Origin of the sequence: Lentzea albida, from assembly GCF_900111005.1 — a bacterium.
Taxonomy (GTDB): domain Bacteria; phylum Actinomycetota; class Actinomycetes; order Mycobacteriales; family Pseudonocardiaceae; genus Lentzea; species Lentzea albida.
Genome location: NZ_FOFV01000020.1, coordinates 114,085 through 170,693 on the forward strand (window position 1 = coordinate 114,085; position 56,609 = coordinate 170,693).

The window sequence follows — 56,609 nt, forward strand, 5'->3', positions numbered from 1 at the left end:
GGGGGTGGCACCCGCCCAGTGTAAGTGAGTGATTGACAGTTTCCAATCACTCGGCGCAGACTCCCCTGCATGACGCTTTGGGGGCATCAGGACTTCCGCCGGCTGTGGATCGGCGACACCATCAGCCAGTTCGGCGCCAGTGTCGGCATCACGGTGATCCCGCTGCTCGCGGCGGGGGTGCTGAACGCGACGCCGTTCGAGATGGGGTTGCTGGCGGCGGCGAGCACGATGGCGTTCCTGCTGATCGGACTGCCCGCGGGCGTCTGGGTCGACCGGATGCGCCGCAAGCCGCTGATGATCGCGATGGACGTCGTCCGCGCCGCGCTGATGCTGAGCGTGCCCGTCGCGTGGTGGCTGGGCGTGCTCGACCTGCCGCAGCTGGTCGTGGTGAGTCTCGCGATCGGCGTGTGCACGGTGTTCTTCGACGTCGCCTACCAGTCGTACCTGCCGTCGCTGGTCGGGCGGGACCAGCTCGTCGAGGGCAACTCGAAGCTCCAGGCCAGCATGTCCGTCGCCGAGGTGTCGGGACCCGCGATCGGCGGCTACGCGGCCCAGTTCCTCGGCGCGGCCAACGGCGTGCTCGCGACCGGCCTCGGCTACCTGAGCTCGGCGCTGTTCCTGGCCGGGATCCGCACGGCCGAACCGGCGCCGGAACGCCACCCGGACCCGCACCTGCGCCGCGAGATCGTGGAGGGGCTGCGGTTCGTCTTCAGCAACACCACGCTGCGCAAGATCGTGGCCTGCACCGGGACGTCGAACTTCTTCCACGGCATCCAGAACGCCGTCAGCGTGCTGTTCCTGCTGCGGGTCGCCGGGTTGAGCGAGGGAACGGCGGGCCTGGTCTTCAGCGCGAGCGGGGTGGGCGGCGTGCTCGGCGCGATGGTCGCGCACCGGCTCGGCGTGCTGATCGGACAGGCCAGGATGATCTGGTTCGTACCACTGCTGACCTGGCCGTTCGTCCTGCTGATGCCGTTCACGACGCCGGGCTGGGGCATCGTGTTCGCGATGGCCGGGCTCGCGGTCAGCGCGTTCGGCGTCGTCGTCTACAACATCGGTCAGGTGAGCTACCGGCAGGCGATCTGCCCCGATCACCTGCTGGGCCGCATGAACGCCTCGATCCGCTGGGTCGTGTGGGGCGCGACGCCGCTGGGGGCGCTGCTGGGCGGCGGGCTCGGCTCGTGGATCGGGATCGTGCCGACGCTGTGGGTCTCGCTGATCGGCTCGGTGGCCGGGATGGGGTGGGTGCTGTTCTCGCCGTTGCGGTCTATGCGGGACCTGCCGACCACGTCTAGCGTCGAGGCCCATGGCTGAGACGAAGGTTGTGCGCGACGGTCTTCACTTCGGCGAGACACCGCGGCGCGGCCCCGATGGCCGCCTCTACTACTCCGACTTCTACGCGGGCGAGGTGCACGCCCTCGACCTCGCCGGGGGCGACGACGAGGTCGTCGCCGCCTTCGACGGCCAGCCCTCGGGCCTCGGCTGGCTGCCGGACGGCACCCTGCTCGTCGTCTCGATGCTCGACCGGACGGTCCGCAAACTCGTGAATGACGAACTGGTCGTCCACGCCGACATATCGGATATCGCGACCTTCCACGCGAACGACATGCTCGTCGACGCCGAGGGCCGCGCGTACGTCGGCAACTTCGGTTTCGACCTGCACGGCCTGATCGACGAGGTCGGCATCCCGCGGCTGCTCGAACCGGACTTCGACCCGCTCGGCGCCAAGCTCGCGCTCGTCGGGCCCGACGGGTCCGTCCGCGTCGTCGCCGAGGACCTCAAGTTCCCGAACGGCATGGCGTTGCTCCCCGACCCGAGCGGCGAGGCCGAGAGCGGGAACGTCCTGGTCGTCGCCGAGACCGTCGCGTTCAAGCTCACGGCGTTCTCGGTCGACCGCGACGGGTCGCTGCGGGGCCGCCGGGTGTGGGCCGACGTGAAGGAGCTCGGGATCGCGCCGGACGGGATCGCAGGCGACGGCGACGGCGTGTGGGTGGCGCCGGCGTTGCAGCCCGCGGTGTTCCGCATCGCCGAGGGCGGCAAGGTGACGCACAAGGTCGAGACGACGCAGACGTGCTTCGCCGTCGCCGTCGTCGACGACCACCTCGTGTGCCTGACGGCGCCCGACTCGAACCCGTCCGTGGTCAAGCCCGACCGGCTGGGGAAGATCGAGGTCTACGAGCTCGCCTGATGCCCGACTGATATATCGGATATCGGCTGGGCCGGACCAGTTACACGAGGGCGTCCCACCAGGACTTGTCGAGCTCGCCGCGCGCGACGAGCACGGCAGGTCCGGTGAGCGTCGACGTCGTCGGCTCGATCGTCACGCGCACCTGGCCGCCGAGGACGTCGACGGTGGCCTCACCGGTCGTGCGGCCCTGGCCGGCGAGCCACGACGCGACGGACGCGACGGTGCCGGTGCCGCACGAGCGGGTCTCGCCGACGCCGCGCTCGTAGACGCGCATGCGCAGCGCGTTCTCGCCGATGACGTTGATCAGCTCGACGTTCACGCCGTGCGGGAACATCACCGGGTCGAAGCCGGGTGGCACGGTGAGGTCGAAGCTCCCCACCGGGAGGTCGGTGACGCACGCCAGGTGCGGGTTGCCGACGTCGACCGCGAAGCCGCCGATGCCGGCGCCGTCGACCGCGGCGATGGACGTGCCGGTGACCCGCGCGGGGCCCATGTCGTTCGTGACGGAGCCGTCCGGGTGCGTCGTCACCGTGCGGTCGCCGGCGCGGGTGCCCACCACGAACGACCCCTGCGGCTGGTGGCCCGCGTCGACCAGGTAGCGGGCGAAGACGCGCAGGCCGTTGCCGCACATCTCGGCGATGGAGCCGTCGGCGTTGCGGTAGTCCATGAACCACTTGCCCCCGGAATCGCCACCGGAACGCACGACGCGCAGCACGCCGTCGGCGCCCAGGCCGCGCTGCCGGTCGCACAGCGCCTGCACGCGGGCGACGGTCAGGTCCAGCTGGTCATCGAGGTCGGGCAGGACGACGAAGTCGTTCTCCGTGCCGTGCCCCTTCACGAACTCCACGGGACAAGGCTACCGGCGGCGTCCAAGAGATCCGGCCGAGCACCGTCGAGCCAGGTGATGCGCCGGTCGCGCCGGAACCACGACCGCTGCCGGCGCACGAACCGGCGGGTGGCGCGCTTGGTCTCCTCCGCGGCGAAGTCGATCGTGCAGGCTCCGTCCATTGCGGACAGGACCTGCTGGTAGCCCAGGGCACGTGAAGCCGTCTTGCCCTCACGCAGGCCGAGCCGGACCAGTGCGCGCACCTCGGCTTCAAGGCCCGACTCGAACATCACGTCCACGCGCCGGTCGACGCGCGAGTCCAGTTCGGACACCTCGCGGTCGATGCCGATCTGGACGGTGCCGTACCGCGCGGGGCCGGGCTTGGGGAGGTTCGCGGAGAACGGCTGCCCCGTCAGCTCGATGACCTCCAGCGCGCGCACGATGCGGCGGCCGTTGGACGGCAGGATCGCGATCGCGGCGGCCGGGTCGAGCTCCCGCAACCGCTGGTGCAGCGCCTCGGGCCCGACGGACGCCAGTTCGGCCTCGAACCGCTCGCGGACCGCGTCGTCGGTGCCGGGGAACTTCAGGTCGTCGAGCACCGCCTGGACGTAAAGCCCCGAACCTCCGACGAGGACCGGCGGGCGCCCGGCGGCGAGCAGGTCCTCGACCACGGCCCGCGTCTCGCGCTGGTAGGCGGCGACGGACGCGGTCTCGGTGACGGACAGGACGTCGAACAGGTGGTGGGGCACGCCGCGGCGTTCGGGCACGGGCATCTTCGCCGTGCCGATGTCCATGCCGCGGTAGAGCTGCATGGCGTCGGCGTTGACGACCTCTCCCCCGAACCGCTCCGCGAGCGCGACGGCCAGGTCGGACTTGCCGGTCGCGGTGGGTCCGACGACGGCGATGGGCGTGATCGGGGTCGTGGTCACGGGCGCTCCCAGACGGCGACGTGGTAGCCCACGCCGAACGGTGCGAAGAACTCGGCGCTCGAGCAGCGCCACGGACCGGGCACGCCGGCGAGGACCTGCCACGCCGCACGCCCCTGCGCGCCCAGCTCGCGGGCCAGATCGGGGTCTAGGCCGAGCAGGCCGTCGACGTCGGCGGCGGCCAGGAGGTCGTGGACCACCGAGTCGAAAGGCCCCGAACGCTCGTCGTCGGACCCCGGCGAGCGCGGGCCGTGCCGCGTCGATCCGTCCCCCAGGACCAGCAGGCCCGCGGCCCCGGTGTCGGCGGCGAGTCGTTGTCCAAACGAGACACAATCCGAAGTGGGCAGGTCGTGCGGCACGAGTTCAACGCGTGACACCTCGACTCCGCAGCGTTCCCGCAGCCACGCGGTGATTAGCACCGGCAAAGGAATCGTGGCGTCGGGCGGCAGGTCACCCCCGAGTGTCACGGGGACGTCGACCCCATAACCGAGAAAAGTTCCCGACAACGGCGGCACGAACGTGGAGGGGCCACTTCCGTCGACGGCCACCGCGACCCACGGACCGGGCAGTTTTCCTGCTGCGGCAAGGGTTGCGGCGCGCACGGGCTCGGTCTCGGCGGCGGCGCCGGAGACCAGTTCCGGCACCAGGAGGGGTGGGTGCGGCACCACCGCAGCGCGGGTGATCACAACGAACGAGGCTACCTATCGTGGACTCCCAGTACCGAGTCGAGCTCTGACCTGTTTGAATGCGCGCGGGGAACTGGGGACGGGAGACCCTCCAGCGCCCGTATTGCATCGGCCCCGCCAACGGCGGGGCGCCCGTGGCAGGCACGGGCGTCAGATGGGAGGAACCGGCGATGTCGGAGCAGGACAGCACACCGCAGGCCGTGGCGGAGACCGCCCCAGTCGAGGGTGCAGCCGAGGGCGGGGTCGAACAAACGCCGAAGGAGACCGCGGCGCAGGCGACGCCTCCGGCCGTCCCCGTGGCGTCGGACCACCCTGACCGCTGGGGGCGCGTGGACGCCGACGGCACCGTGTACGTGAAGACCGAGGACGGCGAACGCGCTGTCGGGTCGTGGCAGGCCGGTGAGCCGGTCGAGGGCCTCGCGCACTTCGCGCGGCGCTTCGACGACCTGCGCACCGAGGTCGAGCTGCTCGTGTCGCGGCTCGCCTCCGGCGCCGGCGACCCCAAGCACGCCCTGACCAGCGCGAAGCACGTCAAGGAGCAGCTGGCCGAGGCCGCCGTCGTCGGCGACCTGAAGGCGCTGGCCGCCCGCGTCGAGCACGTGCTGGAGCGGGCCGAGGCGGGCATGGAGAAGGCGAAGGAGGCCAAGGAGGCCGCCCGAGCCCAGTCCGTGGCGCGCAAGCAGGCGCTCGTCGACGAGGCCGAGTCGATCGCCAACGAGTCGACCCAGTGGAAGGTCGCGGGCGACCGGCTGCGCGCGATCCTCGACGAGTGGAAGACCATCCGCGGCGTCGACCGCAAGACCGACGAGCAGCTGTGGCGCCGGTTCTCGAAGGCCCGTGACGCGTTCAACCGCCGCCGCGGCTCGCACTTCGCCGACCTCGACCGCCAGCGTTCGGTCGCGAAGTCGTCGAAGCAGGCGCTGGTCGAGGAGGCCGAGAAGCTCGTCGACTCCGACGACTGGGGCCCCACGGCCGGTCGCTACAAGGAGCTGATGGTCGAGTGGAAGGCCGCCGGGCGTGCGCCCAAGGAGGCCGACGACGCGTTGTGGCAGCGGTTCCGCGCCGCGCAGGACGCGTTCTTCCAGAAGCGCTCCGAGGCGTTCAGCGAGCGTGACGCCGAGTTCTCGGCCAACGCGAAGCTGAAGGAGGAGCTGCTCGCCGAGGCCGAGACGATCGACCCGTCGACCGATCTGGAGGCGGCGCGCAACCACCTCTACAAGATCCAGGAGCGGTGGGACGCGATCGGCAAGGTGCCGCGCGAGCGCATCCGCGAGCTCGAGGGCAAGCTCCGCGCCATCGAGGAGAGGGTCCGCGGCGCGGTCGACGCCCAGTGGCGCCGGTCCGACCCCGAGGCCGAGGCCCGCGTGGCGCAGTTCCGCGAGCGCGTGGAGCAGTTCGAGGCGCAGGCCGCGAAGGCCCGTGCCGCGGGCGACAAGCGCCGCACCGAGCAGGCCGAGGCGCAGGCGGCGCAGTGGCGCGAGTGGCTCGCCGCCGCCGAGCAGGCCCTGGCCACCCGCTAGAGGCTCTAACGCCTGCTTGAAGTTGTGGCGAAGGGCCCTTCTCCATCCTCGGAGAAGGGCCCTTCGTCAGGTCAGCAGGTCGACGCCTTGGCGTTCGCGTCGAAGGTCGCGCCGCCGTTCCAGTCGGCCTGGCCCCAGCCGCACCTCGTGGCTCCGGGCGAGTAGACCATGTTGCCCCAGTGCGCACCGGCCGCGGGGGACGCGAAGAAGTCCACGTACTTGTTGCGCGGACGGTCCCAGACGGTGAGCTGCAGGTCCTTGCCGGGACGTGTGCTGCCGCCCTGGTAGGCGGAGAAGCGCACCCACTTCGTGCCGCAGGCCGACGAGTAGCGCAGCTCGAACAGCCCCTTGGCGGTGGACGACGAGCCGACCGTGGTCGCGCCCGACGCGCAGCCGGTGACCTCCGGGTCCCTGTTGTCGCAGCCGGTGCCCGAACACGTCGCCGCGCTCGCCACCCCTGGTGCCATCGACAGCAAAGACGCGCACGCCGTGACCAGCAGTGCGGCCCTGCCGAGTTTTCCGAGCGTCATCAGAGGACTCCCCCCTCGTGGATCTGCACGAACGGGAAGAACACTGGCAGCCGGGAACCAGGGCGAACAGCGACAACCTCCACGACCGACCTCCACGTTCGATCGTGGAGGTCGGGCCGAGATCAGAGCTGGGGCGGGCGGGACGCCGCGATCTTCACCCACTTGACGAGCAGCACCACCACGGCGATCACCGCGATGACCAGCCCGATGCCGGGGCCGGGTCCGATGGTCTTGTTGCTCGTCGTCGTCTGCTGCGTCCAGATCGACAGCACCCCGATGATCGACCCCGCGAACAGCCCCAGCGAGCACACCCAGGTGAGCACCCAGCGCCGCACCGCGAGCGTGATCCCGGAGCCCGCCACGCCGACGGCGAGGGCCAGGTACGAGAACAGCGTCGGGAGGAACAGCTCCGACTCGCCGAGCACGACCTGCAGGCCCGAGTGCTCGCCGACCCACGGCAGGATCAGCGACACCAGGATCGCGAGCACCGCGATGGAGATCGTCAGAGCTCCCGTGCCGGGGTCGATCCTCTTGGCCGCCTGGCGCTCGACCGCGTCCACTTCCTTGCGCAAGAAGTCCTCGTCACTCACTGGGCCGCACATCCCGACACGGCGGGCAGCGGGGCGGGCGCCCCGAACGACGGCAGACCGAGGCCGATGCCCGCGGTCTTGGGCTTGATGCCGGCCTCGGAGCGGTCGCCGGCCTTGGTGCGGCGCCACGACAGCGGTTCGCCGTCCGCCACGAGGTAGTGCGGGGCCGCGTACGTCACGACCGTCTCCACCACGTCACCGGGACGCGGAACCGTCGCTCCCGGCGTGAAGTGCACGAGACGACCGTCGCGCGCACGGCCGCTCATGCGCAGCGTCTCGGCGTCGCGCTTGCCCTCACCGGTGGCGACGAGGACCTCGACCGTGCGGCCGACCTGCTCCTTGTTGAGCGTGTGCGTCATCTCGTTCTGCAACGCCACGAGCCGGTCGAAGCGCTCCTGCACCACGGCCTTCGGCAGCTGGTCCGGCAGCTCGGCGGCGGGCGTTCCCGGCCGCTTCGAGTACTGGAACGTGAACGCCGACGAGAAACGGGCCTGGCGCACGACGTCGAGCGTGCCCTGGAAGTCCTCTTCGGTCTCACCGGGGAACCCGACGATGATGTCGGTGGTGATCGCGGCGTCCGGCATGGCGGCGCGGACCTTCTCGATGATCCCCAGGTACTTCTCGGTGCGGTACGAGCGGCGCATCGCCTTGAGCAGGCGGTCCGAACCGGACTGCAGCGGCATGTGCAGGCTGTGGCACACGTTCGGCGTCTCGGCCATCGCGGCGATGACGTCGTCGGTGAAGTCCTTGGGGTGCGGCGAGGTGAAGCGCACGCGCTCCAGGCCCTCGATCTCCCCGGTGGCGCGCAACAGCTTGCCGAACGCGAGCCGGTCGCCGAACTCGACGCCGTAGGAGTTCACGTTCTGCCCCAGCAACGTCACCTCCAGCACGCCCTCGTCCACCAGCGTCTGCACCTCGGCCAGCACGTCACCGGGACGGCGGTCCTTCTCCTTGCCGCGCAACGACGGCACGATGCAGAACGTGCAGGTGTTGTTGCAGCCCACCGAGATCGACACCCAGCCCGAGTAGGCCGAGTCGCGCGCGGCCGGCAACGACGACGGGAACGTCTCCAGCGCGTCGAGGATCTCGACCTGCGCCTCCTCGTTGTGGCGCGCGCGTTCGAGCAGCACCGGCAGCGAGCCGATGTTGTGCGTGCCGAACACGACGTCGACCCAGGGGGCGCGCCGGACGATCTCGCTGCGGTCCTTCTGCGCGAGGCAGCCGCCGACGGCGATCTGCATGCCGGGCTTCGCCGCCTTCTGCGGGGCGAGGTGGCCGAGCGTGCCGTACAGCTTGTTGTCGGCGTTCTCGCGGACCGCGCAGGTGTTGAAGACGACGACGTCGGGCTGCTCGGCCTCGGTGGCCCGCTCGTAGCCCGCGTCCTCGAGCAGACCGGCGAGGCGCTCGGAGTCGTGCACGTTCATCTGACACCCGAACGTGCGGATCTGGAAGCTCTTGCGAACCTGCGCGGTACTCACGCCAACACGATAACCCCTGGTCAGTGGCCCGAGTTTCGCGGACCGGGCAAAGCGGCGCCGACGTGCGCCGTGACCAGGCGAGACCTTCGTCGGGTGCAAGCACCGCCCACCCCCGTGGCACGATGCGCTGGTGCTGGGACGAGTGCATGCCGCCGTGAGCCTGTTGACCGCCGCAACGGTCCTGACGGGCTGTAGCAGCACGGTGTCGGACATCAAGATCACGATGGCCACCGGCAGTCCCGGCGGGGTCTACTACTCGCTCGGCCGGGGTCTCGCGGACATCTGGAGCGGGCGGCTCGGCATCGCGAAGCCCCAGGTCGTCGCCACCGCCGGGTCCAAGGACAACGTCACCCGGCTGATCAACGACCAGGCGCAGGTCGGTTTCTCGCAGGCGGACGCGCTCGAAGGCGTCGAGGGCTCCGGCAAGCTGCGCGCGTTGGCCCGCATGCACGACGACTACCTGCAGGTCATCGTGCGCGCCGACCTTCCCGTGACGAAGCTGCGCGACCTGTCCGGGCTGCGCGTGTCGATCGGCGGGCGGGAGTCCGGCGTCGAGATCATCGCGAGCGAGCTGCTCAAGTCGGCGGGCGTCACCCCGCAGGCGGTCAACCTCAACCTCGACGACTCGGCGCAGGCGATGCGGGAGGGCAGGCTGGATGCGTTCTTCTGGTCGGGAGGGTTGCCCACCCTGGCCATCACGGACCTCACCAAGGGCCTCGGCGTGCGGATGCTCGACCTGAGCGACGTGCTGCCGAAGTTCCGCCAGGAGAAGCCCGTCTACGGGTCGGCGACGCTGCCCGCGTCGACCTACAACCTCCAGTCCGACCCGGTCGGGCCGGTCATCACGCTCGTCGTGCGCAACTTCCTGCTCGTCAACGAGAAGATGCCCGACGACGTCGCCGAAGCGCTGGTGCGGCAGCTGTTCGACGGCCAGCCGGAGCTCGTGAAGGCGCACTCGGCGGCCCGCACCATAGAGCAGCGGTCCGCCATCGAGACGTCACCGGTGCCGCTGCACAACGGCGCGATGCGCTACTACCGCGAAGCCAAGGTCTGAGACCTAGATCGCGGGCAGTTCCACCACGACCTTCAGGCCACCGTCCTGCGGGGACTCCAGCCGCACGACGCCGTCGACGCGTTCCACGACCAGCCGCACGATCGAGAGCCCCAGCCCGGATCCGGGCACGTTCTGGTGCGCCGGGCTGCGCCAGAACCGGTCGGTGGCCCGTTCCAGCTCGTCCGGCTGCAGCCCGGGCCCGCCGTCGGCGACGGAGAGCCGCACGACGCCGTCGGCCTTGCGGGCGTCGACGACGATCAGCGTGCCCTCCGGGGTGAACTTCAGCGCGTTGTCCAGCAACGCGTCCAGGATCGTCTCGACGCCGCGCGGCGGGGCCAGGACCATGCCGACCTTCTGCCCGTCCAGCACGAGGTGCACGTCCTTCGCCGCCGCGGCCGACTGCCACGCCGACAGCCGTGCCGCCACGGACCTGTCGACGTCGACCGGCACCGGGTCGACGGAGCTCGACTCGGCGCGCGCCATGGCGAGCAGCTCGTCGAGGATGCGGTTGAGGCGGTCGGTCTCGCTCAGCGCCTCGACCTGGTGCACCTCCGCCTCGGAGTCGACGTGACCCTCCAGGTTGGACAGACGGAGTTTCAGGGCGGTCAACGGGTTGCGCAGCTGGTGCGAGGCGTCCGCGACGAACGCCCGCTGGGACGCGAGCACATCGCTCACGTTCGCGGCCATCTGGTCGAAGGAGCGGCTGAGCTGCCGCAGTTCCGGCGGCCCGCTCTCCGCGCCGACCGGCGGCACCGGACGGCCCGACACCACCGCCGCGAGCAGCTTGCCCGTCGCGTCGTCGAGCGCCTGCACCGGGCGCATCGTCCAGCGCACCACCGGCAGCGCCAGCAGCACCGCCAGCGCGAGCACCAGCAGGCTCGCCGCGAGCAGCAACGCCCACCAGGCGAGCACCTCGAAGCGGGTCTTCGCCGTCGGCGAGAACGTGATCACCGCGCCGCGCACCTCGCCGTCGACCAGGACGGGTTCGGCGAGCACGAGCCGCGTCTCGTCCCAGGGCATGAACAGCGTCGGCGCTTCCGGCAGCCGCCCGGCCAGGGCCTTGCTGACCAGGTCCTGCACGCCGCTCTCGCCGAGCGCGAGGTCGTTGCGCGACGACACCAGCGGCACCGTCGGGGCGTCGCGCGCCACGACGGCCACGCCGATGTCGTAGAGCTCGTCGTAGCGCTGCAGCTCGGGCCGCAGCAGGTCGGGCTTGTCGTCGATCAGCGGCCGCGCGGCCAGCGAGGCGAACCGGCTGGTGTCGGTGAGCCGGTCGAGGAACATCTCCTGCTGCTCCGCGGCCGCCACGTTGCGGCCCAGCGGCACGCCGAGACCCACCAGGACCAGCACGACGAGGGCGAGCACCACGCCCAGCAACCGGGACCTCACAGGCCCTCACCCCACCCGATCACGACACGCCGACCCAAGATCACCCAATCGAGATCACACCTGCCCCAGCCGGTAGCCGACGCCGCGCACGGTCTCCAGCAACGCGGGCCTGCCGAGCTTGGTCCGCAACGTCGCCACGTGCACGTCCAGCGTCCGGTTCGCGCCGGACCACGTGCGGCCCCACACCTCGGCGAGGATGCGCTCGCGCGTGCACACAGCGCCACCGGCCGCCATCACCAGTGCGAGCACCTGGAACTCCTTGCGCGACAGAGCGACCGACTCCCCGGCCACCGTGACCTCGTGGCGTCCCAGGTCGACGCGCACGTCGCCGGTCTCGAACACCTCCGTCGACGCCGCGCCCACCCCCACGGGATCGGCGCCGCGCCGGCGGCGGACGGCGTGCACGCGGGCGACCAGCTCACCCACGTCGTAGGGCTTGACCAGGTAGTCGTCGGCCCCGGCGTGCAGGCCGAGGATCCGGTCGTCGATCTCGCCGCGCGCGGACACCACGATGATCGCGACGTCCGAGGCGGCCCTGATGGCACGGCACAGCGTCACGCCGTCCATGTCGGGCAGGCCGAGGTCGAGCAGCACCACGTCGACGCCGGCGAGGCGGTCGAGCGTGCCGCGGCCAGTGGCCTGCCGGTCCACGTGGAAACCCCGCCTGGTCAGGGCGGGGACCAAGGCCTCGGCGACCCTGTCGTCGTCCTCGACGAGCAGCACGCGCACTTTCGCTACCTCCCGGGCAACCGATGTCTGCCTGTGACAGAGTTGAGACCCTAAGTCTTGCTCAATGTCCTGGACTGGTGTGGTGGCGGACACCTAGGTTTCCGCCAACGCCGACGACCCCAAATGGAGGACTGGATGACTGCCGCCTCTGCACCGCCGATGATTCGCGTGGCGGGTGTGGACAAGTTCTTCGGCCCGTTGCACGTGCTCAAGAACGTGCAGCTGGAAGTGCCGAAGGGGCAGGTCGTGGTCGTGCTGGGGCCGTCGGGTTCCGGTAAGTCGACCCTGTGCCGGACCATCAACCGCCTCGAGCCGATCGATTCCGGCGTCATCGAGGTCGACGGGCAGCCGCTTCCCGCCGAAGGAAAAGAACTGGCCCGACTCCGTGCCGACGTCGGCATGGTGTTCCAGTCCTTCAACCTGTTCGCGCACAAGACCATCGTCGAGAACGTGATGCTCGCTCCGGTGAAGGTCCGCAAGACCCCGGCCGCCGACGCCCGCAGGACCGCGATGGAACTGCTGGAGCGGGTCGGGATCGCGAACCAGGCCGACAAGTTCCCGGCTCAGCTCTCCGGTGGGCAGCAGCAGCGCGCGGCGATCGCCCGTGCGCTCGCCATGAAGCCGAAGGTGATGCTGTTCGACGAACCGACCTCGGCGCTCGACCCCGAGATGGTCCAGGAGGTCCTGGACGTCATGACGGGCCTCGCAAAGGACGGCATGACGATGCTCGTCGTCACGCACGAGATGGGCTTCGCCCGCAAGGCCGCGGACCGGGTGATCTTCATGTCCGACGGCGAGGTCGTCGAGGACTCGACCCCGGAAGAGTTCTTCTCGGCCCCGAAGTCCAACCGCGCGAAGGACTTCCTTGGCAAGATCCTGACTCACTAGTAGTCAGCCCACTTTCGAACGAATGGCAGGAGAAGGACGATGAGGGTTCGCACCCTTGCGGCGGTGCTGCTCACGGGCGCACTGGCCCTGACCGCGTGTGGCAAGGAAGGCAGCCCGGCCGACCAGGGCGCCGCGCCCGCCGGTCTGTTCGAGGTCGCCAAGGACGTCAAGGTCGACGGCTCGCCCACGTTCGAGAAGATCAAGTCTCGTGGCTCGCTGATCGTCGGTGTGAAGGAAGACCAGCCGGGTCTGGGCTACAAGGACCCGACGACCAACAAGTACACCGGCTTCGACATCGACATCGCGCGACTGGTCTCGGCGAAGCTGGGCTTCGACCCCGAGAAGATCCAGTTCAAGACGATCCAGTCCGCCGCGCGCGAGCAGGCGCTGATCAACGGTGACGTCGACTACTACGTCGGCACCTACACGATCAACGCGGGCCGCAAGGAGAAGGTCGCGTTCGCGGGCCCGTACTTCGTCGCCGGCCAGGACCTGCTGGTGAAGAAGGACGACTCGTCGATCACCGGCCCGGAGACCCTCAAGGGCAAGAAGGTCTGCTCGGTCACCGGCTCCACGCCGATCAAGAAGATCCGCGACAACGGCTACACCGAGCCCGAGAACATCCTCGAGTTCCAGGGCTACTCGCAGTGCGTCACGAAGCTGCTCAACGGTGAGGTCGACGCGGTCACCACGGACGACGCGATCCTCAAGGGCTACGCGGCCGCCGAGGAGGGCAAGCTGAAGGTCGTCGGCAAGACGTTCTCCAGCGAGCCGTACGGCATCGGCCTGCCCAAGGACGACAAGGCCCTGCGCGACAAGGTGAACGACATCCTGCAGGCCGCGCTCGACGGTGGCGACTGGCAGAAGATCTACGACGGCACGCTCGGCAAGTCGGGTTCGGCGGCCCAGAAGCCGACGATCGACCGCTACTGACGGCTGATCACGTGGCCGGTGGATCCCACGTGGGTCCACCGGCCGTTCCTTTGAAGGCGGACGGACGGCAAGGAAACCGATGAGCGTCCTCACCAACAACCTAGATCTCTTCCTGCGGCTTTTCGGCCAGACCCTGCAGCTCTTCGCGATCTCCGCGGTGCTGTCGCTGGTGCTGGGCACGCTCCTCGCCGCGCTGCGGGTCAGCCCGGTCCCGGTGTTCCGGGGCATCGGGGCGACCTACGTGACGGTGCTGCGCAACACGCCGCTGACGCTGGTGTTCGTGTTCTTCCTCTTCGCGTACCCGCTCCTGGAGATCGTGAAGATCGAGCCCTACACCGCGGCCGTGACCGCGTTGTCGCTCTACACCGCGGCCTTCGTCTGCGAGGTCGTGCGCTCGGGCATCAACACCGTGCCGGTCGGGCAGGCCGAGGCCTCCCGCGCGCTCGGTCTCACGTTCACGCAGATGCTCGGCAACGTGGTGCTGCCGCAGGCGTTGCGCTCGGTGGTGCCGCCGATGACGAGCACCATGATCGCGTTGCTGAAGAACACGACGGTCGCGTCCGGCTTCGCCGTCCCCCAGGCCGGTTCGATCCGCGACGCGCTGTCGGAGCAGGGTGACAACGTCCTGTTCGGACTCCTCTGGGTGGCGATCGGCTTCGTCGTCCTGGTGATGCCGCTGACGTACGTCCAGCAGGTCTTCGAGAAGCGGTGGAGCGTGGCCCGATGAGCATGGTGCTGTTCGACGTCCCCGGCCCGAAGGCCCGCGTCCGTCACAAGATCATGGCCGTCGTCGGCATCGCCGCGGCGCTCGCCGCGATCGCGTACGTCGTCATGCGGTTCATCGCGACCGACCAGTTCACCGCCCGCAGGCTCGACTGGATCAACTACAAGCAGATCCAGCTGTCGCTCGTCGAGGCGATCGGCAACACGCTGTCGGCGTTCGGCGTCGGCGCGGTGCTCGCACTGGCGTTCGGCGCGATCTTCGCGGCGGCCCGGCTCTCCGACCACGCCTGGGTGCGCGGTCCCGCCGCGGTGATCGTCGAGATCTTCCGCGCCATCCCACTCGTGATCATGATGTTCTTCTTCTACTACGGCCTTCCCGTGGCCGGGGTGAAGCTGAGCGCGTTCACGGCGGTCGTGGTCAGCCTGATGCTGTACAACGGCTCGGTGCTCGCGGAGATCTTCCGCGCGGGCATCAACTCGCTGCCGAAGGGGCAGTCCGAGGCCGCGTACGCCCTGGGCATGCGCAAGACGCAGGTGATGACGTTCGTGCTGCTGCCGCAGGCGCTGCGGGCGATGCTGCCGACCATCATCAGCCAGCTCGTCGTGCTGCTGAAGGACACCGCGCTCGGCTTCCTCATCACGTTCGAGGAACTGCTGCGGTGGGGCACGCGCATCGGTGGTGACGCGGTGAACTTCGGCCGTCCGATGATCTCGGTGATGATCGTGGTCGCCCTGATCTACATCGGACTGTGCCTGTTGCTCACGTGGTTCGCGAACTACCTCGAGAAGCGCAACCGCCGCAACAAGAAGGTCATCCACCGCGAGGACGACAAGGCCGAGATGCTGGTGCTCACCAGCGACGCCAACGCCTGACGGTTCCCGCGGTACAGGGGCGTGTCCACTCCGGACACGCCCCTTTCGCTTGTCAGACGTTCCAGTCGACGACACCGCTCCAGTCCTGCCCGGACTCCCCCACGACGTCGAGGCAGAAGGTGGTGCCGGCCGGGAAGTTCGCGCCGAGCAGCCTGCGCGAGCGGTCGCCCGCCGGGAACAGCACGGGGGAGCCCGCGACCCGTTCGTCGCGGCACCACCGGATCTCCAGGTCGACCGGGCTGTCGGTGACGCGGAGCCAGACGTCCGAGCCGTCCACGGTGACCGTGCGGACGGCGAGCAGGTCGGCCGATGCGGTGCGCATGCAGCGGAACGTAGCCGCGGCAGCGGAACCGGGTCGTCCCACGGGGAGTGGATCTCCCCTCAACTTTCGCGGTACGCTCCTGGTGGGGGACCTTCCGCGGTGACGTCACATGGATGAGGGGCATCGTGACGCGCGTGCTTGTGGTCGACGACCAGCCGTTGTTCCGTGCGGGTCTGGTCGCGTTGCTCAACGCTTCACCCGGTCTGACCGTCGTCGGCGAGGCCGGGGACGGCGACACCGCCGCCGCGCTCGCCGAGTCGTCGCGGCCGGACGTGGTCCTGCTGGACATCCGCCTGCCGGGGCTGGCCGCGCTCGCCCGCGTGGCGACGTCCGCGCGGGTGCTGGTGCTCACCACGTTCGACCTGGACGAGCACGTCCACGAGGCGTTGCGGCTGGGCGCGGCAGGGTTCGTGCTGAAGGAGTCCGAGCCGGCCAGGCTGATCGCCGCGATCAAGGCAGTCGCGTCCGGGGAGATGCAGTTCAGCCCCACGGTGATGCGCAGGCTCGTGGCGGCCTACCTGAGAGGCGACTCCGACGCGTCGCCGTGGCGTTCGGTCGGGCTGGAAGAACTCACGGACCGCGAACGCGAGGTGCTGCGGCTCGTCGGCACGGGGCTGACGAACACGGCGATCGCGGCCCGGCTGTCGGTCACCGAGGGCACGGTGAAGACGCACCTCAACCGCGTCATGACGAAGCTGCGGCTGACCAGCCGGGCCCAGGCCGTGGTGATGGCGTACGAGTCCCGGCTGGTCGTGCCGCAGGGTGTCGCTAGGACCGCCTGAAGAGCTTGTTGCCCAGCCAGACGATCGGGTCGTACTTGCGGTCGGCGACGCGCTCCTTCATCGGGATGAGCGCGTTGTCGGTGATGTGGATGTGCTCGGGGCACACCTCGGTGCAGCACTTGGTGATGTTGCACAGCCCGAGACCGTGCTGGTCCTGCGCCTGGTCGACGCGGTCCGCGGTGTCGAGCGGGTGCATCTCCAGTTCGGCGACGCGCATGAGGAACCGCGGCCCCGAGAACGCCTCCTTGTTCTCCTCGTGGTCACGCACCACGTGGCAGGTGTTCTGGCACAGGAAGCACTCGATGCACTTGCGGAACTCCTGCGAGCGCTCGACGTCGACCTGCTGCATCCGGTACTCGCCCGGCGCCAGGTCCTTCGGCGGCGCGAACGACGGGACCTCGCGCGCCTTGGTGTAGTTGAAGGACACGTCGGTCACGAGGTCGCGGATGATCGGGAACGTCCGCATCGGCGTGACCGTGATCGTCTCCGACTCCTCGAAGACCGACATGCGGGTCATGCACAGCAGGCGCGGGCGCCCGTTGATCTCCGCCGAGCACGAGCCGCACTTGCCCGCCTTGCAGTTCCACCGCACCGCGAGGTCCGGCGCCTGCGTGGCCTGCAGCCGGTGGATGATGTCGAGCACGACCTCACCCTCGTTGACCTCGACGGTGAAGTCCTCCAGCGCGCCGCCGGAGTCGTCACCGCGCCACACCCGGAACTTCCCCTGGTAGCTCATGACAACTCCTCGGAGGTGAGGTACTTCTCCAGTTCGGTGCGGTCGAACAGGTCCAGCAGGTCGGACCGGATCGGGATCTGCGGCTTCTCCACGACGCTGACGCCGTCGCCGGAAGCCGTGCACACCAGCAGCTTCCGCCGCCACTCCGCGTCCATCGACGGGTGGTCGTCGCGGGTGTGGCCGCCGCGGGACTCGGTGCGCAGCAACGCCGCCTTCGCCACGCACTCCGACACGAGCAGCATGTTGCGCAGGTCGAGCGCCAGGTGCCAGCCGGGGTTGAACTGCTGGTGGCCCTCGACGGTGAGCGACCGCGCGCGTTCCTTGAGCTTCTCCAGCCGCTGCAACGCCTCTTCCATCTCCCCGGCGCGGCGGATGATGCCGACGAGGTCGTTCATCGACTGCTGCAGCTCCATGTGCAGCGTGTACGGGTTCTCACCGCCCTCCTGCTGGAACGGTTTGAGCGCCGTGGCCCGTGCCTCGGTGACGATGTCCTCGGCGACGACGGGACGGTCCTTCAGCGCCAGCACGTACTCCGCCGCTCCCGCACCCGCTCGCCGGCCGAACACCAGCAGGTCGGACAGCGAGTTGCCGCCCAGCCGGTTCGAGCCGTGCATGCCGCCGGAGACCTCACCGGCCGCGTAGAGCCCTGCCACGGAGGAGGAACCGGTGTCCGGGTCGACCTCGACGCCGCCCATCACGTAGTGGCAGGTCGGGCCGACCTCCATCGGCTGCGCGGTGATGTCCACGTCGGCCAGTTCCTTGAACTGGTGGTGCATGGACGGCAGCCGGCGGCGGATCTCCTCGGCGGGCAGACGTGTGGACACGTCGAGGAAGACGCCGCCGTGGGGTGATCCCCTGTCCGCCTTGACCTCGGAGTTGATCGCACGGGCGACCTCGTCCCGTGGCAGCAGCTCCGGCGGGCGCCGGTTGTTCGCCTGGTCGGTGTACCAGCGGTCGGCCTCCTCCTCGTTGTCCGCGTACTTGTCCTTGAACACCTCGGGGATGTAGTCGAACATGAACCGCTTGCCGTCGGAGTTGCGCAGCACGCCGCCGTCACCGCGGACCGACTCGGTGACGAGGATGCCCTTCACCGACGGCGGCCAGACCATCCCCGTGGGGTGGAACTGGATGAACTCCATGTTGATCAGCGAGGCCCCGGCGCGCATCGCGAGCGCGTGGCCGTCGCCGGTGTACTCCCAGGAGTTCGAGGTGACCTTGAACGACTTGCCGATGCCGCCGGTCGCGAGGATCACCGCGGGCGCCTCGAAGAGCACGAACCGGCCGGACTCGCGCCAGTAGCCGAACGCGCCGGCGATCCTGTCCCCGTCCTTCGCGAGCTCGGTGACGGTGAACTCCTGGAACACCCGCAGGCGTGCCTCGTAGTCGCCGAACTCCTTGAAGTCGTCCTGCTGCAACGACACGATCTTCTGCTGCAGCGTGCGGATCAGTTCGAGGCCGGTGCGGTCGCCGACGTGGGCGAGGCGCGGGTACTCGTGGCCGCCGAAGTTGCGCTGCGAGATCCGGCCGTCCTTGGTGCGGTCGAACAGCGCGCCGTAGGTCTCGAGCTCCCAGACCCGTTGCGGCGCCTCCTGTGCGTGCAGCTCGGCCATGCGCCAGTTGTTGAGGAACTTGCCGCCGCGCATGGTGTCGCGGAAGTGGACCTGCCAGTTGTCGCTCTCGTTCGCGTTGCCCATGGCGGCGGCGATGCCGCCCTCGGCCATGACGGTGTGGGCCTTGCCGAACAACGACTTGCAGAGGACGGCGGTGCGCAGGCCGTGCTCACGGGCCTCGATCGCGGCTCGCAGACCGGCACCACCCGCGCCGATGACGAGAACGTCGAACGAATGCCTTTCCAGCTCGGGCAAAACCACTCCTAGTTGATGAAGCGGAGGTCGGAGATCGTTTCCGAGGCGACCAGGGCGACGTACAGGTCCGTGAGGCAGACGAAGATCAGCGAAGCCCAGGCGAGCTGCATGTGCCGGTTGTTCAGCTTGGAGATCTGCGTCCACGTCCAGTAGCGGACGGGGTGCTTGGAGAAGTGCTTGAGCCGCCCGCCCGCGATGTGGCGGCACGAGTGGCAGCTCAGCGTGTACGCGGCGAGCAGGCCCACGTTCACCAGCAGGATGATGTTGCCCAGGCCCAGGCCGGTGCTGAACGCCGAGACCGCGTCGTAGATGTTGACCAGCAACAGGATCGAGGCCGCGTAGAAGAAGTACCGGTGCAGGTTCTGCGCGATGAGCGGGAACCGGGTCTCACCGGTGTACTTGCTGTGCGGCTCGGCCACGGCGCACGCGGGCGGCGACGCCCAGGCCGCGCGGTAGTAGGCCTTGCGGTAGTAGTAGCAGGTGATCCGGAAGCCGAGCAGGAACGGGATGATCAGCAGCGGCGGGGTCAGGAAGCCCGGCAGCGCCGGGAACCACTGACCGAAGTGCGATGCCGCCGGGATGCACTCCTCGGTGAGACAGGGCGAGTACATGGGCGTCAGGTAGTGGTACTCGTCGACCCAGTAGTAGTTCCCCTGGAACGTGCGGAACGCCGCGTAGATCGAGATGAGCAGCAGGCCGACGAACGTCGTCAGCGGTGGCAGCCACCATCGGTCCGTGCGCAGAGTCCTGGCGGCGATCTCTGCCCTCGCCATTGGTCACCTTTCCGGGGGTCCACGTCGTTGTGGAGGAAACGCGTAACGGCCCCCGCTGACTGCGAGGGCCGTGAGTTCGGGCTGGGTCAGGTCCGGTGCCGGTACCCACCGAGTCCTTCGTCGTCCGCGTCCTTCCAGAGCGACTCGTCGTAGGGCGTGTCGGGCACGACCACGACCTCGCGTTCCACTTGAGGCGCTTCGCGCTGCCTCGGGGTGCTCAGGTCGACGAGTTCGGTGGCGTCGATGTCCATGCGCTCTACGTCGTTGGCCAGCCGTTGCACGGCCGCCACGTCGCCATACCTGGCGCGCAGGTTGCTGACGGCGTGCCGCATCTGACCGATGACCCGGCGCAGCTCGACGATCTCCGTGGAGTTCATGGGACACCTCCGTTCCAAGGTCGTGCCCCGCACTCTGCCCAATCTCAAGCCATGTGACAAGCACCACACGCCAAGATTCAAAACTGGCCCCCTCCCACTTACTGAATCGTTTTTGTGTCTGCGACCAGCCATGACTTACTGTGTGTGGCGTCACGCCCGTCCGTGGGACGCCACCGTTGTCGTCTCGTGAGGGCCCCACCACGGCCCGTGATGACCCGGAGACCCCCATGACCGAACTGCATCCTGTTCTGACCGAGGTGACGCGCCGGATCGCCGCTCGAAGCGCCGACTCCCGCCGCGCCTACCTCGAGCGCGTGGCCGCCGCCGCGCAGGACGGAACGTCCCGGTCCGGCTTCGCGTGCAGCAACCTGGCGCACGGCTTCGCCGGAATCACCGGCGGCGACAAGGCGGCGCTGCGCGCGCTGCGCAGGTCCAACGTCGCGATCGTGTCGTCCTACAACGACATGCTGTCGGCCCACCAGCCGTTCCAGGAGTACCCGGCCTGGATCAAGGACGCGGTGCGCACCGCCGGCGGCGTGTCCCAGTTCGCGGGCGGCGTTCCCGCGATGTGCGACGGCGTCACGCAGGGCCGTGACGGCATGGAGCTGTCGCTGTTCAGCCGTGACGTCATCGCGATGTCGACCGCCGTCGCCCTGTCGCACGAGATGTTCGACTCCGCCCTGCTGCTGGGCGTGTGCGACAAGATCGTGCCGGGCCTGCTGATCGGCGCGCTGTCGTTCGGGCACCTGCCGTCGATCCTGGTGCCCGCGGGCCCGATGGAGTCGGGCCTGTCGAACAAGGAGAAGGCCCGCGTCCGGCAGCTCTACGCGGAGGGCAAGGCGTCGCGCGACGACCTGCTGGAGGCCGAGGCCGCCTCGTACCACTCCCCCGGCACCTGCACGTTCTACGGCACCGCGAACTCGAACCAGATGGTCGTCGAGGTCATGGGCCTGCACCTGCCCGGCGCCTCGTTCGTGCCGCCGGGGACCGCGCTCCGCCGCGCCCTGACCGAGTACGCGGGCCGCCGCGCCGTCGAGATGGCCAAGGGCGAGGGTTACACCCCGATCGCGCACGTCGTCGACGAGAAGGCCGTCGTGAACGGCGTCGTGGCCCTGCTGGCCACCGGCGGCTCCACGAACCACACGATGCACCTCGTCGCCATCGCCGCGGCCGCGGGCATCGAGCTGAGCTGGGACGACTTCTCGGACCTGTCGTCCGTCGTGCCGCTGATCGCGCGGGTCTACCCGAACGGCAGCGCCGACATCAACCACTTCCAGGCGGCGGGCGGCGTCCAGTTCGTCGTCGGCACCCTGCTGGACTCGGGCCTGCTCCACGGCGACGTCACCACGGTCGCCGGCCACGGCCTCGACCGCTACCGCCAGGAACCGAAGCTCGTCGACGGCGAACTCACCTGGGTCGACGGCCCCGGCCGCTCGCTCGACCTCGACGTCCTGCGCCCGGCCACCGACCCGTTCGCCTCCGACGGCGGCCTGCGCATGCTCTCCGGCAACCTCGGCCGCGCGGTCATCAAGGTCTCGGCCGTGGCGCACGAGAACCACGTCGTCGAGGCCCCGGCCCGCGTCTTCACCACCCAGGAGGCGTTCCAGGAGGCCTTCAAGGCGGGCGAACTCGACCGCGACGTGGTCGTCGTCGTCCGCCAGCAGGGCCCCCAGGCCAACGGCATGCCCGAACTCCACAAGCTCACCCCGCCGCTCGGCGTGCTGATGGACCGCGGCTACAAGGTCGGGCTCGTGACCGACGGCCGCATGTCCGGCGCGTCGGGCAAGATCCCGGCGGCCATCCAACTGACCCCGGAGGCGGCGGTCGGCGGCCCGCTCGGCCGCGTCCGCGACGGCGACGTCGTGCGGCTGGACGCCACGGCCGGGACGCTCGAGGTGCGGGTGCCGGCGGAGGAGCTCGCGACCCGGCCCCTGGTGGACTTCCCGCCGACCAGCCGCGAGTGGATGGGCACCGGACGGGAGCTGTTCGGCGCGTTGCGCCGCAGCGTCGGGCCGGCCGACCGCGGGGCGACGGTGTTCGGTCCCATCACGGCCGACCACTTCGCGCCGGTCACACACCACTAGTCGGGGGCGGCGCGGCCAATATATTGGTCGTGGGCGCTGCTGACCTGCTGGTGAGCAGGTGGGACCGTGGACGACGAAGTCGACGGGCTCGCCGCGCGGGACGTGGGGCGACGAAGTCTTCGGGCTCGCCCCGCAGGACGGTAGGACGACGAAGTCGTCACGCTTGCCGTCCAGGTGGTGAGGCGACGAAGTCGTCACCCGCCGCGGGGTGGCAGGACGACGAAGTCGTCGGGCTTTCGCTCCGGAGTGGCGGAACGACGAAGTCGTCACGCTTGCCCTGCGGGGGATGGCACGACGAAGTCGTCGCCTTCGCCCCACGCGGTTGCGGGACGACGAACCCGACGGGCTCGCCGCTCAGGCGCGGTGGGGCGACGAAGTCGTCGCGTCAGCTGCGGCGGCGGGCTTCCCGCGACGACCTCGTCGCACAGACGTGGCGAGCCCGGCCGACGACGAAGTCGACGGACTCACCCACCGGGCGGCGGCCCACCGGCCACCCGCGGACGCCGCCCACCAACGCCAGACGCCACCAGCAGGCGGCCGGCCAGTATGCGATACATCGGTTTTCGATCAAGGAGTTGACCAGTGACCCACGGCGCGACCACCGGAGCCGACCTGCTCGCGCTCTCGCCCGTCATCCCCGTCGTCGTGGTCGACGACGCCGACCACGCGGTGCCGCTCGCCCAGGCGCTGCTGCGCGGTGGCGTCCGCGTCATCGAGCTCACGCTGCGCACGCCCGCCGCGCTCGCCGCGATCGAGAACGTCGCGCGCGAGGTGCCGGAGATCGTGATCGGCGCGGGCACCGTCACGGCGCCGGAGCACGCCGAGCAGGCGGCCAAGGCCGGAGCGGCGTTCCTCGTCACCCCCGGCACCACCGACCGCGTGCTCGACGCCGCCGACGCGACCGGGCTGCCGTACCTGCCGGGCGCGGCGACGGTGTCCGAGGTGATGCGGCTGGCCGAGCGCGGGCTCGACGCGCTCAAGTTCTTCCCGGCCGAGGCGGCGGGCGGGGTCGACTACCTCAAGTCGATCGGCGGGCCGATCCCGCACATCCGGTTCTGCCCGACCGGCAGCATCACGCCGAAGAGCGCGCCGAACTACCTCGCGCTGCCGAACGTCGGCTGCGTCGGCGGCTCGTGGCTCGCGCCCAAGGACGCGCTCCAGGCCGGCGACTGGGACCGCATCGAGACCCTCGCGCGCGAGGCGTCCCAGCTCGGCTAGAGCTCAGGACCACAGGGCGGCGACGAGCTCGGCCCGTCCCGCGATGCCGAGCTTGCGGTAGGCGCTCGACAGGTGCAGCTCCACGGTGCGCCGGGTGAGGTGCAGGGCTTCGGCGATCTGCCGGTTCGTGAGGCCCTGCACCGCCATCCGCGCGACCCGGTTCTCCTGCTTGGTGAGGCCCTGCACCTGGTCGTCCCCGTCGCGGACCTCGTCGCCCGCGAGCTTGGCCAGCGGGTGCGCGCTCAGGTGCCGGGCCAGCTCGAACGACCGCTGCAGGTGCTCGGTCGCGTCGGCACGGCCCTTGCGGCGCAGGTGGTGCCCGAGCCAGTACGACGACTGGGCGTGCAGCAGCCGGTGCGGTGTCGAGGCGAGGAGGTGTTCCGCCTCGGCGAGGACGTCGACGTCGTCGGTGCTGATGCCGACGCTCATCAACGCCGTCCCGACCACCCTCGGCGATCCCCACCGCTTGGCCAGGTCGAGTTCCTCGTGCGCGAGCCGTGCCGCGTCGTCGCGGTTTCCCAGCGCCAGGTAGGCGCGCACGGCGTGATGACGCCACGGGACCAGCGCCGGATTGGGCATCTCGCGCGCGGCGAGGCGCCTGCCCGCCTCCAGCAGGTCCTCGAGCCCGCCCTCCGCGTGGCACGACGCGAGCTTGAGCCGGCCGCGGGCGTAGACGACGTTGATGTGCTGCAGCAGGTTCCCGTCCTCGGCGACGAGCGGGGCGGCCTCGTCGAACTGCCCCATCTCGATGCACACCTCGGCCAGCTTCGCGGTCGCGAGCACGACGGCGGGGCAGTCCGCGCTGCCGGTCGACACCGGTGGCGTCAGGAACGTGTACGCGCGCGCCAGGTCGCCGCTGTTGTGGAACGCGGAGGCGCGGGCGATCATGCTGAGCGTCCCGCGGCGCAGGTGCGGGTCGTGCGAGACCGGCGCGGTGCTGTGCGAGAGCCAGAACTTGGTGATGTGCTCGGGGTTGTCGACGAGGACCGGCAGCAGGAACGTGAACGCGTAGGGCTCGCCGAACACGTCGACCCAGTCGCCCTCGAGGGCTTCGAGCGCGTGCCCGACGGCTTCGGCGTAGGAGTCACCGCTGCGCGCGTGGCCGATGGCGAGCAACGCCGACCGGGCGCGCTGGAGGTCGGGGGCCTGCGGGGTCTCGCCGACGAGGTCGTCGAAGTACTTGCCGGCGCAGTTGGCCATGCGCGCGTCGCGGTTGGCGGCCAGCAGGTAGGTGGTGCAGACGAGGTTCCAGACCATGTCGCGGTCCTCCGGCAGCAGCCGGGCGACGACCATGATCGCGAGCGAGACGGCGAAGTGCGCGTCCGTGCCCGTGCACATGCGCCGGATCAACGCCAGCGCGACGTCCGCGGACAGGTGCGGGTCCTCGCACCGCATCAACGCGTCGCGCACCCGGTCGCGCCCGGACGCGTTGTCCTGCAGGTGTTCCGTGTGTCCGAGCTGGACCTCGATCGCGAGCCTGTCCTGTTCGGACAGGTGTTCCTCCAGCGCTCGTTCCAGGTGCTCCACGCCGCCGGCCTCGCGCAACAGGCCGACGGCCCAAGGCAAGCGCACGGATCTGGCCTTCAGCACGTGCTCGGCGACGCGCTCGTGCGGCGCGTCCGACTCGAACAGCAGCCAGGCGGCGCGGGCGTGCGCGGCGGACCGGACCGCGATCGGCATGTCGGCGAGAATGCTGTTGCGCACGAACGGATACCGGAACGTCAGCGGGTCGGTGTCGGCGAGCACGCCGAGCCGGACGAGCGTGTCCACGGCGGGCAGCGCGTCGAAACCGGTGAGCGCGGACAGCAGTTCGATGCCGGCGTCGGAGTCCAGGACGGCCGCGGAGCGCGCCACCTCGGCGGCTCCCGCGTACTCGCGCAGCCGCATGCCGATCAGCTCGCCGACGGACGCCGATCCCTCGCCTTCCTCGCGCAGCAGGGCTTGCAGCAGGTAGGGGTTGCCTCCCGTGAGCTCGTGACAGCGCTTCGGGTCGCGGCCGGGGAGGTGCTCGGTGAGGACGCCGACGGCGGCGACGTCGAGGCCGTCGAGGTCGAGGCGGTTCGGGTGGGAGCCGGCGATCTCGGGCAGCGTGACCTCGTCCGTGGCCAGATATCCCTGGGACGCGCCGAGTGCGATGACGACCGGCATGTGCCGCAACCGGGGACGCAGGTAGGCGAGGGCGCGCTTGGAGAAGGTGTCGGCGACGTGCACGTCGTCGACGACCATCAGGATCGGCGCCTTGCGGGCGGAGTTCGCGGCGCGCGCGTACAGCTCCTCGAGGTCGTGCTCGTTCGCGAGGCACGGCGCGAGCTGGCGCACGACGGCGCCGGGGAGGTGGCTCTCCAGACGCGCGCTCTTGGCCAGGCGGACGGCGAAGCCGCGGTCGCGGGCCTCGGCGGCGAGCGCGTCGAGCACCGCCGTCTTGCCGATGCCGAACCCGCCGGTGACGACGACGCACGAGCCGGTTCCCGCGACCGCGTCGTCGAGCAGGCGTCCGAGAGTCGCGAGTTCCGCGTCCCTGCCGAGTAGTGGAGATGTCATCGCTGTCCACTCCCTGCCTTCGGTACCGAGAGGACCTCAGGTCGAAGGTGTCGGTGTTCCTTCGGTGGCGACCGTAGAGACCTGCGCTTCGTCGTCGGGCAAACTTACCCACAGGTAACGGTCGGCGGAACTGCGAGCTGTTCGCAGCCGGAGGGTGAGAGCGAGCGATGATCTTCGCCGGGCTGGTGCGCGCATGGGTGCGCCTCGCCTGCCTGCTCACCGGCTCCCGCCAGGACTCATCCGCGTTCGAGCAGCGGGAACAGCTCGGCGTGAGCGGGCTCGGCGCGGATGAGGGTGCTGACGTCGACGGGGTCGGCGTGCGAAGCGAGCGACTCCACGACCGACAGCACCGCGGCGATGGCCACCACGACGCCCGCCGCCACCACCAGGACGCTGCGCGCGATCGAGCACGGCCGGCGCCCGCCGGGCGGATCGTCCCGCAGCACCGGCCGCAGCACCGGCGCGAACTCACCGAAGTCGGCCGCGTCCCGGCGGCAGTTCTCGCACCCGGCTAGGTGCCGGGAGAAGGCGACTTGCTCCGCCGGGTCGAGCACACCCAGCGCGAACGCCGCCACGTCACCGCACGGAGCCTCCTGGCCCGCGCGGTCTTCCCGCTCCTGCTCCGCTCCCGCGTGCCCGTGATGTGGTTGACGGATCACCATCACTAGCTCCTGTCCTGCAGCGCCCGGCGGATCGTGTGCATCGCTTTGTAGAGCCGGGACTTGACGGTTCCTTCCGGGACTCCGAGAACGATCGCCGCCTCCTTCACCGTTCGTCCCATGACATACGTTTCGTAGACCGCTGAACGGTGTTCATCACTCAATTGGCGTACTACGTCGATGATAACCATCACCGAAAGTGTTTGTTCCGTGTCGTCCGGGGATTCGGCGATGTCCGGGCGCAACAATTCCACTTCCTGCGGACGCGCCTGGCGGCTGCGCCATCCGTCGATCACAATGCGACGAGCCACAGTACAAAGCCAGCCGCGCAACATCCCCGGTTCCCGAACGAGGTGCGCGGAGTTCTGCCAAGCCCTGATCAACGTCTCCTGGACGACGTCTTCCGTCCACTGGCGGTCGTAGTTGGTCAGGCACAGGACCTGCGAGAACAGCATCCGCTGAAACTGCCCGTAGAGCAGCGTGAGCAATTCTTCGTCCTGGTGGGCTTGTGCGACCTTGCCCTGATCACCCATGAAGCTGACGACCTCCCCAGATATCGGCGACGGGTTCGCTTCGGGCGGCAGTCCTAGCGACTCGGTGGCCGAGCGTGGAATCCATTGGATGGTACAGCGCGAACGCGAAAACCTCTCGGGTACGTAAATCGAGCGCCAATGGTTCGCGAAATGTGCTGTGATCCACATCACACGGCATCGTCATGCGTTCGGTGAACTCCGATCTCACCTGCGCGTATCACCTTCGAAGGCAGCTCGATCGTGGGGAGGAACGGGCACTATGCGTCACCGTTTGGGCACTCTGGGACAGCGCACTGCGCTGTTCACCGTGTTGTCCGTCGTATTTCTGGGGGCTTTCACCGGAGCCGTCCCGGCTCATGCCCAATCGACGGAAGTGACCTCGTCGGACCGTTCGTTCCTGGTATCCCTGCGCCAACTGAACTCCTGGCTCGTCCCGGTGAGCAAAGAAGTGCCTTCGCGCACCACGGACGCCGCCATCGCCAATGCCGGGCGGGACATCTTCGAGGGCCATTCGCGGCTCGACGTCGATCTCCGGAAAACAGCGCAGGAACTCGGCGTGATCATGCAGAACGACGTCAGCGGTGAACACCAGTCACTCATCGACGAGATGGCGGAACGCACCGGTGACAACCACGACCGCGCTTACGCGACGATCGTCCGGCAAGCGCAGGGCGGTCTGTTGGTGATGTCGGTCCAAACGCGGGCGACAACGCAGAACACCGAGATCCGGACGCTTTCCCATCAAACCGTCCAAACGCTGATCCGCACGATGACGGTCCTGGAGAACACCGGTAAGGTCGACCCGTCGGCACTGGAACTGGTGACCGCCAAGGCGCAGGTGAACGCGGTCCGCGTCCTCGGCCAGAACGTCGAACCGTCGGACCGGGAATTGCTCGTCCTGCTCACCCGGCATTCCCTGTGGCAGAAACCGGCGAGCCGCGAGAGCTCGGATCGCGCCCGTGACGCGAAGGTCCGCAAGGTCGCGGGTCAGCTCGCCGCCGAGCACACCCAGCTGACCCAGGCGGTCACGGAGGCCGCCCGCCAGATCGGCGTGGACCTCCCGTCCGAGCCCACGACGGAGCAGAAGTCGTGGGCTAACGCCATCTCGTCCAGCTCGGGCGCGGAGCTCGACACCATGTTCGCCAACCTGTCCCGCGCCGCCGACGGCTCGCTCATCACCCAGGTCGCCCACTCGCGCGCGACGACGAAGAGCCTTCCCGCGCGCATCGCGTCACAGACCGCCCTGACCCTGCTGCTCAAGCACATGCTGCTGCTCGAGGGCACCGGTCTGGTCAAGGCGAACTCGTTGCAGATGACCGACGTCCCGGCCATCGCGCAGTCGAAGTCCAGCAGCGGCCCGCCGCCGCAGGAGGGCGGTGGCTCGTCGACGAGTGTCGCCCTCCTGACCGGGATCGTCGTCCTCGTCGTCGCCGGCGCGGGCACCCTGTGGCTCGTCCGCGCCGTCGGCCACCACGGCGAACACCGCCGCTGACCGCTACCCACCGCTCGAGCGCGGTGCCGTGTCCACGCGTTCGACGGTGTGCGCCTCGGTGGGGTCGACCGCCTCCCACCTGTCGACGAGCCGGTCGATCACGGCGGCCGGCACCGGCGCCGGACGTGCGCGGTTGCGGGCGTGGACCACGTCCTTCGGTGCTTCCAGCCCGACCAGGGTGACGCGGGCGTGGTAGTCCGCGGCGAGCCCGATGCAGCGCTCGCGGAGTTGCTGGGAGATGTTGGTGGCGTTCCAGACGAACGGCTCCCCCGCCCGCAACAGCACGCGGGCCTCCTCGAACGCGGCGGCGGCCACCGCGCGCTGGTCGCCGTCGGGTGCGATGCCGAGCCGGGCACGCACCGCGTCGAGGCTCACCACCGGCAGACCGGGCCTGTTGTGCGCGATCCAGTGGTCCTTGCCGACGCCCGGCAGGCCCGACAGCACGGTCACCTCGACGCGCGTGTCGTCGTAGGCGGCGTAGTCCGGGTCGCGGCCGGGCGTGCGGAAGTACTGGAAGCGGGCGTGGTCGGACGGGAAGACGCGCGGGCGGTCCAGGCACGAACGCTCGCGGCAGTACTCCTCGAACAGCGCGATGTTCTCCAGCACCGACTCCGCGTCACCGCAGATCCGGCCGAGGATGTCAGCGCGGGCGAGCGTCGCCAGGTCGTCGTTGCGCGCGAGCAGGCTCACCCGGAACGCGATGCGGTCGAGGTCGGGCCGTTCCAGCGCCCAGAACGGCACCTGGTGGTGCCGCACCAGGGCGGCGACGTGCTCGCGCCAGGCGATCGGGCGTCCCATCTCCCACAACAGCCTGCGCGCCAGCAGGTCACCGGCGCGCGAGTGGCCGTGCGCGGTGACACGGCCGTCGGCGATCTGGGTGCGGAACGGCTTCGCGGCGTCGTGCAGCAGCACCGTCGCGAACAACCGAACGCGGTCCGCCTCGGAACGAGCTCGCCATTCGGGCAACGACACCAAGGCCTCGCACGCCATCCGGGTGTGCGTGGCGACGTCACCTTCGGCGTGGTGCACCGGGTCCTGCGGCACGCCCTTCATGGCTCGGACCCACGGGAACGCCGCACGCACGGCGTCCCAGTCCAGCGTCCACTCAGGACCGGAAGGGCAGAGTTCCTCAAACACTGGCCACCACCTGGTTCGGCAGGATCGGGCGGTCCTGCCAGTGGCTGCCCGAGTCGAGCACGGCGGTGAGGAACGTCGGCCGCACCCACTTGTAGCGCCCGACCGTGCGTCCGTCCTCCTCCACCTTGACGTAGAGGCCTTCCATGTCGTCGTCCGAGTCCGTCTCCGCGACGACGACCTCCGGGTCCTGACCGGCCGCGCGCGCCGCGCCGACCAGCGCGTCACGCCAGCCGGAGGTGCGGCACGTGGACGGGCCGACCAACGCGGTCAGGTCCTTCAGGCGCCGCAACGGCCCCTCGTGCAGCACCGGCACGGACACCACCGGCGTGCCCGCGAGCAGCCGCCGCCGTTCCGGAGTGGACAGGAACTCACCCGAAGAGCGGTCGAGCACGTCGAACTCGCAGAAGTGGTGCGGCAGCGCGTCGTAGAAGACGGTGTGCTTGGCGTACAACCATTCCCCGTACAGCACGTACCGCGTGCCGAGCCTCTCCCACAGCACGCCCTGGTGCGTCGCGGCCCACGCCTTCAACGGCGCGAACTGGCGTTCTCGCGGTCCACCTGTCAGGAAATGGCCGCGTGACTGGAGTTTCAGCACGCCGCCGGAGTCGAAGCTGATGCCCGCGTTGGCACCGTCGAGCTTCTCCTCGACGACGAGGTGCCGCCCCGCGATCGCGCGGAACGGCACCTGGTCGAGGTCCTCGTCGCCCGGTTGCAGGCGCGAGCCCTCGAGGTGGGGCGTTCGCGGGTACTTGCGCAACATGCCCCGATTTGTAACCCGCCGGCGTGCTCGCGGGCCACCGGTTTACGCCTGGCCGACGAACGCCGCCTTGTCGGAGTTGAAGGTCGGCTCGAACACGAGCTGCATCTCACCGGGCTGCGCGCCCACCGAGTACGCGACGTGGAACGTGTACGCCTTGCCGGGCAGCACGGTCGCCGAGTCGACCGTGCTGTCGCAGGCACCGCCGCTGTCGAACACCCTCTCGGCCTTCTGCCCGTTGAACTGCGCGTCGGTGCCCATCGACATCAGGGCGGTCTCGAACGCGGCGGTGGTGCCGTTGGTGATGGTGACCTCGAACTTCACCGCGCGGGTGATGGTGGACGGCGACGCGAACTTGCCGGGCGTGCACGCGACCGGCGCGGCGACGTCGATCGAGAGGCCGTTCGCCCACGAGTACCTCTTGCCCCAGGTCGGGTTCTCGGCCAGCGCGTTCTGCTTCGCGGTCTCGCCGGGCGCGCTGACCTGCCCCTGGTTCACGTCCCCGTTCAGGATCTTGTCGAGCTCCTTCACGGCGGCCTGCTGCGCGACCACCGTCAGCACGATCGCGAGGACGCACAGGGCGACGCCGACGAGCGCGAGGACCTTGCGGGTGCCGAACAACGCGATGACGCCGAGCACGATCCCGACGAACGCGGCGACCGCGGTGAGGTTGTTGAGGAAGATGACCCACGAGCCGACGACACCGACGATGCCGAGGATCACCGCGGTCCAGGCGAGCGCGCCGAACCTCGCGGGCTTCGGCGGTGCGACCGGGGGCTGGGCGTAGACGGGCGGCGGGTAGGTCATCACGGCTCCTGTCGGCGGCGACATGTGACCACCACGTCGATTGGTCCGCTTCACCCGTTAGCACCACCGAACGCGCTCACCCGATCGAACTACAAGGGGCCAGGCGGCCGACTCCCGAAGGTAGCTGACTGACTACGATGAGTGCATGGTTCGACTCGTCGGAACTCTGCTGGCCGCGATCACCGCACTCGGCGTCGTACCAGCGCCCGCCCAGGCCGCGGTGGACTTCAGCGGCACCGTGAAGCTCAGCAACTGCTCCGGCTCGCTCGTCCGCCCGCCCTCCTCGGCCCCCGACGACAAGGCGCTCGTGCTCACGAACGGGCACTGCGTCGACCTGATGAAACCGGGCCAGGTGCTCGTCGACCAGCCGTCGGACCGCACCTTCACGTTGCTCGGCGGCTCCGGCTCGCAGATCGCGAAGCTGCAGGGCACCAGGCTCGTCTACGCGACGATGACCGGCACCGACGCCGCGCTCTACCGGCTCGACAAGACCTACCGGCAGATCGAGCAGCAGCACGGCAGCCGCGCGCTGGAACTGTCGGCCGCGCGCCCCGTCGCCAAGTCGGAGATCCGGATCGTCTCCGGCTACTGGACGAGGATCTACTCCTGCCAGGTCGACGACTTCGTCCACCAGGTCAGGGAGGCGAGCTGGACCTGGAACGACTCGCTGCGCTACACGCCCTCGTGCAACACCATCGGCGGCACTTCGGGTTCGCCGATCATCGACGCCGCGAGCGGCAAGGTCGTCGGCGTCAACAACACCGGCAACGAGAGCGGCGGCCGCTGCACGATGAACAACCCGTGTGAGGTCGACGCCGTCGGCCAGATCACGGTCCGCAAGGGCACCAACTACGGCCAGCAGACGTACGGCTTCGCCGCCTGCTTCGCCCCCGGCACCCGGCTGGACCTGTCGCTTCCCGGCTGCGAGGTCGCGAAGCCCTGAACGCGAAGGAGCCGGGACGCCCCTGCCCGCGTCCCGGCTCCTCCGTCTCTCCCCCTACCGCGCGGCGCGCACGATCAGGTCGGCCACGGTGTCCGGGTGCGACACGGCCACCGAGTGCGAGGCTCCCCGCACCTCGACGACCGCACGGCCGTGGGCGCGCTCGGCCATCCACTTCTGCGCGGCGATCGGGATGTTCTTGTCCTTGCCCGCCACCACGAAGTACGACGGGATGGTCTTCCACGCGGGCTCGCCGGCCTTCTCGTTCAGCGCGGTGTCGTTGATCGGGCGCTGGGTCGCCGCCGCCAGGGTCGCGTCCTCGCGGGACACGTCCGCCGCGAACTGCTGCCAGTACTTGTCCTGCGCGATCACGAGATCGGTCGTGCCGTCGCCGAGGGCGATGGGCCGCACCGCCTCACCGAGGGTGCTGCCGGGCAGCTTGTTCGACAGTTCGAGAGCGCTCTCGCCCTTCTCCGGCGCGAACGCCGCGACGTAGACGAGCGCCTTCACGTTCGGGTTGCCGAGCGCCGCCTGCGACTGGACCATGCCGCCGTAGGAGTGTCCGGCGAGGACGATCGGGCCCTCGATCGTGGCCAGCACCTGCTTGAGGTAGTTCGCGTCACCGGTGACGGACCTGAGCGGATTGGCGACCGCCACCACCGGATATCCCTTGCGCTGCAGGCGTTCGACGACACCGTTCCAGCTGGACCCGTCCGCGAACGCACCGTGCACCAGCACGACGGTCGGCTTCTTGGCGCCCTTCTTCCCGGCGTCCTCCGCGGCACCTGCGCCAGACGGGACAACGGCGGCCAGCGCCAGCAGCGTCCCCAGAACCGCGAACACCTTGCGAACTCGCATTGGTCTCTCACTCTCTCATCGGGCACCGTGGCGGTGGTGCATCGCGTTCGATTAGGTCGTGCACGATGTAAGTTACCCGACGAGTTACCTCGCACGCGATGTGTTTCAGGCCACTAGTCAGCGCCGGGAGGCGACGCCGCCGATCGATCGCTCCTTCGCGCTAGCCGCACCAAGGGTTTCCGGGGGCCGGTCACTCCATCAGGCGGCCTTGCCCAGGCGTCACGCCTCGCGCTCGGCCCCGTGCTTCACCCGCTGCAGCGCCTTGCGGAGGATGGCGATCTCCTCCAGCGTCATGCCCAGTGCCGCGCCGAGCTGGTTGAACATCTCAGCGCCGATCCACCGCAGGTCACGGCCCTTGTCGGTGAGCTGCACGAGCACGGACCGCTCGTCGTCGGGGTGCGTCACGCGCACCAGCAGACCACCCTTCTCCAGGCGCTTGATCAGCGGCGAGAGGGTGCTGTACTCCAGGTCGAGCTCGCGCACGAGCTCCCGGATCGGCCGCGAGTCCCGCTCCCACAGCAGCAACATCACCAGGAACTGCGGATAGGTGATGCCCGCCTTGTCGAGGATCGGGCGGTAGAAGCCGGTGACCGCCCGCGACGTCGTGTAGAGGTCGAAGCAGAGCAGGTCCGAGACCGTGGGGGTCACGGCGGACGGCGCATCGGGAGTAGTGCTCACGCGATTCAGGCTACTCGGCACGAACCGGCCGGGCGGCGTGATCGAGTGCGGCACGGCGAACCGGGCCGGCCCCGGTCTACGACCAGGGCTCGTCCAGTGCCGACGCCTCGGCTCCCTCGTTGCGCAGTTCGTCGCGCACCACGCGGTAGGCGAGACCTTCTGCGTAACCCTTGCGCGCCAACGCACCCACGAGCCGGCGGATCTTCGTCGTCTCGTCCACGCCGGACAGGGTGCGCAGGCGTTTGCGGACGAGCTCGCGGGCGCGCTCTTCCTCGGCCTCGCCGTCGACCGCGGCGACGGCCTCGGCCACCACCTCGTCCGCCACACCCTTGCGGCGCAGTTCCATGGCCAGGGCACGGCGGCCCAGACCGTTGTACGTGTGCCGGGAACGCACCCACATCTCGGCGAACTGCGCGTCGTCGATCAGGCCGGCGCGGTCGAACTTGCCGAGCACGACCTCGGCGGCACCGGCGCTGATCCCCTTGCGCAGCAGGGCGTCGTGCAGCTCCTGCCGTGAGCGGGCCCGAGCGGTGAGCAGCGCGTAGCAGATGTCCCGCGCCTTGCGCTGCTCCTCAGCCTCGTCCAAACCCCACTACCTCTTAGAACTCGACCGGCGCGGCGGGAGCCGCCTCTTCGGCGTCGAGGGTGGCGCCGATGCCGAGCTTGTCCTTGATGCGCTTCTCGATCTCGTTCGCGATGTCCGGGTTGTCCAGCAGGAACTTGCGGGCGTTCTCCTTGCCCTGGCCCAGCTGGTCGCCCTCGTAGGTGTACCAGGCACCGGACTTGCGCAGGATGCCCTGGTCGACACCCATGTCGATGAGCGAGCCCTCGCGGCTGACGCCCTTGCCGTAGAGGATGTCGAACTCGGCCTGCTTGAACGGCGGCGCGACCTTGTTCTTCACGACCTTGACCCTGGTGCGGTTGCCGACGGGCTCGCCGCCGTCCTTCAGGGTCTCGATGCGGCGCACGTCCAGGCGCACGGAGGCGTAGAACTTCAGCGCCTTACCACCGGTCGTGGTCTCCGGGGAGCCGAACATCACGCCGATCTTCTCGCGCAGCTGGTTGATGAAGATCGCGGTCGTGCCGGACGCGTTGAGCGCACCGGTGATCTTGCGCAGCGCCTGGCTCATGAGGCGGGCCTGCAGACCCACGTGGTTGTCGCCCATCTCGCCCTCGATCTCGGCGCGCGGCACGAGAGCGGCGACCGAGTCGATGACCAGGATGTCGAGCGCTCCGGAGCGGACCAGCATGTCCGCGATCTCCAGCGCCTGCTCACCGGTGTCGGGCTGCGACACCAGCAGCGCGTCGGTGTCGACGCCCAGCTTCTTCGCGTACTCCGGGTCGAGGGCGTGCTCCGCGTCGATGAACGCGGCGATGCCGCCGGCCTTCTGGGCGTTCGCGACGGCGTGCAGGGCGACGGTGGTCTTACCGGAGGACTCAGGACCGTAGATCTCGACGACGCGACCCCTCGGCAGGCCGCCGATGCCGAGCGCCACGTCCAGCGCGATCGCGCCGGTCGGGATCACCTCGATCGGGGCACGGCCCTCCTCGCCGAGGCGCATCACGGAGCCCTTGCCGAACTGCTTGTCGATCTGCGCCAGGGCCAGCTCGAGCGCTTTGTCCCGGTCGGGTGCTGCGGGTGCCATCTTGGGTCCACCTTTTGTCGTCTGCCGTTGCTTCGTCATGTTGGACCTGACGCTACTGGCGGGGTCTGACAATTCTGCGAAGCCGGGGGTAGCGGCCACTGTAGCCGAACACGTGTTCGAGCACACGTGACACTCCGAACCGCCATCTCAGCGGCGGTTCTCGGGAACTTCGAAGGCGTCGCAGACCGCGACCCAGACCTCCTTGGCGCCGATCCCGGCCTCCAGGGCCTGGTCGGCGGTGCGGCCGCCGAGCGACGACAGCACGTGGTCGTGGGCGATCATCTCGGCCCTGAGCTGGCCGAACTCCCCCGCCATGAGTTTGCGGAACATGGTGATGCGCACCGAACGACCCTAACGAACGGGCTTTCGCAGGGACGCGAAGAGGCACACCACGAGCAACGGCAGCGCGGTGAACCCGACGATCAGCCCGAGCGCCGCGTAGGACCACGCCGTGACGACGATCCCGGACACCGCTCCCCCGACCGCGCCACCGACGTTCATCACCAGGTCGGAGAGCCCCTGCGCGGCCGGCCGGTCGTCCACCGGCACGGACTCCGTCAGCAGCGCGGACCCGGCGACCAGCCCGGCCGACCAGCCGAACCCGAGCAGCGCCAGTCCCACGGCGAGCTGCGGGGCGTCGTGCGAGGGCGCCATCCCCGCGACCCCGGACGCCGCCACCACGAGCGACGCGCCGAGCGCGAGCACCGGCACGCGGCCCAGCCGGTCCGCCATCCACCCGAAAAGCGGGCTCGCGGCGTACATCGCGGCGACGTGCAGGCTGATCACCACGCCGACCACGCGCAACGACGACCCCGAGTGGTTCATGTGCACGGGCGTCATCGACATCAGCCCGACCATCGCCGTGTGGCACAACGTCACACCAACGAGTGCAAGCCTGGCCATCGGCCCGAGCGTTCCCCAGACCTTCAGACCACCGGGGGCCGCGCTCGAGCCGCCCGCGCAGTGCGCAGGTTCAACCGGTCGTGTGCTCTTCACGACGACCAGCGGGTCCGGCCGCAGCCCGAACTGGATCACCAGCACCGCGGCGCCGAGCACGACGGCCGCCAGCAGGAACGGCCCCGCGTCCGCCGGCAGGCCGAGGGAGCCTGCCACCCGCCCGGCGGGGTCGGCGAGGTTGGGACCGATGACGGCGCCGATCATGGCCGCCCACACCACGCGCGAGAGTTCACGCGCACGGCGGTGGGGATGCGCCAGGTCCGTTGCGGCATAGCGGGCCGCGTAGTTCGCGCTGGAGGCTCCTCCGAACAGGAGCAGCCCCACCAGCAGCAGCTGCCACAGGCCGAGGCCCACGGCGACGGCGGCGACCAGTGCGCCGAGCCCGCCCATGCCGTAGCCGAGGACGAGCGCGGGACGCCGTCCGCCGCGCTGGGCGAGGCGGGCACCGGGCAGGGCGAGCACCGCGGCACCGGCGACGGCCGCGGTCTGCGCGAGTCCGCCGACGGCCTCGGACCCGGACAGGGAGGCGGCGATCAGCGTGCTGAACGCGAGGCCGATCGTCACGGCCGCCGACCCGAGCACCTGGGTGCCGGTCAGGACGCGGACGACCTTGCGCTGCACGCGTTCGACCTGCGGCGCGACGGTCACCATGATCACGATCGTGGCACGGTCCGGCGGCGCGCCGACAGGTCCATCAGGGGCGGTTACTCACCCGGTTGCACGGACTTCTCGAAGAAATCGGCCATTTCGTCGGCCTTGAGCTCGTCCGCGTTCTCCTCGGCGGTCTTGGTGAGGATGCCGAACATGGGGCGGTCCTTGGCCGTGAACACCAGCACGCCGGTGCCGCTGGAGGTGGCCACGCGGTAGGCGCCCTGCAGGCCGTTGCCGGTCCAGTCGGCCTCGACGCGGTCGGTCTGGAACGACTTCGCGATGGCGTCGGCGTTGTTCTCGGCGCCGGTGACGCTGTCGGTGAGGATGTACTGCACCGCGTAGCCGTCGCGGATCGTGCAGCTCACGACCGTGCCCTTGATCTCCTCCATGCCGGTGATCTGCGCGGAGTCGGCCTTCTCGCAGCCGCCGCCGTCCGGCACGGTGCCCGCGAGCTGGCGCAGGCACTTCGTGAAGCCCTGGCCGTCCTGCGAGGTGTCGTCCTTGCACTCGTCGGCGCTGGGCAGGCCGGGACCGGACAGCGCGACGACCGCGCCGATGATGCCCGCGACCACGAGGACCGCCGCGCCGGCGCCGATGAGGACCTTCTTGTTGTCCTTCTTCGGCGGCTGCTGCTGCGGGAAGTTCGTCGGGTAGCTGCCGCTGACGTTCGGGTTCACCGGGTAGGTGCCGCTGCCCGAGTACGCGCCGCTCGGGTAGGAACCGCTCGGGTAGGACCCGCTCGGGTAGGAGCCGCTGATCACCGGGTTCGGGCCGCTGACGTTCGGGTTGACCGGGTGCGGGCCGCTCACGGCGGGGCTGACCGGCGCGGTCACGACCGTGGGCGGCTCGACGAACTTGGGCTTGTCGTCCTCGGGCTTGAGCGTGATCGTCGCGCGGTCCACGACCTGCGCGCCGGACGCGACGATCGTCTCCGGGTGGTCGGGGTTGGTCGGGACGATGCCGACCTTCTCCGCGATCATCTGCGCGACCAGCGGCATCCGGCAGGAGCCGCCGACGAGGTAGACGTGCTCGGGCGTGACACCGGCCTTGCGGACCGTGGAGATGAGCACCTCGGTGCTGCGGATCAGGCTCGGCCTGACCAGGGCCTCCAGCTCGGCGCGGGTGATGACGACCTTCTCGAACGGCTCCGGCATCAGCACCTCGACCTGGGGCAGCTCGGAGAGGTCCTCCTTCGCGAGCCGCAGTTCCTCGCGCAGGCCGAGGCGCGCGCGGTGGTCGTCGACGGTGGTGGGGCGCAGCAGCCGCTGCCAGCCGGCCGGGTCCTTGTGCGAGACCATGCGGCCGATGTGCTCCAGCAGCGCCTGGTCGATGTCGAGGCCGCCGACGTCGCTGAGGCTGCCGTCGGCGAGGATGCGGTGCTCGGAGTCGAGCACGGAGACGTCGAACGTGTCGGCGCCGAAGTCGTAGACGGCGAGGGGGCGGCCGCCGCCCAGGGAGGCCACCGCGATGGCCTCGGGCACGGGCACGAGCTCGCCGGTCATGCCCGCGAGCCTGGCCGAGGACAGCAGCTTGTTGCGCCTGCTCGGGCCCCATTCGGCCGGGTGCGTCAGGCGGATCTCGTCGAGGTGCTCGCCCTTGAGCAGCGCCGTCACGGCCTCCATGACACGCGCGTAGATGGCCGCGAGCGCGTCGTTGGTCGGCAGGTTCTGCTCGCCGAGCCTGATCGTCGCCTTGTCGATGTGGCGCTTGGGGTTCGCCTCGTAGCGCGACGGGTCCTGGCGCGAACGCCGCTCCGCCTCCCTGCCGACGCGCAGGGAGCCGTCCTCGTCGAGGTAGACGGACGAGGGCATCGTCGGCCCCCCGTCCACATCCACCACACCGTGGTCGGACAGCACCGCAACCGTGTTGGCGGTGCCCAGGTCGACGGACAGGACGCGCACCGTGCTCCCCTCGAAGGACGTACCCGGTGATCGTGCCACAGCGGGCTTCGGCGGGTGCTCGGACCTGCGTAATCAGAAATTGTCGGACCCCGGCGTCATGATGGTCGCCATGGACGTGATGGAGGCATTCTCACCGGCGACCAGGCAGTGGTTCGCCGGAGCCTTCGCCGCGCCCACGCAGGCCCAGACCGGGGCGTGGGCGGCCGCGGCGGCGGGCGAGCACGCGCTGGTCATCGCCCCGACGGGCTCGGGCAAGACGCTGGCCGCGTTCCTGTGGGCGCTCGACAGGCTGGCGTCGTCCTCCGTGCCGGAGGAGCCGAAGCGGCGCTGCCGGGTGCTGTACGTCTCGCCGCTGAAAGCCCTGGCGGTGGACGTCGAGCGCAACCTGCGCGCGCCTCTGACCGGCATCCGGCAGGCCTCGCAGCGGCTGGGGCTCGCGGAGCCGTCGATCGCGGTCGGCATGAGGACGGGCGACACGTCCCCGGAGGAGCGCAGGGCGTTCGGGCGCACGCCCCCCGACGTGCTGGTGACGACCCCGGAGTCGTTGTTCCTGCTGCTGACGTCGTCGGCGCGGGAGTCGCTGCGCGGCGTCGAGACGGTGATCGTCGACGAGGTGCACGCGGTGGCGGGCACCAAGCGCGGCGCGCACCTGGCGTTGTCACTCGAAAGGCTGGATTCGCTGCTGGACAGGCCGGCGCAGCGGATCGGGTTGTCGGCGACGGTGCGGCCGGTCGAGGAGATCAGCACGTTCCTGGCCGGTGGGCGGCCGGTGTCGGTCGTGCAGCCGAAGACCCCGAAGGTCATCGAGGTCGAGGTGGAGGTGCCGGTCGAGGACATGGCGCAGCTCGGCCAGCCGACCGGGGAGGTGTCGGGCTCGGCGGCCGGCGCCGAGCAGCGCACGTCGATCTGGCCGTCGGTCGAGGCGCGCGTGCTGGAACTGGTGCGGGCGCACCGGTCCACGATCGTCTTCGCGAACTCGCGGCGGCTGGCGGAACGGCTGACCGCGCGCCTGAACGAGCTCGCGGAAGAGGCTTCCGAGCTGGAGTCCGAGCCGGAGTCGTTCCCCGCCGAGGCGATCGGCCAGTCCGGCATGACGGTGCAGAAGACCGCGTCCGTGGCCCGTGCGCACCACGGCTCGATGTCGCGGGAACAGCGCACGTCGGTGGAAGAAGACCTGAAGTCGGGGCGCCTGCCCTGCGTCGTGGCCACGTCGTCGCTGGAGCTCGGCATCGACATGGGCTCGGTCGACCTGGTGGTGCAGGTGGAGGCGCCGCCGTCGGTCGCGTCCGGGTTGCAGCGCGTCGGCCGCGCCGGGCACCAGGTGGGCGCGGTGTCGCGGGGCGTGATGTTCCCGAAGTTCCGCGGTGACCTGGTGTCGTGCGCGGTGGTGGCGGAGCGGATGAGGGACGGCGCCATCGAGGCCGTGCGGTTCCCGCGCAACCCGCTCGACGTGCTGGCGCAGCACGTCGTCGCGATGGTGGCGATGGAGACGTGGACGGTCGAGGAGCTGACGGCGCTCGTGCGGCGGGCGGCGCCGTTCGCGGGGCTGCCCGACTCGGCGCTGAACGCGGTGCTGGACATGCTGTCCGGCCGGTACCCGTCCGAGGAGTTCGGCGAGCTGCGGCCGCGGATCACCTGGGACAGGGTCAACTCCGAGCTGCGCGGCCGTCCTGGTTCGCAGCGGCTGGCGGTCACGTCCGGCGGCACGATCCCCGACCGGGGGATGTACACCGTGATGACGCCACCGTCGGAGAACGGTCCGGGCTCGCGCGTCGGCGAGCTCGACGAGGAGATGGTCTACGAGTCGCGGGTCGGCGACACGTTCCTGCTGGGCACGTCGTCGTGGCGGGTCGAGGACATCACGCACGACCGGGTGATCGTGGTGCCCGCGCCGGGGCAGCCCGCGCGGATGCCGTTCTGGAAGGGCGACGCCCCCGGCCGTCCGCTGGAACTCGGCCGTGCGATGGGGAAGTTCCTGCGCGAAGTGTCCACGATGGAGGATTCGGCCGCGCGCGAACGGGCGGTGTCGGCCGGACTCGACGAGTGGGCGACGGACAACCTGCTGGCGTACCTGGGCGAGCAGCGGGAGGCCACGCGGCACGTGCCGAACGACAGGACCGTCCTGGTGGAACGGTTCCGCGACGAGCTGGGCGACTGGCGGCTCGTCGTGCACTCCCCGTTCGGCGCCCAGGTGAACGCGCCGTGGGCGTTGGCGATCGCGGCCCGGCTGCGCGAGAAGCGCGGTGTGGAGGTGCAGGCCGCGCACTCCGACGACGGCATCGTGCTGCGGCTGCCCGACGCGCTGGACCACGAGGGCGCGGAGGTGACGGCGGGCGCGGAGGACGTGCTGCTCGACCCCGACGAGGTCGAGCAGATCGTGGTCGCGGAGGTGGGCGGTTCGGCGTTGTTCGCGGCCCGGTTCCGCGAGTGCGCGGCCCGGTCGCTGCTGCTGCCCCGGCGTGATCCGAAGCGGCGCACCCCGTTGTGGCAGCAGCGTCAGCGGTCGGCCCAGCTGCTGTCGGTCGCCGCGAAGTACGAGAGCTTCCCGGTGGTCCTGGAGGCGATGCGCGAGTGCCTTCAGGACGTCTACGACGTGCCGGGCCTGAAGGAGCTGATGTCGGACGTCCGCGCGCGCAAGGTGCGCGTGGTCGAGGTCGAGACGCCGTCGCCGTCGCCGTTCGCCCGCAGCCTGCTCTTCGGGTACGTCGGCATGTTCCTCTACGAGGCGGACGCCCCGCTGGCGGAACGGCGGGCGGCGGCGCTGTCGCTCGACTCGACGCTGCTCGCGGAGCTGCTCGGCTCGGAGGCGATCCGGGAGCTGCTCGACCCGGAGGTCGTGGCCGAGGTCGAGCAGAGCCTGCAGCGCCTCTCCGAGGACCGCCGCCCGCGCCACGCCGAGGACGCCGCGGACCTGTTGCGGTTCCTGGGAGACCTGTCGGACGCGGAGGCGCTCGAACGCGGTGTGCCCCGCGAGTGGCTGGACGAGTTGCTGGCGCAGCGCCGGGTCATCCGGGTCCGGATCGCCGGCGAGGAACGCACGATCTCGATCGAGGACGCGGGCAAGGTCCGCGACGCGCTCGGCGTCGCCCTCCCGGTCGGCGTGCCGGAGGCGTTCACCGAACCGGTGGCGGATCCGCTGGGCGAGCTGCTGAGCCGTTACGCCCGCACGCACGGTCCGTTCCCCGCCTCGGAGCCCGCCGCGCGCTTCGGCCTGGGCGTGGCCGTGGTGACGGGCGTGCTCGAACGCATGGCGGCCACGGGCCGGTTGGCGCGCGGCGAGTTGCGTCCCGGCGGCACGCACACCGAGTACTGCGACGCCGACGTGCTGCGCCGCCTGCGCCGGGCGTCGCTCGCGCGGCTGCGGTCCGAGGTGGAGCCGGTCGAACCGGCCGCGCTGGGCAGGTTCCTGCCGCAGTGGCACGGGCTGGGCCGCCGGTTGCGCGCGGCGCCGACGCTCGACGACGTGTTCTCGGTGGTGGAACAGCTCGCCGGAGCACCACTTCCGGCCAGCGCGCTGGAGTCGCTGCTGCTGCCGTCGAGGTTGCCGGGCTACTACCCGGCGCTGCTGGACGAGCTGACGGCGTCCGGCGAGGTGACGTGGACGGGGTGCGGCGCGCTGGCGGGCGGCGACGGCTGGATCGCGCTCGCCCCGACCGACGTGGCCGACCTGCTGCTGCCGGACCTGGTGCCGGAGTCGATCCCGGAGTCACCGCTGCACACGGCGGTCCTGGAGGCGTTGTCCGGCGGAGCGTTGTTCTTCCGCCAGGTGGTGGACCGGGCGTCGGCGTCCGTGACGTGCACCGACGCCGAGGTCGTCGGCACGCTGTGGGACCTCGTCTGGGCGGGCCTGGTCACGAACGACACGCTGTCGCCCCTACGAGCCCTCGTGTCGGGCGGCGGCGCCGCCCACAAACCCCGCCGAGCCGCCCCCCGAGGCCGCTACGCCCGCCTGCGCTCCCGCCCGGACATGCCTTCGCGCACGGGCCCGCCCACCGCCGCCGGCCGCTGGTCGCTCGCGGTGACCCCGGCCGAAAGCCCGACCCGCCGGGCCCACGCGCGAGCCGAGGCCTTCCTGGAACGCCACGGCGTCCTCACCAGAGGCGCCCTAGACACCGAGCGCGTGACGGGCGGCTTCAGCGGCGTCTACAAGGTGCTGCGGGCCATGGAGGAGTCGGGCCAGGTCATCCGCGGCTACGTCGTGGAAGGCCTGGGCGCGGCCCAGTTCGCGGCCAGGGGCGCGGTCGACCGCCTGAGGGCGCTGTCCCGCCCACCGGGCCAGCAGTCCCAGGCCGACCAGACCGCGGTGGTCCTGGCAGCGGCCGACCCGGCCCAGCCCTACGGCGCCGCCCTGGCGTGGCCGGACCCGCTCGGCGAAGGCAAGCACAGGCCGGCCCGCAAGGCAGGCGCGCTGGCCGTCCTGGTGGACGGCATGCCCGCCCTGTACGTGGAACGAGGAGGCAAGTCCCTGCTCTCGTTCACCGACGACGACCCCACCCTCCGCACGGCCGCGAACGCCCTGAGCCGAGCAGTCCGCGACGGCTGGCTGGGCCAGCTCGCGGTCCAGCGGGCCGACGGCGAGGTGGCGCTGACCTCGCACCTGGCCACGGTCCTGCAGGAGGCGGGCTTCCGCGCAACCCCGAAGGGCCTGCGCCTGCGGGCCTGACCCAAGCCTCCGCCTGGCAGGGCAGGGCTGGGCTGGGTTGGCCGGGCGGCGGCTGGACGAGCCGGATCGGGCGAGCCGGGCTGGGCGAGCCGGGCTGGGTCCGGCGAGCCGAGCTGGGCTGGGTCCGGCGAGCCGAGCTGGGCTGGGTCCGGCGAGCCGAGCTGGGCTGGGTCCGGCGAGCCGAGCTGGGCTGGGCGAGCCGAGCTTGGCGGGGCTAGCCGAGCTTGGCGGGGCGAGTCAGGCAGGGCGTGGACGGGCAAGGCTGGGTAGGGCGAGCCGGGCCGGGCGGTTCGGGGCGGGCTGGGCTCGCACACCTCCGGCCGCAATGGACTCGGCGTGCTCCTCTCGCCCCGGCCGTGGCCCTCGCACTCCTCGCCCGGCGCGACAGTTCGCCGGTCACGCCCGAACCGCCACGCGTCCGGCCCGGCCCGGCTCGGTGCAACGCTCCCGCCCACCGCGGCACCCCCGGCACCCGCGCCACCCCCGTCAAGCCCGCGCGCGCCCCCTCCCCGAACTACTGCGGGAACAGCGAGCTGTAGGCGTTCAGCGCCGGCTGCCCGCCCAGGTGCGCGTACAGCACCGTGGAGTCGCGCCCGATCTCCCCCGACGACACGAGGTGGATGAGCCCCGCCAGCGACTTCCCCTCGTACACCGGGTCGGTGATCATGCCCTCGAGGCTCGCGCCCAGGCGCATGGCGTCCACTGTGGAGTCGTCGGCGATGCCGTAGGTGCCGGCGTGGAAGCGGTCGTCGAGGAGGATGTCCTCTTCGGACACCGTGACCTCGCGGAGCTTGGCGGTGTTGTGCGCGATGCGGGTGATCTGGGCGCGGGTCTCGGCGGGCTTGGCGGAGGCGTCGATGCCCAGCACGCGGCGGCCGGTGTCGTTCGCGAAGCCCGCGACCATGCCCGCCTGGGTGCTGCCGGTGACCGAGCAGACGACGATCGTGTCGAAGAAGACGCCGAGCTGCGCCTCCTGCTGGCGGACCTCGTCCGCCCAGTTCGCGAAGCCCATGCCGCCGAGCGGGTGGTCGGAGGCTCCGGCGGGGATCGGGTAGGGCTTGCCGCCGGCGGCGCGGACCTCCTCGATCGCCTGTTCCCAGGCCGGTTTGACGCCGATGCCGAACTCGGCGTCCACCAGGCGGACGTCGGCTCCCATCATGCGGCTGAGCAGGATGTTGCCGACGCGGTCGCTGCCCACGTCGGCCCAGTCGACCCAGCTCTCCTGCACCAGCACGGCCTTGAGGCCGGCGCGGGCCGCGGCGGCCGCTACCTGGCGGGTGTGGTTGGACTGGATGCCGCCGATCGACACGAGGGTGTCGCAACCGGTGGCCAGCGCGTCGGCGACGAGGTACTCGAGCTTGCGGGTCTTGTTGCCGCCGTAGGCGAGGCCGGAGTTGCAGTCCTCGCGCTTGGCCCAGACCGCGGCGCCGCCGAGGTGTGCGGTCAGGCGGTCGAGGCGGTGGACTGGCGACGGCCCGAAGAGCAGCGGGAATCTGGTCACAGTTCCTCCTCCAGGGTGCTCCAGTTCTCGTCGACCAGCGTGGCGACGAGCGCGGCGTCGCCCTTCTCGCACGCCTCGATGATCTGCTGGTGCTGGGTGACGGAGTGGCGGGCGTTCGGTGAGGAGAACCGGCTGTGCTCGGCCCTGCGCACCAGCGGGGTGAAGCGGTCGATGGTCGCGGCGATCGCGAAGTTGCCGCAGCGGCGGACGGCCACCGCGTGGAACTCGTCGTCGGCGGCCAGCGCGGCGACGGCGTCGTCGGCGTCGAGCGCCTTCTTGAAGGCCTTGTTCGCGGCGCGCATCGCGGCGATGTCCTCGTCCGACATCCTCGGCACCGCGATGCCGGCGGCGAGGGCGTGCATGGACTGCACGACGACGAGTGCGTCGCGCACGGGTTCGGCTTCCAGCGCGGTGACACGGGTGTAGGCGTGCGGCTTGGTCTCGACCAGGCCCTCGTCGGTCAGCGTCGCGAGCGCCTCGCGCACCGGGGTGCGGGACAGGCCGAGCCGCTCCGCCAGCTCGACGTCCTTGATGGGCGTGCCCGGCTCGAGGTCGCCGCGCACGATCGCTGACCGGATCTCGGCCGCCGCCCGCTCCTTCAGTGACCCATATCCAATATATTGCATATTGGTGAGCGTAGGGACGGGGTCAGGTGATCGCAACCCCTCGCCGGGCCGCGACAAGACGTCCGCGCACGAAAACGGCCTGCTCGACGACGTCGAGCAGGCCGGGAAGAGCCGGGAGGTCTAGGTGATCGGCAGCGTTCGGCCGAGGACCGCGAACGGACGCGGGTCGCCGGTGAACTGGTAGTGCCGCAGCACGTCCAGGAAGCCGACGCGGCGGTAGAGCTTCCACGCCTTGCTCGGGCCTTCGGGCGTGGACAGCAGCACGCGGGAGGACGGCACGCCCTCCATGAGCCTGCGGAGCAGGTCCTCGCCGAGGCCGCGGCCCTGCGCGCGCGGCAGCACGTGCAGTTCGGTGAGCTCGAAGTAGTCGGTGAGCCATTCGTCGACGACTGCCGGCGGCGACACCTGCATCAGGCCGCGCCGCACCTGCTCGTGCCACCACTGGCCGGCCGCGCCGCGGTAGCCGTAGCCGATGCCGACGAGTTCGTCCTGCTCCCCCAGCGCGACGACGCAGCGCCAGTCCTCGCGCATCATGTGCGCGAGCCACATCGGCGCGCGCTGTTCGACGGTGGCGGGCGGGTAGTTCATCGCCGTCACGTACAGCGCGAGCGCCTCGCCCAGCCGCTCGTTCAGCTCCGCGGCCGTCATCTCGACGATGCGCTCCAGGCGCGGCGAGGCCGTCATGACGCCACCGCCGCGACGCGTCCGCCCGTCAGCGCCACCAGGTCCGCGAAGGTCGTGGGGTACACGGCGTGCGGGTGGCCCGCGGCCGCCCAGATCTCCTCGTAGCCGGACAGCGACTCGTCCACCACGGTCTCGATCGGCGCCGGGTGCCCGACCGGGGACACACCGCCGATGACCTGGCCCGTGTGCTCGCGGACGAACTCGGGGTCGGCGCGCTTGACCGCGTCCGCGCCCACCAGGCCTGCGATCAGTGACGTGTCCGCGCGGTGCGCGCCCGACGTCAGGACGAGCAGCGGGGACGCCTTCCCGTCGCGCACGGCGGCGAAGACCAGGCTGTTCGCGATCGCGCCGACCTGCACGCCCACCGCCTGCGCCGCGGCCGCCGCGGTCCGCACGGCGTCCGGCAGCACGACGATGCGTGCGGCGGTGGCGGCCGGGAGGGCTTCCGCTACCTTGCGGATTCCGGGGTGTTCGAGCGAACTCACACCTCCATCAGACCACGACTCACGCCCACGTGGTGGGGCGGGTTGAGGAATCCATCGGCTGGGAGCTACGCTGGTGGGGACTCGAACATGTGTTCGAGTCTCACCATGCCTCGGAGGTGGGGTGGGGGAAGCACCCCACCTCCGAGAGCCGCCGGCTTCCCCTCGGCGGTGACGTCGTTCACCGACGCCACGAGGAGGCCGAGATGACAGCCGATCTTTCGAATCCGGCAGCCTTCCCCGTCCCCATCCCGATTCCGCTGCCACCCGCGTCCGCGCTGGCCCTGCTCCGGCAGGCCCGCGACTCGCTCGCCGAGTCGGAGCGCACGCCCGAGCCGTCGGAGCGGTTCGCGACCGCTTACCTGGCCGCGTTGCGCGCGGCCGCCGCAGTGCTCGCCTTGCGAGGACGGCCCCATCGCGGGCGGTCGAGGCCGACCAGCGCCTGGGTGCTGCTCGGCGCGATCGCGCCCGAGATGAGCGAGTGGGCCGCTTTCTTCGCGTCGTGGTCGTCCACGCGGGCCGCCGTGCTCGCGGGGATCACCAGGCACGTCAACGCACGCACGGCTGACGATCTGGTGCGCCAGACCCATCTGTTCGTGACGCTCGTCGACCGCGTGATGAGCGAGGCGAGGCGGTGAACCTGCTCGACGTGTTGCGCCATGAGGCGGACCTGCTCGCCATGTCCGCGATCGGTCAGCCACCGCACAAGGGCGTGCCCGCCTGCCCCGGGCTGAACCTCGGGGAGACCGTGAGGCACGTCGGCGGCGGCTATCGCGGCGCACTGACCTGGATCAGGCTCGGCCGCGAGCCCGAAGCCGGGGAGTGGCGCGACTACCCGGCGCCGGAAGAGGATCCGCTCGAGTTCATGCGGTCGGGCGCGGAGGCCGTGATCGCCGAACTCGAGGCGCACGGGGAGGACGAGCCGTGCGCGACGTGGTGGCCCGACCGGCAGGACTTCGGGTTCTGGCGGCGACGGCTGGCGCACGAGACGACGGTGCACCGCATGGACGTGCAGGGCGCCGCGGGCATGGACGTCGGTGCCGTCGACGACGAGGTCGCGGTCGACGGCGTCGACGAGGTGCTCACGTTGTGGCTGGGGCACAAGCTCGACGTGCTCGGGGTGCGCGGGTCGCGGGACAGCCTCGTCGCCATCCAGGTCGAGGACCACCTGTGGCTCACGCGGTGCGGCCCGCAGGGCGCGTCGGCGTGGCGCGTGGTCGACCCGGAGGACGCGCACGCCGCCGACGCGCAGGTGTCGGCGAGCCCGATGACGATGTACCGCTGGCTGTGGGGCCGGCTGCCCGACCGCATGGTCACGACCGTCGGCGACGACGACGCGATCGCGCAGCTGTGGGCGCTACTCCGTCTCGCGACCAAGTAGGACGGACGCGGTCTCCTCGCCCGTCGCCGACAGCAACCGGTAGCGGGCGAGGCGGCCGTCGACGTCCAGCAGCGCGATGGAGTTCCCGAAGTGCGGGCCACTGGTCTTGCGCCAGTGCACCAGGTCTTCCGGGACACCGGCCCACGTGGCCAGGCGGCGGAAGATCTTCGACGCCACGCGCGACCACGAGAACCGGAACGCCGGCCGCAGCACCTTCGGCGCCTCGTTGTGGATGGGCGAGCACACGAGCTGCGCGACCACGGCCTTGGTGGGACTGGGGAACTCGGCCTCGGCGACATAGCTGTGGTGGACGTCGCCGGACAGCACGCACACCGTCGCGGCGCCGTTGTTGCCGGCCTTCTCGATCATGCGCGAGAGCCGGTCGAACGACTCGCGGAACGCGGGCCAGTGCTCCAGGTCGACGACCTGCCTGATGCCCTCGGCCGCCTTGCCCTGCCAGCCCGGCTTGTTCGCGCCGATCTCGTTGAGGGACTGGAAGTGGCTGAGCGCGTGCGGCATCAGCCACGGCAGCGACGAGCCGATCAGCAGGTGGTCGTACTCGTCGGCCTGGTCGACGTTCTGCTCGATCCAGTCGAACTCGTCGTCGTTGATCATCTGCCGCTTGCCCTCTTCGAGGATGCGGCCGGAGCGCGTGTCGACCATGAGCAACCGGATGCGGCCGAACTCGCGGCGGAAGCTCCACCACGTCGACTTGCGGCCCTCGGTCTCCCTGTCGGCCGCCTCGGCGAACTCCAGCAGCATCGGCAGCACGTCCGTGCCCTGCGCCTTCACCTTGGCGTACAAGGAGTTCTTGGCGAGCTCGGCCGGGCTGAGGTTGCCCAGGTGCTGGTAGACCCAGTACGACGAGATGGCGCCGCGGATCCTGTCGCGCCACCACGGCTTCTCCGCCATCTGCGCGCGCCACACCGCGGAGGTGTTCCAGTCGTCGCGCACGTCGTGGTCGTCGAAGATCATCGCGGTCGGCACCACCGACAGCAGCCAGCGGATCTCCGGGTCGCCCCAGGTCTCGTGGTAGAGGCGGGCGTACTCACCGAAGTGGACGACCTCGCCGTCGGGTTCGTCGGTGTCCTTGCGGCGATCGCGCAGCCACTGCTTAGTGGAGTCGGTGGGCTCGTCGGCGTAGACCTGGTCCCCCAGCAGGATCATCGCCTGCGGCCACTCCTCCTCCGGGGCGGCCATGAGCCGTTGCGCGAACGCGTCGAGCGCGTCCGGGCCGAGCGGCTGGTCCGGCGCGGCGCGGCACGACCCGAAGGCGATCCGGCGGACCTGGCCCGTGCGGATGACCGGTTTCGGGAACCTGCTACCAGGTTCCGGCCAGACCTTCTCGCCGTCGAGTTCGACGTCGTACTCGGTGCGGGGACCCAGACCTTCGAGCCGGACGAGCGCGTAGTGCTGGTTGCCTGCCTGGAACGTGCGCGCCGTGCCGCCGGCGATCTTCACCTCGCACGAGGCGTCCGTTTCGACCCACAACGTCGCGGACGTGTCGTCGACATATCTGAGGAGCGGTCCGAGCACCAGCTTCGCCACGCGCGAGACAGTACCCTCGCACGCGTGGAAATCACGTTCGAGTCGGCGGATCCCCCGGCACTGGCCGCCTTCTGGTCCGAGTTCGCGGGCGACGAGATCGAGCTGACGTTCGTGTGGAGCGACGCGCCGAAGATCGAGAAGAACCGGATCCACATCGACCTGGCCTCGACCTCGCCCGAGCACCAGGCGGACATCGTCGCGCGGGCGCTCAAGCTCGGCGCCGAACACGCCGACGTCGGTCAGGCCGACGTGCCGTGGGTGGTGCTGCGCGATCCGCAGGGCAACGAGTTCTGCGTCCTCGAACCCCGGCCCGAGTACCCCGGTGTGATCGCGGCCGTCGTCGTCGACTCGCGCGACCCGCTGGCGTCCGCCGAGGCGACCGGGCACCCGGTGGCGCGCAGCGGTGACGGGTTCGCCTCGGTCCGCCCCGAGGCCGGGCCGTGGCTCGAGTTCGTGCGCACCGACGACCCGGAGCCGATCACGAACCGCGTGCGCGTCCGGTGGGCCGATCCGGCGTAAGGCCGGGCACCACTTCGGCCGGCCGTACATGACCACCTACCAGCTGGCGATCAAGGTCGACCGGGCGCACCCGGAGGTGGCCCGCGAGCTCAAGGCGAGGTGGGCGGCACGGGCAAGGGGTACAGCCTCGCGCAGTACTGTCCAACGACGACGTGCGCAGGCTGACTTGCACAGGACCGGACGGCGAACCGTTCGACAGCAGCCTGACCGGCACCGGTTCGACATCTCGCTGTTCCGCCTGTGCCACCCCGCTCGCTGATATCCGATATATCAGCAAGCCGATATATCGGATATCAGTTGAACGCTCGTCAGAGGGCGGCCAGTCGCTCGCGCAGGGTGTCGAGGCCCATCGCGCCCATCTCCAGGGCCTCCTTGTGGAAGCGCTTGAGGTCGAAGTCGGCACCCTTGCGGGCCCGCGCGTCCTCGCGCGCCGCGAGCCACAGGCGCTCGCCGAGCTTGTACGAGGGCGCCTGTCCCGGCCAGCCGAGGTAGCGGTCGAGCTCGTCGCGGGACGCGGCGGGCTCCTGCAGCGTGCGGGTCAGCATGAACTCGAGGCCGAGTTCGGGGGTCCAGCGCTCGCCGGGGTGGAAGCCGGTGCCGGCCGGGATCTCCAGTTCCAGGTGCATGCCGATGTCGATGATGACGCGGGCCGCGCGGAACAGGTGCGCGTCGAGCATGCCGAGCAGGTCGGCGTCGTCGTCGAGGTAGCCGAGCTCGCGCATGAGGCGTTCCGCGTAGAGCGCCCAGCCCTCGCCGTGTCCCGACACCCAGCACAGGAGGCGCTGGAAGTCGTTCAAGGTCGCCGACTGGTACACGGCCGTCGCGCACTGGAGGTGGTGGCCCGGCACGCCCTCGTGGTAGACCGTCGAGGTCTCGCGCCAGGTCGGGAACACCGACTTGCCCTCGGCGATCGACCACCACATGCGGCCGGGGCGGGAGAAGTCCGCGGTCGGCTGCGTGTAGTAGGCGCCGACGGAACCGCCGGGCGGGGCGATCCTGCACTCGAGGTTCATGAGCGCGTCCGGCAGGTCGAAGTGCACGTCGCGCAGGTCGAGCAGGGCCTTGTCGGACAGCTCCTGCATCCACGCCTGCAGGCCGTCCTGGCCGTGCACCTGGTAGCGCGGGTTCTCGTCGAGGAACGCCGCGGTCTCCGCCAGCGAGGCGCCCGGCTTGAGCCGCGCCGCGACCTCCTTCATCTCGGCCTCGATGCCGAGGAACTCCTCCCAGCCCCACGCGTAGGCCTCGGCCAGGTCGAGCTTCGACCCCGTGAAGTAGCGGGAGCCCAGGCGGTAGCGCTCCTCGCCCACCGCGTCCTTCTCCGGTGCCTTGGGGGCCAGTTCCGTGCGCAGGAACGAGGCGAAGTCCGCGTACGCGGCAGAAGCGGCGGAGGCACCGGTGTCGAGAGAGGAACGCACGGAACCGTCGACGTCGGCGGACGCGACGAACGGGCCGAAGAACGTCGTGGCGAACGTGTCGCACTGCTTGGCGACCTTGGTGACCTGACGCAGCGCTGAGACGTTGCCGCGCGAGGCGGCGTGCGAGAGAGAGGCGCGCAGACCGTCCAGGGCGGCGGGCACGGCGGCGAGGCGGCGGCCGATCGTGGCCCACTGCTCCGGGGTGTCGGTCGGCATCTGGTCGAAGATGTCGCGCACCGACTGGATCGGGCTCGCGATGACGTTCAGCGAGGACTCGGTCACCCCCGCCTCGTACAGCTCGTGTTCGAGGCCCACCCGTTCGAGGAACACGGCGCGGGCGGCCTCTTCCGAGGCATCCGCGGGCTGTGCGCCGGTGACGTCGGCGAGTGCGCGGACGGCGAGTTCGTCGCGCGCCGCGTGTCCTTCCGGGGAGAGGTCCGTCAGCTGGTCGTCGGATCCCGAGAAGCCGAGACTGGTGGCGGTGATGGGGTCCAGCGCCACGAGGTCGCGGACGAACTTGTTGCTGATGTCGTGCACGGATGCCATGTTCCGTGACGCTACCTCGCGCCTCTCGACGCCAAAAGGTAGTTAGTCAAGCTCACGACCTTCGGAGGGGACCTGCGTCGTTCGGGCCGTGCTGGCAGGATGTCGGCCGTGCGTCGTTCCCGGGCACTTCTGCTGCCGGTCTTCTTGCTGCTCACCCTGTTTTCGCTGAGTGGTTGCGTTCGCGTGTACGCCGCCATGGCCGTCTCGGAGGACGACCGCATCTCGGGTGAGATCGTCGCGGCGACACCGCCGACGCAGGACAACGACCCCGGCCCGCAGCTCAAGGTGCCGCCGGAGCTCGAGAGCCGCGTCACCACCAAGGAGTACCGGGTGGAGCAGTACGCGGGCACGCAGCTGTTCTTCAACGGCCTGACGTTCGACGAGATGCGGACGCTGTCGACGGCGACGAGTTCGTCGAACAGCCGCTACAGCCTCAACTTCCGCCGGTCGGGTGATCTTGTCACGCTGTCGGGGTCGGTCGACCTGACCCAGGTGCCCGTGGAACGCGCGGACATCCAGGTCAAGGTCAGCTTCCCCGGCAAGATCGTGAACACCAACGGCCGCGAGGAGGAGAACAACACGATCGCGTGGTCTCCGAAGCCCGGTCAGGCGTCGATGCTGCAGGCCACCGTGCAGTACGCGGGTGAGAACTCCCAGTCGTTCTTCGGCTGGGCGCTGCTGGTCGCGGGCCTCACCGGCGGCGCTGCGCTGATCGTGGTCGTGCTCGCGCTCATCGCTCACAAGCGCAGTGCGCTTGCTTAGGGCCCTCTCTCAGGCGCGGGTGACCAGACCCAGGCGCCCCAGCACCTCGCGCGTCGCCTTCGCCCTGTTCATCGTGTAGAAGTGCAGCGCGGGAACGCCCTCGTCGAGCAGGCGCTGGCACATCTCGGTCGCGATGTCGATGCCGGTCGCCCGGAACCCCGCCACGTCGTCGGCGTACGGCTCCAGCCGGCGCGACACGTCGAGCGGCAGGTCGGCACCGGACAGCTCCACGATCTTGGCGAGGCCGCGCGGCGACAGCATCGGCATGATCCCCGGCAGGATCGCGGCGGAACAGCCCGCCGCCGCCACCCGGTCGCGCATCCGCAGGAACGGCTCCGGCGCGTGGAACAGCTGGGCCACCGCGTAGTCCGCGCCCGCGTTGAGCTTGCGCAGCAGGTACTTCAGGTCGGTGTCGAGGTCGGTGGAGCGCGGATGCCCGTACGGGAACGCCGCCACACCCACGCAGAAGTCGCCGAGCTCGCGGACCAGTGCGACGAGTTCGTCGGCGTAGGACAGGCCCTCGGGGTGCGCGACCCACTCGCCCATCGGGTCGCCGGGAGGGTCGCCGCGCAGCGCCAGGATGTTCCGCACGCCGATCGCCGCGTACCAGCCGATGACGTTGCGCAGTTCGGCCACGGAGTGCTCGACGGCGGTGAGGTGCGCGACGGGGAGCAGCGTCGTCTCCTGCGCGATGCGGCCGGTGGCGCGGATCGTGCGGTCGCGGCGCGACCCGCCGGCGCCGTAGGTGATCGACACGAACGCCGGGTCGAGGCCTTCCAGCTCGCGGACGGCCTTCCACAGGACCTTCTCGTCCTCCGCGTCCCGGGGTGGCAGGAACTCCACCGAGAACTTGGGTGACTCCCCCTGGAGCCGCTCCACCACCGACGTCATGGCACCAACCCTAGTGGTACTTCCGCCAGGTGGGACACGGGCTCACCATGTGGAACGCATGCCCCGACATGCGGGTGTCCCCGGACACAGCGGACCATGGACGGGTGTCCCACCACCCAATCGATGTTGCCCTGCCCCAGCACGTGGACGAAGCGCTGACCGCTTATCTGGCCTCCCGGCGCGCGTCCGGCGAGGCGATGGACCCGAGTTTCGCGAGCGCGGTCGACGCGCTCTCCGACTTCGTGCTGGGCGGCGGCAAGCGCATCCGCCCGACCTACGCGTGGTGGGGCTGGCGCGCGGCCGGGGGCGACCCCGACGGCGAGCTCGCGGGCGAGGTGCTCACGGCCGTCAGCTCGCTGGAGCTGATCCAGGCGTGCGCGCTGATCCACGACGACCTGATGGACGCCTCGTCGGTGCGCCGGGGCAGGCCGACGGTGCACATCGCGTTCGGCGCGCGGCACCGCGAGCAGGGCTGGCTGGGCTCCTCGGAGCGGTTCGGCATGTCGGCGGCCGTGCTGATCGGCGACGTCGCCCTGGCGTGGGCGGACGACATGCTCTTCGCCGCCGGGCTGCCGCCGGAGGTGCTGCGGCGGATGAGCGAGCCGTGGCGGGACATGCGCACCGAGATGCTCGCGGGCCAGTACCTCGACGTGCTGACGCAGGCGCGGGGCGACTCGTCCCCGGACGCCGCGGTGCGCATCGACCGGCTCAAGACCGCCGCGTACACCGTCGAGCGGCCGCTGCACATGGGCGCGGCGATGGCGGGGGCGTCGCCCGAGCTGATCGGCGGGCTGCGCGCGTTCGGTGCCGACATCGGCGTCGCGTTCCAGCTGCGCGACGACCTGCTCGGCGTGTTCGGCGACCCCGAGGTCACCGGCAAGCCCGCGGGCGACGACCTCGCCGAGGGCAAGCGCACGCTGCTCGTCGCGCTGGGCATGCAGCACGGCGCCGATATATTGGATATCGCCCTCGGCAAGCCCGACCTCGACCTCGACACCGTCGAGGAGGTCCGGCGAGCGCTCGTGAAGGTCGGCGCCGTCGACGCCGTCGAGGAGCGCATCGAGGAGCTGACGAAGAGCGCGCTGGCCGCCCTCGACGCCGCACCCGTGGCCGAGCCGGCCGCCACCAAGCTCGCCGACCTCGCGATCAGCTCGACGAAGCGGACCTTCTGAAGTCGATCATCTCCACCGTTGCTCCACTCGGCTCTGCTTCCGGTTCCTGAGAGTTGGTTAACTCCTCGTCACCGTGTGGCCCGTTGCCTGCTGACGCTTCCGCGCCTTGTGCAACGATGTTCGGGCGATGGCAGCAACTCCGTCCCTCCCCCGCACGAGCTCCGAGGCGTCGATACAGGAGCTTCAACCAGTCGTGCGCGCGAACACCTACGCCATCCCCATCCGCACGACCATGCTCGGTCTGCTGGGCGTGGCGCTGATCGCGCTCGGGGGAATGGGTGCCGGCGCGATCCTCGAGCGCGACCCGCTGCTCGCCCAGGTCGGGCTGAGCTGGCTGCGCTACGGCCACGGCCGCGACCTGGCGAGCATGGTCCTGTACCTGGGCCTGGGTCTCGTCATCTGGGCGTGGATCCGGCTCGGCCGCCTCGTGCGGTGGGGTGAGATCGGCGACTTCGCGGTGCTGGTCGCGGTGACGGTCTGGACGTTGCCACTGCTGTTCGCGCCACCGCTGTTCAGCAAGGACATCTACAGCTACCTGGCGCAGGGCCAGCTCGCGCTGAGCGGGTACGACCCGTACACGGTCGGGCCCGCCGTCCTGCAGAGCACGCTGTCCGAAAACGTCAGCTGGGTGTGGCAGCACACGCCGGCGCCGTACGGGCCGTTGTTCATCCTGGTCGCGAAGGCGATCGTGTGGATCACGGACGCGAGCGTCATCCTCGGCGTCGTCGCCATGCGCTTCTCCCTCGCGGGCGGCCTGGTGCTGCTGTGCTGGGCGCTGCCGGGCCTGAGCAAGCACCTGGGCGGCAAGTCGGCGATCGCGCTGTGGCTGGTCGCGGCGAACCCGCTGACGCTGATCCACCTGATCGGCGGCGCGCACAACGACCTGCTCATGGTCGGCCTGATGGCCGCGGGCGTGCTGCTGGTGCTCGACCGCAGGCACGTGCTCGGGTTCGTGCTGCTCGCCCTCGCGTTCTCGGTGAAGGCGACGGCGGTCGTGGTCGTGCCGTTCCTCGTGTGGATCTGGGCCGCGCGCCTCGACGGCGACAAACGCGCCCAGTTCCGCAAGGCGCTGGTGCCCGGCCTGGTCGCGTTCCTCGGGACGTTCGCCGTGTGCACGCTCGTCGCCGGGGTGAACCTCGGCTGGATCCCGGCGCTGCGCAGCTCGTCGATGATCATCAACTGGCTGTCGGTGCCGAGCGCGGTCGGCGACTTCGTGCGCATGGTCGTGAACTGGTTCGTCTACGTCGACGGCGGCATCTTCATCGGCGTCGCGCGGGCCCTGGGCTCCGTGGTCCTGATCTGGATCGCGTACACGCAGTGGTGGGCGTCGCGCGACGGCGAGGTGCGCGACGCGATCCGCCGCGGCGCGCTGACG

Annotated in this window: 54 protein-coding genes (2 of these 54 only partly in view); 20 read left to right on the forward strand and 34 right to left on the reverse strand. The window is 70.4% G+C overall.

Going from position 1 to position 56,609, the window contains the following annotated elements:
• A protein-coding gene (locus tag BMY74_RS36640; protein WP_281245032.1) for an ArsR/SmtB family transcription factor crosses the window boundary here: on the reverse strand, positions 1-11 show its 5' end (the start). It extends 490 nt beyond the left edge of the window; the window shows 11 of its 501 coding nt (coding positions 1-11); its start codon is at positions 9-11; the stop codon falls past the left edge of the window.
• Between the two features lie 58 nt (positions 12-69).
• Between BMY74_RS36640 and BMY74_RS36645 the strand changes: the two genes are divergently transcribed.
• The gene (locus BMY74_RS36645; protein ID WP_089924203.1) at positions 70-1,311 is read left to right on the forward strand and encodes an MFS transporter; all 1,242 of its coding nucleotides are present in this window, start codon (positions 70-72) and stop codon (positions 1,309-1,311) included.
• Positions 1,304-2,185 carry an SMP-30/gluconolactonase/LRE family protein gene (locus BMY74_RS36650; protein WP_089924205.1) on the forward strand — a complete coding sequence of 294 codons (882 nt, stop codon included), beginning with the start codon at positions 1,304-1,306 and terminating at the stop codon, positions 2,183-2,185. Before BMY74_RS36645 ends, BMY74_RS36650 begins: the two co-directional genes overlap by 8 nt.
• A 40-nt stretch (positions 2,186-2,225) precedes the next feature.
• Here the strand turns inward: BMY74_RS36650 and dapF are convergent, their stop codons facing one another.
• Genes dapF through BMY74_RS36665 form a run of 3 tightly spaced genes read right to left on the reverse strand, consistent with a single transcriptional unit; the run spans position 2,226 to position 4,623 of the window.
• Positions 2,226-3,032, reverse strand: a complete 807-nt coding sequence (dapF, locus tag BMY74_RS36655; RefSeq protein WP_089924208.1) for a diaminopimelate epimerase — start codon at positions 3,030-3,032, stop codon at positions 2,226-2,228.
• On the reverse strand, positions 3,020-3,925 hold the full coding sequence (gene miaA / locus BMY74_RS36660) for a tRNA (adenosine(37)-N6)-dimethylallyltransferase MiaA (RefSeq protein ID WP_089924427.1): 906 nt from the start codon (positions 3,923-3,925) through the stop codon (positions 3,020-3,022). The genes dapF and miaA overlap by 13 nt, the downstream gene beginning before the upstream one ends.
• Positions 3,926-3,936: 11 nt before the next feature.
• Positions 3,937-4,623: a class III extradiol dioxygenase subunit B-like domain-containing protein gene (locus tag BMY74_RS36665; RefSeq protein WP_089924210.1), complete on the reverse strand. Its 687-nt coding sequence runs from the start codon at positions 4,621-4,623 to the stop codon at positions 3,937-3,939.
• Between the two features lie 170 nt (positions 4,624-4,793).
• On the opposite strand from BMY74_RS36665, the gene BMY74_RS36670 reads away from it, so the two are divergent.
• The gene (locus BMY74_RS36670; RefSeq protein ID WP_089924213.1) at positions 4,794-6,143 is read left to right on the forward strand and encodes a DUF349 domain-containing protein; all 1,350 of its coding nucleotides are present in this window, start codon (positions 4,794-4,796) and stop codon (positions 6,141-6,143) included.
• 71 nt (positions 6,144-6,214) lie between these two features.
• Here the strand turns inward: BMY74_RS36670 and BMY74_RS36675 are convergent, their stop codons facing one another.
• From BMY74_RS36675 to miaB, 3 genes are all read right to left on the reverse strand, one after another.
• The gene (locus BMY74_RS36675) at positions 6,215-6,673 is read right to left on the reverse strand and encodes a DUF2690 domain-containing protein (protein ID WP_089924217.1); all 459 of its coding nucleotides are present in this window, start codon (positions 6,671-6,673) and stop codon (positions 6,215-6,217) included.
• 122 nt (positions 6,674-6,795) lie between these two features.
• Positions 6,796-7,263: an Rv2732c family membrane protein gene (locus tag BMY74_RS36680; RefSeq protein ID WP_245786558.1), complete on the reverse strand. Its 468-nt coding sequence runs from the start codon at positions 7,261-7,263 to the stop codon at positions 6,796-6,798.
• Complete coding sequence (miaB, locus tag BMY74_RS36685) at positions 7,260-8,741, reverse strand: tRNA (N6-isopentenyl adenosine(37)-C2)-methylthiotransferase MiaB (protein WP_089924224.1); 1,482 nt, start codon at positions 8,739-8,741, stop codon at positions 7,260-7,262. The genes BMY74_RS36680 and miaB overlap by 4 nt, the downstream gene beginning before the upstream one ends.
• A 130-nt stretch (positions 8,742-8,871) precedes the next feature.
• Between miaB and BMY74_RS36690 the strand changes: the two genes are divergently transcribed.
• Positions 8,872-9,795 carry a TAXI family TRAP transporter solute-binding subunit gene (locus BMY74_RS36690; protein ID WP_245786559.1) on the forward strand — a complete coding sequence of 308 codons (924 nt, stop codon included), beginning with the start codon at positions 8,872-8,874 and terminating at the stop codon, positions 9,793-9,795.
• Between the two features lie 3 nt (positions 9,796-9,798).
• Here the strand turns inward: BMY74_RS36690 and BMY74_RS36695 are convergent, their stop codons facing one another.
• Together BMY74_RS36695 and BMY74_RS36700 are read right to left on the reverse strand one after the other, a co-directional pair.
• A complete protein-coding gene (locus BMY74_RS36695; RefSeq protein ID WP_089924232.1) occupies positions 9,799-11,184 on the reverse strand; it encodes a sensor histidine kinase in 1,386 nt (461 codons plus the stop codon).
• A gap of 54 nt (positions 11,185-11,238) precedes the next feature.
• Positions 11,239-11,913 carry a response regulator transcription factor gene (locus BMY74_RS36700; protein ID WP_089924238.1) on the reverse strand — a complete coding sequence of 225 codons (675 nt, stop codon included), beginning with the start codon at positions 11,911-11,913 and terminating at the stop codon, positions 11,239-11,241.
• A gap of 159 nt (positions 11,914-12,072) precedes the next feature.
• Between BMY74_RS36700 and BMY74_RS36705 the strand changes: the two genes are divergently transcribed.
• The 4 genes from BMY74_RS36705 to BMY74_RS36720 all read left to right on the forward strand — a co-directional run bounded on the left by BMY74_RS36705 (position 12,073) and on the right by BMY74_RS36720 (position 15,330).
• Entirely contained in the window at positions 12,073-12,801 is a 729-nt protein-coding gene (locus BMY74_RS36705) for an amino acid ABC transporter ATP-binding protein (protein WP_177230107.1), read from the forward strand.
• Between the two features lie 39 nt (positions 12,802-12,840).
• Entirely contained in the window at positions 12,841-13,734 is an 894-nt protein-coding gene (locus BMY74_RS36710; protein WP_089924244.1) for a glutamate ABC transporter substrate-binding protein, read from the forward strand.
• A gap of 79 nt (positions 13,735-13,813) precedes the next feature.
• A complete protein-coding gene (locus BMY74_RS36715; RefSeq protein ID WP_089924248.1) occupies positions 13,814-14,461 on the forward strand; it encodes an amino acid ABC transporter permease in 648 nt (215 codons plus the stop codon).
• Positions 14,458-15,330: an amino acid ABC transporter permease gene (locus tag BMY74_RS36720; protein ID WP_089924439.1), complete on the forward strand. Its 873-nt coding sequence runs from the start codon at positions 14,458-14,460 to the stop codon at positions 15,328-15,330. Before BMY74_RS36715 ends, BMY74_RS36720 begins: the two co-directional genes overlap by 4 nt.
• Positions 15,331-15,382: 52 nt before the next feature.
• Here BMY74_RS36720 and BMY74_RS36725 read toward each other — a convergent pair whose 3' ends face one another.
• Positions 15,383-15,652: a hypothetical protein gene (locus BMY74_RS36725; RefSeq protein WP_089924253.1), complete on the reverse strand. Its 270-nt coding sequence runs from the start codon at positions 15,650-15,652 to the stop codon at positions 15,383-15,385.
• A gap of 125 nt (positions 15,653-15,777) precedes the next feature.
• Between BMY74_RS36725 and BMY74_RS36730 the strand changes: the two genes are divergently transcribed.
• Complete coding sequence (locus BMY74_RS36730) at positions 15,778-16,434, forward strand: response regulator (RefSeq protein ID WP_089924443.1); 657 nt, start codon at positions 15,778-15,780, stop codon at positions 16,432-16,434.
• On the opposite strand, the gene BMY74_RS36735 is transcribed toward BMY74_RS36730, so the two are convergent.
• The 4 genes from BMY74_RS36735 to BMY74_RS36750 all read right to left on the reverse strand — a co-directional run bounded on the left by BMY74_RS36735 (position 16,421) and on the right by BMY74_RS36750 (position 20,185).
• Complete coding sequence (locus BMY74_RS36735; RefSeq protein WP_089924256.1) at positions 16,421-17,170, reverse strand: succinate dehydrogenase/fumarate reductase iron-sulfur subunit; 750 nt, start codon at positions 17,168-17,170, stop codon at positions 16,421-16,423. The two genes, BMY74_RS36730 and BMY74_RS36735, sit on opposite strands and share 14 nt — an antisense overlap.
• Positions 17,167-19,035 carry a fumarate reductase/succinate dehydrogenase flavoprotein subunit gene (locus BMY74_RS36740; protein ID WP_089924447.1) on the reverse strand — a complete coding sequence of 623 codons (1,869 nt, stop codon included), beginning with the start codon at positions 19,033-19,035 and terminating at the stop codon, positions 17,167-17,169. The genes BMY74_RS36735 and BMY74_RS36740 overlap by 4 nt, the downstream gene beginning before the upstream one ends.
• A gap of 8 nt (positions 19,036-19,043) precedes the next feature.
• On the reverse strand, positions 19,044-19,808 hold the full coding sequence (locus BMY74_RS36745) for a hypothetical protein (RefSeq protein WP_089924259.1): 765 nt from the start codon (positions 19,806-19,808) through the stop codon (positions 19,044-19,046).
• Positions 19,809-19,894: 86 nt separating this feature from the next.
• Entirely contained in the window at positions 19,895-20,185 is a 291-nt protein-coding gene (locus BMY74_RS36750; protein WP_089924263.1) for a hypothetical protein, read from the reverse strand.
• Positions 20,186-20,412: 227 nt separating this feature from the next.
• On the opposite strand from BMY74_RS36750, the gene edd reads away from it, so the two are divergent.
• Together edd and eda are read left to right on the forward strand one after the other, a co-directional pair.
• On the forward strand, positions 20,413-22,269 hold the full coding sequence (edd, locus tag BMY74_RS36755; protein WP_177230099.1) for a phosphogluconate dehydratase: 1,857 nt from the start codon (positions 20,413-20,415) through the stop codon (positions 22,267-22,269).
• A gap of 582 nt (positions 22,270-22,851) precedes the next feature.
• On the forward strand, positions 22,852-23,487 hold the full coding sequence (gene eda / locus BMY74_RS36760) for a bifunctional 4-hydroxy-2-oxoglutarate aldolase/2-dehydro-3-deoxy-phosphogluconate aldolase (protein ID WP_245786560.1): 636 nt from the start codon (positions 22,852-22,854) through the stop codon (positions 23,485-23,487).
• A gap of 3 nt (positions 23,488-23,490) precedes the next feature.
• On the opposite strand, the gene BMY74_RS36765 is transcribed toward eda, so the two are convergent.
• The 3 genes from BMY74_RS36765 to BMY74_RS36775 form a co-directional block, all read right to left on the reverse strand.
• Positions 23,491-26,028, reverse strand: coding sequence for a helix-turn-helix transcriptional regulator (locus BMY74_RS36765; protein WP_089924266.1), 2,538 nt, complete (start codon positions 26,026-26,028; stop codon positions 23,491-23,493).
• 236 nt (positions 26,029-26,264) lie between these two features.
• A complete protein-coding gene (locus tag BMY74_RS46425) occupies positions 26,265-26,690 on the reverse strand; it encodes a zf-HC2 domain-containing protein (RefSeq protein ID WP_089924270.1) in 426 nt (141 codons plus the stop codon).
• A 2-nt stretch (positions 26,691-26,692) separates the two neighbouring features.
• Positions 26,693-27,220 carry a sigma-70 family RNA polymerase sigma factor gene (locus BMY74_RS36775; protein ID WP_089924273.1) on the reverse strand — a complete coding sequence of 176 codons (528 nt, stop codon included), beginning with the start codon at positions 27,218-27,220 and terminating at the stop codon, positions 26,693-26,695.
• Positions 27,221-27,479: 259 nt separating this feature from the next.
• Between BMY74_RS36775 and BMY74_RS36780 the strand changes: the two genes are divergently transcribed.
• On the forward strand, positions 27,480-28,712 hold the full coding sequence (locus tag BMY74_RS36780) for a DUF4142 domain-containing protein (RefSeq protein ID WP_089924280.1): 1,233 nt from the start codon (positions 27,480-27,482) through the stop codon (positions 28,710-28,712).
• Positions 28,713-28,715: 3 nt separating this feature from the next.
• Here the strand turns inward: BMY74_RS36780 and BMY74_RS36785 are convergent, their stop codons facing one another.
• The 3 genes from BMY74_RS36785 to BMY74_RS36795 are packed head-to-tail and all read right to left on the reverse strand — an operon-like array spanning position 28,716 to position 31,413.
• Complete coding sequence (locus BMY74_RS36785; RefSeq protein ID WP_218159861.1) at positions 28,716-29,849, reverse strand: AAA family ATPase; 1,134 nt, start codon at positions 29,847-29,849, stop codon at positions 28,716-28,718.
• A complete protein-coding gene (locus BMY74_RS36790; protein ID WP_089924288.1) occupies positions 29,842-30,609 on the reverse strand; it encodes an RNA ligase family protein in 768 nt (255 codons plus the stop codon). The genes BMY74_RS36785 and BMY74_RS36790 overlap by 8 nt, the downstream gene beginning before the upstream one ends.
• A 42-nt stretch (positions 30,610-30,651) precedes the next feature.
• Complete coding sequence (locus BMY74_RS36795) at positions 30,652-31,413, reverse strand: hypothetical protein (RefSeq protein ID WP_089924292.1); 762 nt, start codon at positions 31,411-31,413, stop codon at positions 30,652-30,654.
• 145 nt (positions 31,414-31,558) lie between these two features.
• Between BMY74_RS36795 and BMY74_RS36800 the strand changes: the two genes are divergently transcribed.
• Positions 31,559-32,356 carry a S1 family peptidase gene (locus tag BMY74_RS36800; protein ID WP_089924296.1) on the forward strand — a complete coding sequence of 266 codons (798 nt, stop codon included), beginning with the start codon at positions 31,559-31,561 and terminating at the stop codon, positions 32,354-32,356.
• Positions 32,357-32,410: 54 nt separating this feature from the next.
• Here the strand turns inward: BMY74_RS36800 and BMY74_RS36805 are convergent, their stop codons facing one another.
• From BMY74_RS36805 to BMY74_RS36835, 7 genes are all read right to left on the reverse strand, one after another.
• On the reverse strand, positions 32,411-33,211 hold the full coding sequence (locus BMY74_RS36805; protein WP_089924300.1) for an alpha/beta fold hydrolase: 801 nt from the start codon (positions 33,209-33,211) through the stop codon (positions 32,411-32,413).
• 219 nt (positions 33,212-33,430) lie between these two features.
• Positions 33,431-33,889: a MarR family winged helix-turn-helix transcriptional regulator gene (locus BMY74_RS36810; RefSeq protein ID WP_177230100.1), complete on the reverse strand. Its 459-nt coding sequence runs from the start codon at positions 33,887-33,889 to the stop codon at positions 33,431-33,433.
• A 76-nt stretch (positions 33,890-33,965) separates the two neighbouring features.
• Positions 33,966-34,475 (reverse strand): regulatory protein RecX, encoded by a 510-nt coding sequence (locus BMY74_RS36815; protein ID WP_089924309.1) that lies wholly within the window; start codon positions 34,473-34,475, stop codon positions 33,966-33,968.
• Positions 34,476-34,488: 13 nt separating this feature from the next.
• On the reverse strand, positions 34,489-35,535 hold the full coding sequence (gene recA / locus BMY74_RS36820; RefSeq protein WP_089924312.1) for a recombinase RecA: 1,047 nt from the start codon (positions 35,533-35,535) through the stop codon (positions 34,489-34,491).
• 147 nt (positions 35,536-35,682) lie between these two features.
• A complete protein-coding gene (locus tag BMY74_RS36825) occupies positions 35,683-35,877 on the reverse strand; it encodes a DUF3046 domain-containing protein (RefSeq protein ID WP_177230101.1) in 195 nt (64 codons plus the stop codon).
• A 9-nt stretch (positions 35,878-35,886) separates the two neighbouring features.
• Entirely contained in the window at positions 35,887-37,143 is a 1,257-nt protein-coding gene (locus tag BMY74_RS36830; protein ID WP_089924315.1) for an MFS transporter, read from the reverse strand.
• A 53-nt stretch (positions 37,144-37,196) separates the two neighbouring features.
• Entirely contained in the window at positions 37,197-39,044 is a 1,848-nt protein-coding gene (locus BMY74_RS36835; RefSeq protein WP_089924320.1) for an Hsp70 family protein, read from the reverse strand.
• Between the two features lie 109 nt (positions 39,045-39,153).
• Here BMY74_RS36835 and BMY74_RS36840 point away from each other — a divergent pair, with 109 nt between their 5' ends.
• Complete coding sequence (locus BMY74_RS36840; protein WP_177230102.1) at positions 39,154-43,707, forward strand: ATP-dependent helicase; 4,554 nt, start codon at positions 39,154-39,156, stop codon at positions 43,705-43,707.
• Between the two features lie 514 nt (positions 43,708-44,221).
• Here BMY74_RS36840 and BMY74_RS36845 read toward each other — a convergent pair.
• From BMY74_RS36845 to BMY74_RS36860, 4 genes are all read right to left on the reverse strand, one after another.
• On the reverse strand, positions 44,222-45,208 hold the full coding sequence (locus tag BMY74_RS36845; RefSeq protein ID WP_089924326.1) for a 1-aminocyclopropane-1-carboxylate deaminase: 987 nt from the start codon (positions 45,206-45,208) through the stop codon (positions 44,222-44,224).
• On the reverse strand, positions 45,205-45,834 hold the full coding sequence (locus BMY74_RS36850; RefSeq protein WP_089924331.1) for a GntR family transcriptional regulator: 630 nt from the start codon (positions 45,832-45,834) through the stop codon (positions 45,205-45,207). The genes BMY74_RS36845 and BMY74_RS36850 overlap by 4 nt, the downstream gene beginning before the upstream one ends.
• A gap of 120 nt (positions 45,835-45,954) precedes the next feature.
• A complete protein-coding gene (locus tag BMY74_RS36855) occupies positions 45,955-46,518 on the reverse strand; it encodes a GNAT family N-acetyltransferase (protein ID WP_089924334.1) in 564 nt (187 codons plus the stop codon).
• Positions 46,515-47,003 carry a YbaK/EbsC family protein gene (locus BMY74_RS36860; RefSeq protein ID WP_089924337.1) on the reverse strand — a complete coding sequence of 163 codons (489 nt, stop codon included), beginning with the start codon at positions 47,001-47,003 and terminating at the stop codon, positions 46,515-46,517. Before BMY74_RS36860 ends, BMY74_RS36855 begins: the two co-directional genes overlap by 4 nt.
• A 203-nt stretch (positions 47,004-47,206) precedes the next feature.
• Here BMY74_RS36860 and BMY74_RS36865 point away from each other — a divergent pair, with 203 nt between their 5' ends.
• Entirely contained in the window at positions 47,207-47,638 is a 432-nt protein-coding gene (locus tag BMY74_RS36865) for an SAV_6107 family HEPN domain-containing protein (RefSeq protein WP_089924465.1), read from the forward strand.
• The gene (locus BMY74_RS36870) at positions 47,635-48,381 is read left to right on the forward strand and encodes a maleylpyruvate isomerase N-terminal domain-containing protein (protein WP_245786561.1); all 747 of its coding nucleotides are present in this window, start codon (positions 47,635-47,637) and stop codon (positions 48,379-48,381) included. The genes BMY74_RS36865 and BMY74_RS36870 overlap by 4 nt, the downstream gene beginning before the upstream one ends.
• Here BMY74_RS36870 and BMY74_RS36875 read toward each other — a convergent pair.
• The gene (locus tag BMY74_RS36875) at positions 48,358-49,929 is read right to left on the reverse strand and encodes an alkaline phosphatase D family protein (protein ID WP_089924340.1); all 1,572 of its coding nucleotides are present in this window, start codon (positions 49,927-49,929) and stop codon (positions 48,358-48,360) included. The genes BMY74_RS36870 and BMY74_RS36875 overlap by 24 nt on opposite strands.
• A gap of 24 nt (positions 49,930-49,953) precedes the next feature.
• On the opposite strand from BMY74_RS36875, the gene BMY74_RS36880 reads away from it, so the two are divergent.
• A complete protein-coding gene (locus BMY74_RS36880) occupies positions 49,954-50,448 on the forward strand; it encodes a VOC family protein (protein WP_089924343.1) in 495 nt (164 codons plus the stop codon).
• 308 nt (positions 50,449-50,756) lie between these two features.
• Here the strand turns inward: BMY74_RS36880 and BMY74_RS36885 are convergent, their stop codons facing one another.
• Positions 50,757-52,409 (reverse strand): DUF885 domain-containing protein, encoded by a 1,653-nt coding sequence (locus BMY74_RS36885; protein ID WP_089924348.1) that lies wholly within the window; start codon positions 52,407-52,409, stop codon positions 50,757-50,759.
• A 183-nt stretch (positions 52,410-52,592) separates the two neighbouring features.
• On the opposite strand from BMY74_RS36885, the gene BMY74_RS36890 reads away from it, so the two are divergent.
• Entirely contained in the window at positions 52,593-53,171 is a 579-nt protein-coding gene (locus tag BMY74_RS36890; RefSeq protein ID WP_245786562.1) for a DUF3153 domain-containing protein, read from the forward strand.
• 9 nt (positions 53,172-53,180) lie between these two features.
• Here BMY74_RS36890 and metF read toward each other — a convergent pair whose 3' ends face one another.
• Complete coding sequence (gene metF / locus BMY74_RS36895; protein ID WP_089924350.1) at positions 53,181-54,062, reverse strand: methylenetetrahydrofolate reductase [NAD(P)H]; 882 nt, start codon at positions 54,060-54,062, stop codon at positions 53,181-53,183.
• 68 nt (positions 54,063-54,130) lie between these two features.
• Between metF and BMY74_RS36900 the strand changes: the two genes are divergently transcribed.
• Positions 54,131-55,234 (forward strand): polyprenyl synthetase family protein, encoded by a 1,104-nt coding sequence (locus tag BMY74_RS36900; RefSeq protein WP_089924355.1) that lies wholly within the window; start codon positions 54,131-54,133, stop codon positions 55,232-55,234.
• A gap of 193 nt (positions 55,235-55,427) precedes the next feature.
• On the forward strand, positions 55,428-56,609 hold the 5' portion of the coding sequence (mptB, locus tag BMY74_RS36905) for a polyprenol phosphomannose-dependent alpha 1,6 mannosyltransferase MptB (RefSeq protein WP_245786564.1). 267 nt of this gene lie beyond the right edge of the window; the window shows 1,182 of its 1,449 coding nt (coding positions 1-1,182); the start codon lies at positions 55,428-55,430; its stop codon lies off the right edge, out of view.

Bases quoted from the DNA above. Each gene is read 5' to 3' on its own strand.
- BMY74_RS36645 (WP_089924203.1), top strand. From the start codon at position 70: ATGACGCTTTGGGGGCATCAGGACTTCCGCCGGCTGTGGATCGGCGAC.
- BMY74_RS36650 (WP_089924205.1), top strand. From the start codon at position 1,304: ATGGCTGAGACGAAGGTTGTGCGCGACGGTCTTCACTTCGGCGAGACA.
- BMY74_RS36670 (WP_089924213.1), top strand. From the start codon at position 4,794: ATGTCGGAGCAGGACAGCACACCGCAGGCCGTGGCGGAGACCGCCCCA.
- BMY74_RS36675 (WP_089924217.1), bottom strand. From the start codon at position 6,673: ATGACGCTCGGAAAACTCGGCAGGGCCGCACTGCTGGTCACGGCGTGC.
- BMY74_RS36705 (WP_177230107.1), top strand. From the start codon at position 12,073: ATGATTCGCGTGGCGGGTGTGGACAAGTTCTTCGGCCCGTTGCACGTG.
- BMY74_RS36710 (WP_089924244.1), top strand. From the start codon at position 12,841: ATGAGGGTTCGCACCCTTGCGGCGGTGCTGCTCACGGGCGCACTGGCC.
- BMY74_RS36715 (WP_089924248.1), top strand. From the start codon at position 13,814: ATGAGCGTCCTCACCAACAACCTAGATCTCTTCCTGCGGCTTTTCGGC.
- BMY74_RS36720 (WP_089924439.1), top strand. From the start codon at position 14,458: ATGAGCATGGTGCTGTTCGACGTCCCCGGCCCGAAGGCCCGCGTCCGT.
- BMY74_RS36725 (WP_089924253.1), bottom strand. From the start codon at position 15,652: ATGCGCACCGCATCGGCCGACCTGCTCGCCGTCCGCACGGTCACCGTG.
- BMY74_RS36735 (WP_089924256.1), bottom strand. From the start codon at position 17,170: ATGAGCTACCAGGGGAAGTTCCGGGTGTGGCGCGGTGACGACTCCGGC.
- BMY74_RS36745 (WP_089924259.1), bottom strand. From the start codon at position 19,808: ATGGCGAGGGCAGAGATCGCCGCCAGGACTCTGCGCACGGACCGATGG.
- BMY74_RS36750 (WP_089924263.1), bottom strand. From the start codon at position 20,185: ATGAACTCCACGGAGATCGTCGAGCTGCGCCGGGTCATCGGTCAGATG.
- edd (WP_177230099.1), top strand. From the start codon at position 20,413: ATGACCGAACTGCATCCTGTTCTGACCGAGGTGACGCGCCGGATCGCC.
- BMY74_RS36765 (WP_089924266.1), bottom strand. From the start codon at position 26,028: ATGACATCTCCACTACTCGGCAGGGACGCGGAACTCGCGACTCTCGGA.
- BMY74_RS46425 (WP_089924270.1), bottom strand. From the start codon at position 26,690: ATGGTGATCCGTCAACCACATCACGGGCACGCGGGAGCGGAGCAGGAG.
- BMY74_RS36775 (WP_089924273.1), bottom strand. From the start codon at position 27,220: ATGGGTGATCAGGGCAAGGTCGCACAAGCCCACCAGGACGAAGAATTG.
- BMY74_RS36780 (WP_089924280.1), top strand. From the start codon at position 27,480: ATGCGTCACCGTTTGGGCACTCTGGGACAGCGCACTGCGCTGTTCACC.
- BMY74_RS36790 (WP_089924288.1), bottom strand. From the start codon at position 30,609: ATGTTGCGCAAGTACCCGCGAACGCCCCACCTCGAGGGCTCGCGCCTG.
- BMY74_RS36795 (WP_089924292.1), bottom strand. From the start codon at position 31,413: ATGACCTACCCGCCGCCCGTCTACGCCCAGCCCCCGGTCGCACCGCCG.
- BMY74_RS36800 (WP_089924296.1), top strand. From the start codon at position 31,559: ATGGTTCGACTCGTCGGAACTCTGCTGGCCGCGATCACCGCACTCGGC.
- BMY74_RS36805 (WP_089924300.1), bottom strand. From the start codon at position 33,211: ATGCGAGTTCGCAAGGTGTTCGCGGTTCTGGGGACGCTGCTGGCGCTG.
- recA (WP_089924312.1), bottom strand. From the start codon at position 35,535: ATGGCACCCGCAGCACCCGACCGGGACAAAGCGCTCGAGCTGGCCCTG.
- BMY74_RS36830 (WP_089924315.1), bottom strand. From the start codon at position 37,143: ATGGTGACCGTCGCGCCGCAGGTCGAACGCGTGCAGCGCAAGGTCGTC.
- BMY74_RS36840 (WP_177230102.1), top strand. From the start codon at position 39,154: ATGGACGTGATGGAGGCATTCTCACCGGCGACCAGGCAGTGGTTCGCC.
- BMY74_RS36850 (WP_089924331.1), bottom strand. From the start codon at position 45,834: ATGCAATATATTGGATATGGGTCACTGAAGGAGCGGGCGGCGGCCGAG.
- BMY74_RS36855 (WP_089924334.1), bottom strand. From the start codon at position 46,518: ATGACGGCCTCGCCGCGCCTGGAGCGCATCGTCGAGATGACGGCCGCG.
- BMY74_RS36865 (WP_089924465.1), top strand. From the start codon at position 47,207: ATGACAGCCGATCTTTCGAATCCGGCAGCCTTCCCCGTCCCCATCCCG.
- BMY74_RS36885 (WP_089924348.1), bottom strand. From the start codon at position 52,409: ATGGCATCCGTGCACGACATCAGCAACAAGTTCGTCCGCGACCTCGTG.
- metF (WP_089924350.1), bottom strand. From the start codon at position 54,062: ATGACGTCGGTGGTGGAGCGGCTCCAGGGGGAGTCACCCAAGTTCTCG.
- BMY74_RS36900 (WP_089924355.1), top strand. From the start codon at position 54,131: ATGCGGGTGTCCCCGGACACAGCGGACCATGGACGGGTGTCCCACCAC.